Source organism: Sorangium sp. So ce363, assembly GCF_051520435.1.
In the GTDB taxonomy this organism is placed as follows: domain Bacteria; phylum Myxococcota_A; class Polyangia; order Polyangiales; family Polyangiaceae; genus Sorangium; species Sorangium cellulosum_B.
Genome location: NZ_CP150333.1, coordinates 4126888 through 4184558, shown reverse-complemented (window position 1 = coordinate 4184558; position 57671 = coordinate 4126888). Strand labels below are relative to the sequence as shown.

45 protein-coding genes (2 of these 45 only partly in view) are annotated in these 57671 nt (G+C 72.0%); 18 read left to right on the top strand and 27 right to left on the bottom strand.

Features of this window, described 5'->3' with window-relative positions:
- Window positions 1–268 carry the 3' portion of a RidA family protein gene (locus WMF12_RS15945; RefSeq protein WP_437872371.1) on the top strand. Its footprint begins 104 nt before the window's first position, so only the last 268 of its 372 coding nucleotides appear in the window; the start codon falls outside the window, past its left edge; its stop codon occupies window positions 266–268.
- A 27-nt stretch (window positions 269–295) separates the two neighbouring features.
- Here the strand turns inward: WMF12_RS15945 and aroA are convergent, their stop codons facing one another.
- From aroA to WMF12_RS15920, 5 genes are all read right to left on the bottom strand, one after another.
- On the bottom strand, window positions 296–1594 hold the full coding sequence (gene aroA / locus WMF12_RS15940) for a 3-phosphoshikimate 1-carboxyvinyltransferase (protein WP_437872370.1): 1299 nt from the start codon (window positions 1592–1594) through the stop codon (window positions 296–298).
- A gap of 107 nt (window positions 1595–1701) precedes the next feature.
- Window positions 1702–3123 carry a glycosyl hydrolase family 8 gene (locus tag WMF12_RS15935; protein WP_437872369.1) on the bottom strand — a complete coding sequence of 474 codons (1422 nt, stop codon included), beginning with the start codon at window positions 3121–3123 and terminating at the stop codon, window positions 1702–1704.
- A 246-nt stretch (window positions 3124–3369) separates the two neighbouring features.
- On the bottom strand, window positions 3370–4284 hold the full coding sequence (locus WMF12_RS15930) for an isoaspartyl peptidase/L-asparaginase (RefSeq protein WP_437872368.1): 915 nt from the start codon (window positions 4282–4284) through the stop codon (window positions 3370–3372).
- Window positions 4285–4337: 53 nt separating this feature from the next.
- Entirely contained in the window at window positions 4338–4922 is a 585-nt protein-coding gene (locus WMF12_RS15925; protein ID WP_437872367.1) for a hypothetical protein, read from the bottom strand.
- 947 nt (window positions 4923–5869) lie between these two features.
- Window positions 5870–6370, bottom strand: a complete 501-nt coding sequence (locus WMF12_RS15920) for a hypothetical protein (protein ID WP_162143993.1) — start codon at window positions 6368–6370, stop codon at window positions 5870–5872.
- Window positions 6371–6741: 371 nt separating this feature from the next.
- Here WMF12_RS15920 and WMF12_RS15915 point away from each other — a divergent pair, with 371 nt between their 5' ends.
- The 3 genes from WMF12_RS15915 to WMF12_RS15905 all read left to right on the top strand — a co-directional run bounded on the left by WMF12_RS15915 (window position 6742) and on the right by WMF12_RS15905 (window position 12363).
- The gene (locus WMF12_RS15915) at window positions 6742–8562 is read left to right on the top strand and encodes a hypothetical protein (protein WP_437872366.1); all 1821 of its coding nucleotides are present in this window, start codon (window positions 6742–6744) and stop codon (window positions 8560–8562) included.
- A gap of 57 nt (window positions 8563–8619) precedes the next feature.
- On the top strand, window positions 8620–10047 hold the full coding sequence (locus WMF12_RS15910) for a pyridoxal phosphate-dependent aminotransferase (protein WP_437872365.1): 1428 nt from the start codon (window positions 8620–8622) through the stop codon (window positions 10045–10047).
- Window positions 10048–10137: 90 nt separating this feature from the next.
- The gene (locus WMF12_RS15905) at window positions 10138–12363 is read left to right on the top strand and encodes a protein kinase domain-containing protein (protein ID WP_437872364.1); all 2226 of its coding nucleotides are present in this window, start codon (window positions 10138–10140) and stop codon (window positions 12361–12363) included.
- 58 nt (window positions 12364–12421) lie between these two features.
- Here the strand turns inward: WMF12_RS15905 and WMF12_RS15900 are convergent, their stop codons facing one another.
- On the bottom strand, window positions 12422–12853 hold the full coding sequence (locus WMF12_RS15900; RefSeq protein WP_437872363.1) for a response regulator: 432 nt from the start codon (window positions 12851–12853) through the stop codon (window positions 12422–12424).
- Between the two features lie 343 nt (window positions 12854–13196).
- Between WMF12_RS15900 and WMF12_RS15895 the strand changes: the two genes are divergently transcribed.
- The 3 genes from WMF12_RS15895 (at window position 13197) to WMF12_RS15885 (ending at window position 16163) form a co-directional block, all read left to right on the top strand.
- On the top strand, window positions 13197–13703 hold the full coding sequence (locus WMF12_RS15895; protein WP_437746490.1) for a DUF2505 domain-containing protein: 507 nt from the start codon (window positions 13197–13199) through the stop codon (window positions 13701–13703).
- 241 nt (window positions 13704–13944) lie between these two features.
- Complete coding sequence (locus WMF12_RS15890; RefSeq protein WP_437873859.1) at window positions 13945–15282, top strand: NAD(P)/FAD-dependent oxidoreductase; 1338 nt, start codon at window positions 13945–13947, stop codon at window positions 15280–15282.
- Between the two features lie 467 nt (window positions 15283–15749).
- Window positions 15750–16163 carry a hypothetical protein gene (locus WMF12_RS15885; RefSeq protein ID WP_437872362.1) on the top strand — a complete coding sequence of 138 codons (414 nt, stop codon included), beginning with the start codon at window positions 15750–15752 and terminating at the stop codon, window positions 16161–16163.
- 24 nt (window positions 16164–16187) lie between these two features.
- On the opposite strand, the gene WMF12_RS15880 is transcribed toward WMF12_RS15885, so the two are convergent.
- The 3 genes from WMF12_RS15880 to WMF12_RS15870 all read right to left on the bottom strand — a co-directional run bounded on the left by WMF12_RS15880 (window position 16188) and on the right by WMF12_RS15870 (window position 20671).
- Entirely contained in the window at window positions 16188–17678 is a 1491-nt protein-coding gene (locus WMF12_RS15880) for a tetratricopeptide repeat protein (protein ID WP_437872361.1), read from the bottom strand.
- 87 nt (window positions 17679–17765) lie between these two features.
- On the bottom strand, window positions 17766–19970 hold the full coding sequence (locus tag WMF12_RS15875) for a protein kinase domain-containing protein (protein WP_437872360.1): 2205 nt from the start codon (window positions 19968–19970) through the stop codon (window positions 17766–17768).
- Window positions 19971–20014: 44 nt separating this feature from the next.
- The gene (locus WMF12_RS15870) at window positions 20015–20671 is read right to left on the bottom strand and encodes a hypothetical protein (protein WP_437872359.1); all 657 of its coding nucleotides are present in this window, start codon (window positions 20669–20671) and stop codon (window positions 20015–20017) included.
- A 150-nt stretch (window positions 20672–20821) separates the two neighbouring features.
- On the opposite strand from WMF12_RS15870, the gene WMF12_RS15865 reads away from it, so the two are divergent.
- Window positions 20822–21988 carry a lipin/Ned1/Smp2 family protein gene (locus WMF12_RS15865; RefSeq protein WP_437872358.1) on the top strand — a complete coding sequence of 389 codons (1167 nt, stop codon included), beginning with the start codon at window positions 20822–20824 and terminating at the stop codon, window positions 21986–21988.
- Window positions 21989–22013: 25 nt separating this feature from the next.
- On the opposite strand, the gene WMF12_RS15860 is transcribed toward WMF12_RS15865, so the two are convergent.
- Entirely contained in the window at window positions 22014–22832 is an 819-nt protein-coding gene (locus tag WMF12_RS15860; RefSeq protein ID WP_437746484.1) for a lysophospholipid acyltransferase family protein, read from the bottom strand.
- 222 nt (window positions 22833–23054) lie between these two features.
- The gene (locus WMF12_RS15855) at window positions 23055–23903 is read right to left on the bottom strand and encodes a hypothetical protein (protein ID WP_437872357.1); all 849 of its coding nucleotides are present in this window, start codon (window positions 23901–23903) and stop codon (window positions 23055–23057) included.
- 390 nt (window positions 23904–24293) lie between these two features.
- Between WMF12_RS15855 and WMF12_RS15850 the strand changes: the two genes are divergently transcribed.
- Complete coding sequence (locus WMF12_RS15850; protein WP_437872356.1) at window positions 24294–24737, top strand: acyl-CoA thioesterase; 444 nt, start codon at window positions 24294–24296, stop codon at window positions 24735–24737.
- A 38-nt stretch (window positions 24738–24775) separates the two neighbouring features.
- Here the strand turns inward: WMF12_RS15850 and WMF12_RS15845 are convergent, their stop codons facing one another.
- From WMF12_RS15845 to WMF12_RS15805, 9 genes are all read right to left on the bottom strand, one after another.
- Window positions 24776–26335, bottom strand: coding sequence for an AMP-binding protein (locus WMF12_RS15845; protein ID WP_437872355.1), 1560 nt, complete (start codon window positions 26333–26335; stop codon window positions 24776–24778).
- On the bottom strand, window positions 26323–27396 hold the full coding sequence (locus WMF12_RS15840) for a mandelate racemase/muconate lactonizing enzyme family protein (RefSeq protein ID WP_437872354.1): 1074 nt from the start codon (window positions 27394–27396) through the stop codon (window positions 26323–26325). Before WMF12_RS15840 ends, WMF12_RS15845 begins: the two co-directional genes overlap by 13 nt.
- Before the next feature lie 5 nt (window positions 27397–27401).
- Window positions 27402–28286, bottom strand: coding sequence for a 1,4-dihydroxy-2-naphthoate polyprenyltransferase (locus tag WMF12_RS15835; RefSeq protein WP_437873858.1), 885 nt, complete (start codon window positions 28284–28286; stop codon window positions 27402–27404).
- Window positions 28287–28530: 244 nt separating this feature from the next.
- Complete coding sequence (gene menD / locus WMF12_RS15830) at window positions 28531–30375, bottom strand: 2-succinyl-5-enolpyruvyl-6-hydroxy-3-cyclohexene-1-carboxylic-acid synthase (protein ID WP_437872353.1); 1845 nt, start codon at window positions 30373–30375, stop codon at window positions 28531–28533.
- 33 nt (window positions 30376–30408) lie between these two features.
- The gene (ubiE, locus tag WMF12_RS15825; RefSeq protein WP_437872352.1) at window positions 30409–31140 is read right to left on the bottom strand and encodes a bifunctional demethylmenaquinone methyltransferase/2-methoxy-6-polyprenyl-1,4-benzoquinol methylase UbiE; all 732 of its coding nucleotides are present in this window, start codon (window positions 31138–31140) and stop codon (window positions 30409–30411) included.
- A complete protein-coding gene (locus tag WMF12_RS15820; protein ID WP_437872351.1) occupies window positions 31137–32402 on the bottom strand; it encodes a hydroxymethylglutaryl-CoA reductase, degradative in 1266 nt (421 codons plus the stop codon). Before WMF12_RS15820 ends, ubiE begins: the two co-directional genes overlap by 4 nt.
- An 80-nt stretch (window positions 32403–32482) precedes the next feature.
- A complete protein-coding gene (locus WMF12_RS15815) occupies window positions 32483–33559 on the bottom strand; it encodes a polyprenyl synthetase family protein (protein WP_437746476.1) in 1077 nt (358 codons plus the stop codon).
- A 90-nt stretch (window positions 33560–33649) separates the two neighbouring features.
- Complete coding sequence (locus WMF12_RS15810) at window positions 33650–34207, bottom strand: GbsR/MarR family transcriptional regulator (RefSeq protein ID WP_012235639.1); 558 nt, start codon at window positions 34205–34207, stop codon at window positions 33650–33652.
- Between the two features lie 296 nt (window positions 34208–34503).
- Window positions 34504–36252, bottom strand: a complete 1749-nt coding sequence (locus WMF12_RS15805) for a phosphoenolpyruvate carboxykinase (GTP) (protein WP_437872350.1) — start codon at window positions 36250–36252, stop codon at window positions 34504–34506.
- A gap of 177 nt (window positions 36253–36429) precedes the next feature.
- On the opposite strand from WMF12_RS15805, the gene WMF12_RS15800 reads away from it, so the two are divergent.
- On the top strand, window positions 36430–37287 hold the full coding sequence (locus WMF12_RS15800) for a metallophosphoesterase (RefSeq protein WP_437872349.1): 858 nt from the start codon (window positions 36430–36432) through the stop codon (window positions 37285–37287).
- Window positions 37288–37315: 28 nt separating this feature from the next.
- On the opposite strand, the gene WMF12_RS15795 is transcribed toward WMF12_RS15800, so the two are convergent.
- Window positions 37316–38515, bottom strand: coding sequence for an aminotransferase class V-fold PLP-dependent enzyme (locus WMF12_RS15795; RefSeq protein ID WP_437872348.1), 1200 nt, complete (start codon window positions 38513–38515; stop codon window positions 37316–37318).
- Between the two features lie 490 nt (window positions 38516–39005).
- Between WMF12_RS15795 and WMF12_RS15790 the strand changes: the two genes are divergently transcribed.
- Together WMF12_RS15790 and mutH are read left to right on the top strand one after the other, a co-directional pair.
- A complete protein-coding gene (locus WMF12_RS15790; RefSeq protein WP_437873857.1) occupies window positions 39006–42551 on the top strand; it encodes a protein kinase domain-containing protein in 3546 nt (1181 codons plus the stop codon).
- Between the two features lie 218 nt (window positions 42552–42769).
- Window positions 42770–43453 carry a DNA mismatch repair endonuclease MutH gene (gene mutH / locus WMF12_RS15785; protein ID WP_437872347.1) on the top strand — a complete coding sequence of 228 codons (684 nt, stop codon included), beginning with the start codon at window positions 42770–42772 and terminating at the stop codon, window positions 43451–43453.
- Window positions 43454–43493: 40 nt separating this feature from the next.
- On the opposite strand, the gene WMF12_RS15780 is transcribed toward mutH, so the two are convergent.
- Together WMF12_RS15780 and WMF12_RS15775 are read right to left on the bottom strand one after the other, a co-directional pair.
- Window positions 43494–45218, bottom strand: coding sequence for a protein kinase domain-containing protein (locus WMF12_RS15780; protein WP_437872346.1), 1725 nt, complete (start codon window positions 45216–45218; stop codon window positions 43494–43496).
- Window positions 45219–45492: 274 nt separating this feature from the next.
- Window positions 45493–47610, bottom strand: a complete 2118-nt coding sequence (locus WMF12_RS15775) for a hypothetical protein (RefSeq protein WP_437872345.1) — start codon at window positions 47608–47610, stop codon at window positions 45493–45495.
- A 1034-nt stretch (window positions 47611–48644) separates the two neighbouring features.
- Between WMF12_RS15775 and WMF12_RS15770 the strand changes: the two genes are divergently transcribed.
- From WMF12_RS15770 to WMF12_RS15760, 3 genes are read left to right on the top strand one after another with little or no spacing between them, the layout of a single operon-like run.
- The gene (locus WMF12_RS15770; protein WP_437746468.1) at window positions 48645–49976 is read left to right on the top strand and encodes an HD domain-containing protein; all 1332 of its coding nucleotides are present in this window, start codon (window positions 48645–48647) and stop codon (window positions 49974–49976) included.
- On the top strand, window positions 49976–50698 hold the full coding sequence (locus tag WMF12_RS15765) for a hypothetical protein (protein ID WP_437872344.1): 723 nt from the start codon (window positions 49976–49978) through the stop codon (window positions 50696–50698). Before WMF12_RS15770 ends, WMF12_RS15765 begins: the two co-directional genes overlap by 1 nt.
- A complete protein-coding gene (locus WMF12_RS15760; RefSeq protein ID WP_437872343.1) occupies window positions 50695–51996 on the top strand; it encodes a DUF4147 domain-containing protein in 1302 nt (433 codons plus the stop codon). The genes WMF12_RS15765 and WMF12_RS15760 overlap by 4 nt, the downstream gene beginning before the upstream one ends.
- Window positions 51997–52117: 121 nt before the next feature.
- On the opposite strand, the gene WMF12_RS15755 is transcribed toward WMF12_RS15760, so the two are convergent.
- The 4 genes from WMF12_RS15755 to WMF12_RS15740 form a co-directional block, all read right to left on the bottom strand.
- Window positions 52118–53122 carry a hypothetical protein gene (locus WMF12_RS15755; protein ID WP_437872342.1) on the bottom strand — a complete coding sequence of 335 codons (1005 nt, stop codon included), beginning with the start codon at window positions 53120–53122 and terminating at the stop codon, window positions 52118–52120.
- A 190-nt stretch (window positions 53123–53312) separates the two neighbouring features.
- Window positions 53313–53894, bottom strand: coding sequence for an ExbD/TolR family protein (locus WMF12_RS15750; RefSeq protein WP_020735583.1), 582 nt, complete (start codon window positions 53892–53894; stop codon window positions 53313–53315).
- Between the two features lie 15 nt (window positions 53895–53909).
- Window positions 53910–54479 (bottom strand): ExbD/TolR family protein, encoded by a 570-nt coding sequence (locus WMF12_RS15745; protein ID WP_437300011.1) that lies wholly within the window; start codon window positions 54477–54479, stop codon window positions 53910–53912.
- 226 nt (window positions 54480–54705) lie between these two features.
- Window positions 54706–55326: a MotA/TolQ/ExbB proton channel family protein gene (locus tag WMF12_RS15740; RefSeq protein ID WP_231864858.1), complete on the bottom strand. Its 621-nt coding sequence runs from the start codon at window positions 55324–55326 to the stop codon at window positions 54706–54708.
- A 994-nt stretch (window positions 55327–56320) separates the two neighbouring features.
- Between WMF12_RS15740 and WMF12_RS15735 the strand changes: the two genes are divergently transcribed.
- The 3 genes in view from WMF12_RS15735 to WMF12_RS15725 are tightly spaced (at most 3 nt apart) and all read left to right on the top strand, a layout consistent with a single transcriptional unit that may run on beyond the window.
- On the top strand, window positions 56321–56998 hold the full coding sequence (locus WMF12_RS15735) for a MotA/TolQ/ExbB proton channel family protein (protein ID WP_012235624.1): 678 nt from the start codon (window positions 56321–56323) through the stop codon (window positions 56996–56998).
- A gap of 3 nt (window positions 56999–57001) precedes the next feature.
- Entirely contained in the window at window positions 57002–57565 is a 564-nt protein-coding gene (locus WMF12_RS15730; protein ID WP_012235623.1) for an ExbD/TolR family protein, read from the top strand.
- On the top strand, window positions 57562–57671 hold the beginning of the coding sequence (locus tag WMF12_RS15725; protein WP_437746464.1) for an ExbD/TolR family protein. The gene runs 499 nt beyond the window's last position; only the first 110 of its 609 coding nucleotides appear in the window; its start codon is at window positions 57562–57564; its stop codon lies off the right edge, out of view. The genes WMF12_RS15730 and WMF12_RS15725 overlap by 4 nt, the downstream gene beginning before the upstream one ends.

The window sequence follows — 57671 nt, the reverse complement described above, 5'->3', positions numbered from 1 at the left end:
CTCGCCCGCTCAGAAGGGCAGTGTGTCCGAGCAGGCAGAGGCGATCTTCTCCCAGATCGCGAGCATCGCGCGCGCCGAAGGGGTCGGCCTGGACGCGGTAGCCAAGGTGACGATCTTCGTCACGAGCCTCGACGAGCTCGTGGCGCTGAGAGAGACCCTGTTTCGAATCTATGGCACCGCGCTGCCGGCGAGCTCTCTGGTCCGTGTCGCCGGGCTCTTCTCCCCTGATCTGAAGATCGAGGTGGAGGCCGTGCTCGCCCTCTCTTGAGCGCCTGTCCGGCGGCGCGGGCCGGGATCACACCGCGGGCGCCGCGCCTGCCGCGCGGGAGCACCCCTCGACGTCCTCCCAGAACGTCGGGTACGTCTTCGCGACGCAGGCCGGATCCTCGATGGTGATCCCCGGCCGGCACAGCCCCAGGATCGCGAAGCTCATCGCCATGCGGTGGTCGCTGTAGCTGCGCACGAGCGCGGGCGTCAGCGGCCGAGGCTCGATACGGAGCCAGTCGTCGCCGTGGGTCACCTCCTGGCCCAGGCGGCGGAGCTCCGCGACCGTGGCGGCGAGGCGGTCCGTCTCCTTGATCCGGATGTTCGCCACGTTCCGGATCGTCGTCGGCCCCTCGAGGAGCGGAGCGATCGCGGCCAGCGTCATCACGGTGTCCGAGATGTGGTGCATGTCGACGTCGATGCCGCGCAGGCGCCCGTCGCTGCGCACGGTGGTGGCATCGGCCTGCCGGCTCACGCGCGCGCCTGCCTGCTCCAGGAGCTCGACGAACCGGTAGTCTCCCTGCAACGCCCCCTCGGAAAGTCCGGGCACGGTGATGGCGCCGCCCGCGGCCGCGGCGAGCGCGAACGGATAGCTCGCGGACGACGCGTCGGGCTCGATCGGGTACGCCCGCGGGCGGTACCCCGCGGCGGGATGGACCGTGAACCCGCCCGCGGCCTCGTCGATGCGACCGCCGAAATCCGCGACCATGCGCCGCGTGATCTCGACGTAGGGGCGACTTACCAGCTCGCCGGCCACGCGCAGGTCGATGGCCGCCTCGGCGAAGGGGCCTGCCATCATCACCGCCGAGAAGTACTGGCTGGAGCGATCGCCGCGCATCGTCAGCGTGCCGCCCTTCAGCCGGCCGCCCCGGATCCGGAGCGGCGGGCACCCGGTCGCGCACTCCACGTCCGCCCCGAGCTGCCTCAGGCCGTCGACCAGATCGGCGATCGGCCGCTTGGCCATGTGCTCGTCGCCGACCAGCACCACCTCGCCCGGCACGAGGCACGCGAGCGCCGCGAGGAACCGCACTGTGGTGCCGCTGTTCCCGATGAACAGCTCGCGCCCCGGCGCGCGCAGCCGGCGCCGCCCTCCCTTCACCACCAGCGTGTGCGGCCCGGCGTCCTCGATCCCGATCCCCAGCGCTTCCAGGGCGGACCGCATGTGCCGCGTGTCGTCGCTATGGAGCACCCCCTCCAGCGTGCTCTCACCGTCGGCGAGCGCAGCCAGCACGAGCGCGCGGTTCGTGATGCTCTTCGAGCCAGGGACCCGCCAGATCCGATCCGGCGGCGAGGACAGCGGGGTGATGGGCAGTGGACCGGCAGGGATCATGGGGGCGGCGGACTATAGCGGGGCGCATCTTCGTGCGCCACGGGCTCATCGCGCTGCGCGACGGAGCCCGGATCACACGAATCTGCGCGGCGCCGCGCCGCCGCGCCTCACTGCGGTGCGTACGCCTGGAACTGACCGCCCACGTGCAGCAGCGCCATGAAGTACAGCATGCCGTCGTAGTAGCGGTACTGCCCGCTCGGGGGATCGAGGTCCCAGAGCGCCTGGACGAAATCGGCGGACCGCGGGCCTTTGGCCGCCAGGCTGGCGGCCGCGTTCATGGCGACGAGCCCCGAGGAGTGGTCGGCGCTCAGCGCCTCGCCGTCGAGGGTGAACTGGTTCCCGTACTCCGCTCCTTGCGCCTCGAAGAACGCCTGGATCCGATCGCTGAGCTCCTGCTGGCGCTCATCCTTCGCCCACCACGCCCAGTCGACGGACCAGTTCATCGCGGTGCGCCACGCGTCGAAGCGGAAGTCCACGGACTCGGGCTTCCACGACGCTGCCTTGGGCGTGCCGTCGAAATTCGCGTAATCGGGCGTGAGCCCCGTCTCCGGGTGGGCCGCGAGGTGGAAGTAGCCGCGGCTCACCTCGGCCGCCTCGCTCCAGAAGGCGCGGTCCGCTTCCGGACCGTACTTGGCCCAGATCTCGTAGAAGGCCGGCAGGTGATACGACGGATCGGTGTGGTCCCCGTTGGTCTCGAAGTTCCCCGTGTCCGGCGTGAAGCGGATCTGGTGGTTCTCGGTGTTGAAGAGCGTCGACCCGGTCGTCGTGCGCGTCTCCCCGTTCCCGAAGGACTCCCCGGTGATCTCCGGTCGGTTCTTCATCAGGTCGAGCAAGCGATCCGCTTCCGCCCGGTAATTGTAGATGCCATCACCATTGCCCCAGCGCCCCGACGCGAAATAGAGCGCCGTCGCGAAGTACTCCTCGCCGTCCGGCGCCGGCATCTCGTCCAGCGGGGTGCCGTCGAAATTCATCTGCCACGAGAAATACCCGTACGCCGGGTGCGTCTCGTCGGCGTGGAACATGTAGGTCTTCGCCCAGTTCCAGAGCGCGTTGAACTCCGCCTGATGGTCTGTCTGGACGGCGATCATCATGCCGTAGCTCATGCCCTCCGAGCGCACGTCCTCGCTCGCGATGTCGCGGATCTGCGCGAGCGGGCCGTTGTCGTTCTCCTCCTGCGCGAAATAGACGGCCTCTTCGGCCGGATCACCCTTGAAGAGATGGTCCCAGGCGGCCGCGATCTTGGCATTCACCTCGTCCTGCGTGCGCCCGTTCTCGACGAAGAGGTTGCGGTACTCCCCCGTATCGACAGCCCCGCTCCCGCCAGGCGTCGACGCGCCGCCCCCGCCGTCGCCGCCCCCGCCCCCGCCCCCGCTCCCGCCTCCGCCATCGGCAGAGCCGCCGGTCCCCCCTGCTCCGCCCGTGCCCGAGGACACGCTCCCTGCACCGCCGGAGCCACCGTCGTCATCCCCGCACGCGACGGCCGCCAAGAGCAGACCCACCGAGAGAAACCGCAGCGAATTCCGATTCATAAGATAGACCTCCTGTGACGAAGCCCAGCGTGATCCCCGTGGATCGGGCACCGTTCAGGCCGCCTCGCCGTGCATGACACGCCATGATCCGACGCGCGCAACAGCGCCGCGGCTTGGTTGCGAACACCCCAGCTCAGGACGAACGCGGTCTGACAGTGATGCTCACGACCGCACACGCGAGAGCGCCCGGGGCGTCACGCGATGAACAGTGACCATGGAATAATCGGAGCTCTCTGTAAAGACAATTCACACACCGCTTTCCTCGCCCCAATCACCGACCGCTGCCCACGACATGGTCGCGGTCGATCGCGCCAGCCCGAACCTCCCAGTCCGATCGAGCGCGATGACGCCCCCGGTGATGTCGAGGCGCTCCGCCAGGTGCGCGATGATCCCGCTCGCCGCGTCGACCGCGCCGATGCCCGCGCGCATCCGCTCCACGGCCGAGTGCGCCACGGCGAGCCGGATCATCCCCTCGCCGTGGCCGGTCGTCGACACGGCCCCGGCCTCGTCGTCAGCGTACGTCCCTGCCCCGATGAGGGGCGAGTCCCCCACCCGCCCGACCCGCTTGTTGACCGTGCCGCCCGTGCTCGTCGCCGCGGCGGTGAGCCCGCCCTCGTCGAGCGCCACCGCGCCGACCGTGTTGCCCGCCCAGGAGGTCGCGCGGATGCCTTGCTGGGCCGCCGCGAGCGCCTCCCGGGCCGCCTCCGTGACGAGCGCCGCCTCGCCCACGGGCGTGAACCCCTGCATCCGCGCGAACCGCGCGGCGCCGTGCGCGGCGTACAGCACGTGCCGGCCGTCCTCCAGCGCCGCGCGCGCGATCGCGATCGGCTCGGCGAAATCCGAGAGCGCGCAGACCGCGCCGGCCCTGAGCCCGCGGCCCTCCATGATCGACGCGTCGAGCTCGATGTGGCCTTCCTCGTTCAGGACCGCGCCCGTGCCCGCGTTGAAGAGAGGATCGTCCTCGAGGACGCGCACCGCGCGCTCGACCGCGTCGAGCGCGCTCCCTCCCTCGGAGAGCACGCGCGCTCCCTCGCGCGCCGCGCGGAGGCACCCCGCCGCATGCAGCGGCCGCCGCTCCGGAGCGACGTTGCCCGCGCCGCCGTGGACCAGGACGGTGCGCCGCCCGCCGCGCCCGCCCAGAGAATGGATGACGTGCTTCACGATCGTGGCACCCTACCGCGGCGCGCGCCCGGAGGTCCACGCCCACCCGACGCTCACTCGGGCGGGAGCGCGCTCCGCTTGGCCTTGAGATCGTAGGCCATGCCGCACGGCAGCGCCGCGACCACCGGCGCGACGCTGAGCTCTCCGGCGACGAGGTCCTCGCACCGAGACCCCGCCGTGGGCACGAACTCGAAGGACATCGTCGCCAAGAACCCCGCGACGTCATCCCCTCTGCCGCCGAGCTGCCCGAGCGCCCGGTCGCGGCGCTCGACGGAGCACGGCGGCCCCGGGGGCGCGTCGCCCGCGCGCATGTCCACCACCACGCGCCCGTCGATCGAGAAGCTCACCTCGTCGTCGTCGATGACGCCTTCGATCACGCTGGCGCCGTTGTTCCAGTAGAGGGCGCCGTCGCCGCGCGCGAGATCCACGTCGAACTCCCACAGGCGCTTCGCGCCGAGCGCCCCCTCCCCGCACGTGTTCGCCGTCTGCGTCCCGACCACGTGGAACGCGCCGAGCGCAGTCCCCAGCTCCGGCGCCTCGCGATCCCCGAAGGCGTCGGCGCACGCTGGAAGCAGGGGCAACGCCGGCAGCAGCGCGAGCAGCAGCATCCGCATCGAGCCCGCGTACCAGACGGGCACGGCGCAGGACAAAAAAGCGCTCGCGGGCAATGGAAATAAAAACGGGTCGGGTGCTTCACTCGCACCCGACCCGTCCCGTGGGCCTCTACCGGAGGCCTTCTGGACCCCGCTTGATCCCGCCTGTGCGGCGCCCCCCCTGTCCCATCGCGACGAGCATTCAGCCCCGGAGCGCCGGTGAGAATCGTTGCCGGAAGACCTGAGTCTTCCTCGATTCCCTCTCTGCCGGCCTCGCGGAGGTCGCGATGGCAGTCAACAGGTTATCGAGCGCCGGACCTGGCCGAGCGCGGTAGCGTTTTGCAAGGCCCCGATGACCCTGCGTCCACGCTCCACGAGGGTCAGCCGTTCCCAGCCTCCGGTATAGAAGAGCCACTGGTACTGTGCATGGTGTCCATCCCTCCTCCGGCTTGCCGGCACCCCGCGCCGGATCGAAAGAGATCGTCCGGCATGGCAAGGGTGTTCGATTGCGGATCAGCGGAGAGCCCGCCGATCTGGTGTCGACCCCAGCACCGTGGTGCTCCACGGCAGGACCATCCTGGAGCTGATGCTCCGTCCGAGGCCGAGGACCAGCGTATCACCGCTGTTCAGGCGAGCAAGGGGCTCACGCACCGAAACATCGAAAGCGATTCTCTTCCATTCCATCCATGTCCACCCACGGTCCGCTTGGTCCCACCGCTCCCACCGCGTCTCGCAGCGCAGCCGGGCAGGCGTCGTTCGACGCCGCACGTCGCACGCCGCACGTCGCACGCCGCACGCGGGCAGGCAGGCGTCACCGGAGGAGCAGCCAGGCAGGGCGAGGTGCAAGGCGCGTCTCGGCAGGACGAGGCGCAGCGCGCTCCAGCGAGACGACGTGCCGGACGCAAGCGCTCAGCTGCCGGAACAGGTCCGGTGGAACGACGGCGAGGACGTCGCGCGGCGGGCCGGCGCGCCGTGACCGGGCCCCGCGCGCGTCAGACGTGTGCGAACCAGCTCGCCTCCTCGCCCTCCGGCAGCGCCGTGGCGAGGACCGCGAGCATCGCGTCGATCTCTTCCTTCGTGTGGACCCCGCTGCGCAGGATGGCCGCCGGGCCGTCGCCCCCGGGCACCACGACCGACTCCACGGCGAGCGCGGTGTTGACTCCGTAGCCGTAGGACGCCAGCGTCACGACCGCGGTGGCTTCGCGGTCGTCGAGCAGCCGGCGGATCGTCAGCGTGCGGCGCACGCGCTCGCTGTCCTCGGCCCACGACGCGAGCCACGCGCGCGCCGCCTCGTCGAGGCCGACGAGCACGAGCTGCGCAGGAGGCAGCGCGTCAGGATCGGCCGCGGCGACGGCGGCGCGGTGGAAGCCCCGCACCTCCCGGCACCAGAGCGGCGGCGCGCCGTCGACCCGCACGAGAAAGCCGTAGGGGCCTCGGGCCCCCTCTCGCTCCGAGCCCCCCGAAGAAGCGGAAGAGAAACTGTCGTTCGACACGAAGGGAGACGATACACGAGCTCTGCTCGGCGGAGGAAGCCCGCTCAATTGCGCAGCACGTCGAGCCGACACGGCTCCGCCCCGGTCACACGCACGCCACCTGGGTACGCCCGCCGATGCCCATGGCGCCCACAACGAGAGCGCCACACTCCTGGGATTTCGGCTAAGGTGGCCCCGCCTCCCCCGTGGAGCCCGTCCGGGACGGGGTGCGTCCTGCACCTACGGCGTCTCCCCGGCCGACGGGCTCCAGCCCGCAGCGACGGGTCGGGGCGGCAGCAGCGCCCGACGCCGGGCGCGCTGCCGCGGAAGGCCGGCGAAGAGGCCCGCCGGCGCATCCCGCGTCACCTCGATCCCGATCCGAACCGCAGGCAATGAAGCTCACGTCACAACAAGTCATCGAGATCGTCATCGCGCTCTGCGCCTACTTCGGCGTCGCGTTCGCGCTCAACTGGTTCGCCCCGTCGCGGCTCCGCATGCTCGCGCGGTACAGCACGGTCGCCGCGGGCGTCGCGCTCTTCTTCCATGGTCTGGACCGGTACATCGACGAGCACGCCCGCGCCGTGGACATGGCGAAGGTGGCGATCGCGATGGGCGCCGCGCTCTGCGTCTTCTACGAGACGCACCGCGAGGGGATGCGCCGGCCGATCGCGGAGCGCTGGAAGCGGTTCGCCGGCGTGGCGCTCGGTGTCGCCGCCATCATCGCGTACTTCAACGGCTTCCGCTTCGGCTATCCCAAGTATTACCACCGCTGGGATCAGTTCCATTATTACATGGGGGCCAAGTACTTCCCGGAGATGGGGTACGACGGCCTCTACAAATGCGCGCTGATCGCGCAGGACGAGCTGGGGCTCGTCACGTACACGAACGAGGACACCGGCCGGCAGGTCAAGCTGGACATGGCGAAGGAGGTCCGCCACCCGGACAAGAAGATCCGGAACCTCGGTGGCGACAACCTCCTCATGCCGGCGAGCGAGGTGCTCAGCACGCCCGAGATGTGCAAGGCGCACTTCTCACCGGAGCGCTGGGACGCGTTCAAGGCCGACGTGCAGTTCTTCCGGACAGCCTCGGACAAGGGCTACTGGGAGGACATGCAGAAGGACCACGGCTACAACCCGCCGCCGGTCTGGACGATCATGGGTAAGTTCTGGGCGGACCTCCAGCCGGCCAGCACCCGCTACCTCCAGTTCCTCGCCAGCTTCGATATTTTCTATCTGCTCGGGATGTTCGCCGCCCTCTACTGGGCCTTCGGGTGGCGGGTCTTCGCCGTCGCGGCGATCTTCTGGGGCTGCCAGTCGTCGGCGCCGTTCTACTGGACGGGCGGCGCGTTCCTCCGGCAGGACTGGCTCTTCTACCTGGTCCTCTCGGCCTGCCTCATCCGGAAGCGCTACTTCAAGCTCGCGGGCGCGAGCATGGTCTACGCGGGCCTCCTGCGCATCTTCCCGGGCCTGCCCGTGATCGGCTGGCTCACCGTCGCCGGGATTCACCTCGTCCGCCACAAGCGCATGGCGAGGTCGCACGTGCAGGTGCTGATCGGCGGCGTCCTCGCGGCCGCCGTGCTCATTCCGGTGAGCATGAAGGTCTCGGGCACGGACTCGTACCGGCAGTTCTACGAGCACACGCTCAAGGTGCACGACCAGACGCCGCTGACGAACCACATGGGCCTCCGCGTGCTCGTCGGCCACGAGCCCGGCACGGGCGTCGAGTCCGGCCGCATGAAGTACACGAAGGACACGAAGCTCGTCGATCCGTTCGAGGTCTGGAAACGGATGCGCAACGAGCGCTACGCGAAATACCGCTGGATCGCCTATGGGATCATCGCCGCGACCCTGGCGGGCTTCGTCTACGTGTGCCGGCGGGTCCGCTCGCTGTGGGTGGCCCAGTGCCTCGCCCAGATCTTCGTCATCCTGCTCTCGCAGCTCACCTGTTATTACTATTCATTCATGATCTTGAGCGCGCCGCTCACCCGGGTGAAGCGCCAGATCGAGGTACCCCTGTTCGGCCTGGCGGCGCTCAGCCAGTTCATCTGGATCACGTTCAACTACAACGACGACAAGTACACTGCGCTCACCGCTGTCTCACTCGCCTTCTGCTATTACCTGCTCTGGATCTTCTCGGGTAAGACGATGCCGTGGGCGCGGCAGCCCGAGCCGGCGAGCGAGGACGGCGGAAAGCCGACGGCCCAGCAGGCGTGAGGCGCTCGCCTCCTGCTGGGTCGCCACGGCAGCGCCTCCCATGCCTGGAAACAAACGATGACAGAAGTAGAGCGAGAGCATCCCGACGAGCGAAGCGACCTCCAGGGAGACGAGGCCCGGCCCAGCGATCCTGGGGCGGCGGCCGACCGGGGGAACACGCCGGCTCCGCCGCGCGGTGACGACCGGGCGGTCCACGCTTTCCGGAAGGTCCCGCGGACGGGCGTCATCTACGTGACGACCGAGGCCGCGCGCCTCGGCTTTAACCCGGGTCGGGACTCCGCGTCCGCGGGTCCCTCCGAGGCAGGCGCCGACGAGGGGACGGACGGCTGGTGCAACCTCGGGCAGGGCCAGCCGGAGACGGGCCCGCTCCCGGGCTCGCCCGCGCGCTGCGCGGCGGTGCCGATCTCCGGAGACGACCAGGAATACGCGCCCGTGGCCGGCCTTTGGGAGCTGCGCGAGGCGATCGCGTCGCTCTACAACCGCGCGTACCGGCGGGGCATGCCGTCGCGCTACACGGCCGAGAACGTGGCGGTGTCGGGCGGGGGTCGCATCGCCCTCACCCGCGCCGCGGCGGCGCTCGGGCAGATCAACCTCGGCCACTTCCTCCCCGATTACACCGCCTACGAGGAGCTGCTCGACGTCTTCCGGCTGTTCTCGCCGATCCCGATCCTGCTCGAGGGCGAACGCGGCTACTCGTTCTCCGTCGGCGACCTGCGCCGCGAGATCCTGGGCCGCGGCCTGAGCGCGATCCTCGCCTCGAACCCCTGCAATCCGACCGGGAAGCACGTGCGCGGCGAGGAGCTCGCCGCCTGGGTCCGCACCGCGAAGGAGCTCGATTGCGCGCTCTTGCTCGACGAGTTCTACTCGCACTACGTCTACGGGATGGGGGACGTCGCCCCGATGGAGAGCGCCGCGCGCTACGTCGAGGAGGTCGACCGCGATCCGGTCGTGATCTTCGACGGCCTGACCAAGAACTGGCGCTACCCCGGCTGGCGCGTCACCTGGACGCTGGGGCCGCGCGAGGTCATCGAGGCGGTGGCGAGCGCCGGCAGCTTCCTCGACGGCGGCGGCTCCAAGCCGATGCAGCGCGCCGCGGCAGAGCTGCTTACCATCGAGCACACCCGCGCCGAGACGACGGCCATCCACCGGACGTTCTCGCACAAGCGCGAGATCATGCTCGAGGGGCTGCGCAGGATCGGCGTCACGGTCGACGCGGAGCCCGAGGGCACGTTCTACGTCTGGGGCTCGGTCGCGGATCTGCCCCCGGGGCTCTCCGACGGCTACGGCTTCTTCCGGGCGGCCCTCGGGGAGCGGATCATCGTCGTGCCGGGCGAGTTCTTCGACGTCAACCCCGGCAAGCGCCGGGCGGGGCGGCCGTCGCGGTTCCGTCACCACGTCCGATTTTCTTTCGGCCCGAGCGAGGACGTCCTCGTCCGGGCGCTCGGGCGGCTAGAGCGCATGGTAGGCGAGCGTCGCCGGGCCTGACACCGGCGGCGCCGCGCAGGGGAGCGGGAAGACGGGGCCGAGCGCCAGGTCTTGTCGCGCTGCACGTCTTCCGACATGGTGGGGGAGCGCGTGGCCAAAGATCCGTGGAGTGATTGGAACGACGACGACCCCGGTAACTTCCAGCCGGGCGATACGATCGGCCCCTACGAGCTGCTGTTCCCTGCAGCCGTGGGCGGCATGGCCGCCGTGTGGGCTGCGCGGCTCAGGCGGCCCAACGGCTCCGTCCAGATCGTCGCCGTCAAGCTGCTGTCGGACGCGATGCGCGGGGATGACGACGCGCGGGCGATGTTCCTCGACGAGGCGTGCACCGCGTCGCGGATCCTCCACCCGAACGTCGTGCACATCCTCGCGTACGGCGAGGTCCGCGATCGGCCGTACCTCGCGATGGAGTGGATCGACGGCGCCCCGATCGCGAAGATCTTCTCGAACCAGAAGGCGAAGCGCGCGCTCTTGCCCCTCGGCTGGGTGCTCCACGTGATGATCGACGCGTGCGCCGGGCTGCACGCGGCGCACGAGGTCCGCGACGACACGGGCGAGCTCCTCAACCTGATCCACCGCGACGTCACGCCGGAGAACGTGATGGTGACGTTCGACGGCATGGTCAAGGTCGTCGACTTCGGCGTCGCGAAGACGCGGGCGCGCGCGCAGACCAGCCGCGTCGGCGCGATCAAGGGCAAGACGGGGTATTTCTCGCCCGAGCAGGTCATGGGCGGGGCGCTCGACCGCCGCAGCGATCTCTTCTCGATGGGCGTGCTGCTCTACCTGCTGGTGACGGGCCACACGCCGTTCCGCGGCAAGGGCCCGCTGGAGGCGATGCAGCAGATCGCCAACCGCAACCCGCAGCCGCCGCGCGAGATCATGCCCGAGGTCCACCCGGAGCTCGACCGCATCATCATGCGGGCGCTCGCCAAGAACCCGAACGAGCGGTACCAGACGGCCGCGGAGCTGCGCCGCGATCTCGAGCAGGTGAGCGTCGCGGTCCGCGAGAGCTACACCGACAAACAGGTGGGCCAGCTCGTCCGCGATCTGCTCCCCGGGGTCGCCGAGGCACGCAAGGAGCGGATCGATCAGGCGCTCGACGAGCTCGACCGGATCCTCGCCGAGCGCGCCCACCCTCAGAAGCCGCAGGCCTCGCGCCCCGAGGACGCGACCGAGGTGATGCTGCGGCGCATCTCCATGCTGCCGATCCTGCAGGACGGCCCGGAGGCGACGGAGGGCGGCGGCGCGGCCGACGCGGCGCCGCCCTCGTCCCCGGCAGGCCCCGCGAGCTCGCGCATGTCGGGGCCGGCCAGCTCGCGCATGTCGGGACCCGCAAGCTCGCGCATGTCGGGGCCGGCCAGCTCGCGCATGTCGGGGCCGGCCAGCTCGCGCATGCCGGCGCCGACGAGCCCGCGCCGCGCGAACGTCGACCCGATGCGCAAGTCGAATCCGGACGCGACGCGCAAATCGACCCCGGATGCGACCCGCAAGTCGAACCCCGACGGCGCAGGCTCGCCGCTCGATTTCCCAGCGGGGCTTTCGCCGCTGCCGCTGCTTCCGCCGCCGCTGCACGTGGGGCCGCCGGTGCCCCCGGGGCCGGCGGCTTACGTCGGTCCGGCGGCGCACGCGAGCGGCCCCACGAGCGCTGTCGCGTCCGCGCCCGAGCGCCGCGCGTCCCCTCCCGCGAAGGGGTCCTTCGTCCGCGTGGCGTTGCTCGCGCTGATCGTCCTGGGCGTGGTCGCGGCCGTTGCGTTCCTGCTGCTCGCGCGTTCCGGCCGCATGCCGCTCGGCGGTGTGGTGGTGCCTTCCGCCAGCCCCAGCGCGTCCGCACCGACGGTGCAAGCGCCCGATGCCGGCGCCGATGCCGCGGCGACGCCGAACGCGGCAGCGACGGCGTCGACGGTCGCGAGCGACGCCGCCGCGGACGCCGCGGCCCCGACCGATGCAGCCGCAGCCGAGCTGATCGCCGACGCGTCCGCCCCGGCCGACGCGTCCGCCCTGGCCGACGCGGCCGCGGACGCCGCGGTGCCCGCCGATGCAGCCACCCCCCTCCCGAGCGGGCAGCCGGCGTACGTCCCCGGCGCCGCACCCGCGCCGGGGACGCCGTACCCGGGCTCCTCGGTCACCCCTGCGCCGCGCGTCCCAGGGCCTCTGCCCACGCCGTCCGTCACCGGGTGGCCTCCGCCACGGCCCGCGAGCCAGCCCGGACTGCCGGCAACTCCGCCCGCCTCCACGCTGCCGCGCGGGCCCGTCCCCGGCCAGGCGCCGCCGCGGCCGCGCCCCGCTGCGCCCCCCCTCGACCTGGCGCCGCGGTAGCGCCTCCGGACCGGGCGCGGCTGCCTCCCCCGCAGCCCGCGCGGCCGGCGCATCGCGCTCAGTCCTCCTTCGGCTTCTCCGGCTGCGCCTCGTCGGGCGGCGGGGGCGGGGTGGCGCGGGCCGCAGCTTTCTTCAGCGACGACTCCGCGAGCGACACCAGCATGGCGAGGTTCACCGGCTTCGAGAGCAGGAAGATCGCGTGCCGTCGCAGCGCGCGGATGCGAGCCTGCTGCGACTCATCGGCCGTCACGACGAAGACGGGCGTGTCGCGGTTCAGCGCTCCCTTGGCCGAGAGCGAATCGAGCACGCTGAAGCCGTCGATCAGCGGCATGTGCAGATCGAGCACCACGAGATCGAACTTGCGCGCGGAGAGCCGGCGCAGCGCCGGCGCCCCGCCGTTCGCCTCCTCGACGTCGCCCAGCGTACGGAGCGAACGCGCAAACATGGCCCGGATCGCGGCGTCGTCGTCGATGACGAGGATGCACGTCACAGCGTCATGCTCGCACGGCCGCAGAAGCGCTGGAAGCCCGCCGCCAGCCCCCGCATCGCCCGGAGCGTGCGTACGCAACCGTGCGCAGCGTCGGTCTCCAACTCGCGGCGTCGCCTCCAGTCCCGCGGCTGCTTCGCGCCCCCGCGTCCGCCTGCGCTCGGCGTGACCTCGCGCGCCACGCGATCGGGGCGACGAACGCCCGGCGCGCGCAACGCAGACGGACGCGTCGCCAGCGCAGATCCCGTGTTCAGCGGTCCTGGTCGAGACATGGACGCCACGTACGGGCTGCGGTAAACGCGGAGCTGGACGTCATCGACCCCGCGCACCGCAAAGGAACGATCCCATGGGCAAGTTCACCCTCACACACGAGATCAACTGCAACCTCGAGACGTTCTGGAAGCTGTTCCTGGACAAGACATTCAACGAGGAGCTCTACAGGAAGGAGCTCGGTTTCCCCGAGTTCACGATCACGGAGCAGGTCGAGACGGCGACGGAGATCATCCGGAGGTCGGCCGGGAAGCCGAAGATGAATTTGCCCGGCCCCGTCGAGAAGCTGCTCGGCTCCGGGTTCCGCTACACCGAAGAGGGCAGGCTGAACAAGGCGACGAACGTGTGGACCTTCAAGCTGACGCCAAGCACCCTGGCCGACAAGATGCGGAACGAAGGCGTGGTGCGCGCCGAGGCCATCGGCGACAACAAGGTGCGTCGGATCGCCGAGATCACGATCGAAGCGAAGGTGTTCGGCGTCGGCGGCATGCTCGAGAGCAGCGCCGAGAAGGAGCTGCGGCAAGGGTGGGAGGTCAGCGCGGTCTTCATGAACAAGTGGATCGCCCAGGGCAAAACGGCTTAGCCGGACCGGTGGCGATCGGCTGGCCCCTGCCGCGCACCGCCTGGGGCGCCTGACGCCGGCGCTGCCCGACGAACGGACGGCGACGCCGACGAGAGGGGGACGAGAGGGGATCGCGAGCGGCCGTCTCGCGGCCTCCGTCCCGCGAACGAGCGAGAGCGCACCCCTGCACGTCCAGGGTCAAAGCGGGAGATCTGCGGCTCCGGCTCTTGCTGTGGTGGCGTACGGGAACCAGGGCCACGGCATGGAGCACGTCGTCATCATCGGTGCCGGCTTCGGCGGCCTCTACGCGGCGCGGGCGCTCCGGCGCGAGCCGGTACGGGTGACCGTGATCGACCGGCACAACCATCACACGTTCCAGCCCCTCCTGTATCAGGTCGCGACGGCGGGCCTGAGCGCGAGCGACATCGCCACGCCCATCCGCCACGTGCTGCGCAAGCAGAAGAACACGAGCGTGATCCTCGCCGAGGTGAAGGCGATCGATCCCGTCCAGAAGCGGGTGATCTTCGAGGACGGCGAGCTCGGCTATGACAAGCTGATCGTCGCGGCCGGGGCGTCGCATTCGTACTTCGGGAACGACGCGTGGGCGGCCGTCGCGCCCGGGCTCAAGACCGTCGAGGACGCGCTCGAAATTCGCCGGCGCGTCCTCCTCGCCTTCGAGGCGGCCGAGCGCGAGCCGGATCCGGCGCGGCGGAGCGCCTGGATGACGTTCGTGGTGGTGGGCGCGGGCCCGACGGGCGTCGAGCTCGCCGGCGCCCTCTCGGAGCTCGCGAGGCACACGCTCATGCGCGAGTTCCGGCACATCGATCCGAGCAAGGCCCACATCCTCCTGCTGGAAGGGGCCGGGCAGGTGCTGCCGACGTACGTGCCGGAGCTCGGCGAGAAGGCGCGACAGCAGCTGGCCGCGCTCAACGTGGAGGTGCGGACGAACTGCCGCGTCACCGACATCGATGAGGAGGGGGTCTCGATCGGCGACAAGCGGATCGAAGCCAGGACCGTGCTCTGGGGGGCCGGCGTGGCGGCGTCGGCCATCGCGCGCACCCTCGGAGCGCCGCTCGATCGGGCAGGGCGCGTGCTGGTAGCGCCGGACCTGACGGTGCCGGGTCACGAGGACATCTACGTCATCGGCGACCTCGCGTCGCTGAAGCAGGAGGACGGGACGCCCGTGCCCGGCGTGGCGCCCGCGGCGATCCAGGGAGGGCGCCACGCCGCGCGCTGCATCGCGCGCACCCTGCGGGGGCTGCCGCGGCTGCCGTTCCGGTACAACGACCGGGGATCCCTGGCGACGATCGGGCGCGCCGCGGCGGTCGCCGACTTCGGCAAGCTGAAGCTCTCCGGGTTCCTGGCGTGGCTCGCGTGGCTGTTCGTGCATATCCTCTTCCTGATCGGCTTCCGTAACCGCTTCCTGGTGCTGTTCTCGTGGGCCCTGTCCTACGTGACCTACGAGCGCGCCTCGCGGTTGATCACGGGCGAGATCCCGCCGCTCCTGGAGGACCACCACGCGCCGGCGCTCGAGGCGCGCATGGACGGTGGCGCCGTGAGGAGGCACCAGCCGATGGAGCCCGCGCGCACGCGCGCATAGCCGCCGCCCGAGAGCACACACGCCGCCCGCCGGCGTACTGCGCTCGTCTGGACCTTGGCGACGGAGCTGCGTTAGCGTCATTGGTCATGATGACCCATCCCGGACAGGGCGCCTCGACGCACCCGTGGCGAGCGCTCCTCGCCAGCGCAGCACCTCTCGCCGCACTCCTGCTCAGCGCCCCCTCCGCCTTCGCGCAGGCGCCTCCTGCTGCGTCCTCGCCGCGCGCAGGCGCCCCTGCCGGCGCCGAGCCGCAGCCTACGCCCCACGGAGCCCCTGCGCCGTACGGCGCGCCTGCCCCGTATGGGCAGCAGCCCGGCTACTACCCGCCTCCGGGATACGCCCCGCCTCCGGGATACGCCCCGCCTCCGGGATACGCCCCGCCTCCGGGATACGCCCCGCCTCCGGGATACGCCCCGCCTCCGGGATACGCCTCGCCTTCCGGCTCGTATCCGGTTGGCCCGAGGATCATGAACTACGAGGAAGGGCAGGCCGTCCCGGAAGGTTACCGCGTCGAGGAGAGGGCGCGCCGCGGCCTGGTCATCGGCGGCGCTGTGACGTTCGGCGTCACCTACATCCTCTCGGCGATGGTCGGGCTCGTGGCGGAGAGCGCTGACAGGGCGAGCGGCGGAAGCGGCGAGAGCTACCTCCCGCTCTACATCCCGCTCGCCGGCCCCTTCATCACCGTCGGCACCGCCGATGCGAAGGGCGGCGGCGTCTTCGTCCTCATGGTCGACGGGCTGGCTCAGGTCGCCGGGGCCGCGATGTTCATCGGCGGCCTCGCCGCGCCGGAGAAGAAGCTCGTCCGCAACGACGTCGCCCTGTCGGTGAAGCCGATCGTCACGGGCGACACCGTCGGGCTCGGCGTCTCCGGCTCGCTCTGAGCGCGCGCCGCCCGCGGCCCGGCGTCACGGCACGACGGGCGGCGTCTCATCCATCGTCTTGACGGCGCGCTTGGCCCTGCGGCGCACGTCGACGTGCAGCGACTCGTCGAAGTTGATGGCCGAGAACGCCGCCCGCGCCTCGATGTTCTTGCCGAGCGCGGCGTACGCCTCGGCCTCGTTCCATCGCAGCTTCCAGTCGCGCTTCGCGAGGTCCGAGAGCTTCGCGGCATCGGCGATGATGTCCGGGTACCGCTGCTGCTTCCCGAGCTCGGTCCAGTACTCGGCCCGGAGGTCGTCGTCCCCGGGCGCGAGCGCGACGGCCGCCGCGAAGCCCGCGAGCGCGTCGTCGATCCGACCTGCGACCAGCTCGGCGCGGGCGAGCGAGCGGCGCGCGCCGGCGCTCTCGGGGTGAGCCGCGACGAAGGCGGCGAGCGCGGGGATCGCCTCGTTGACCTTCTGGATGTCCGCGGGATCGCTCGGCCAGAACCGGAGCGAGAGCGCGGCGAGGTCGCCTGGGTCGCTCTCGAGCGCGCGCTCGACCGCGGCGGGCACCTCCGCTCCGCGGCCCGCCTGGGACAGGCACTTGGCGAGCTCGACCCAGGCGCCCGACGAGGACGGCGCCGTCGCGACGAAGGCTTCGGCCGCGGCGAGCGCCTCGTCGGTGCGCCCGAGCGAGCGGAGCGCGGCGATCCGCGCGAGGTGCGCGCGCTCGCGGCTCGCCCCTTCGCCCGAGGCGGCGACGGCGCGCTCCGCTGCGGCCAGCGCGACGTCGTGGCGGAGCTCGCGCTCGTGGTAGGCGAGCTGCTCGAGATAGAAGGCGCCGTCGCGCGGCGCCGCGTCCCACTGGCCCGCGAGGTACTCGAGCACCGCGTCGGAGCGCACGTAGACGAGCGAGGCCGCGTCGCGCGGGTTCTCGTAGATCGGCAGGAGGACCCCGAGCTGGACCATCGCGTCCAGCGCCGGCTGGCAGTCGGGCTTCGCCTCGAGCGCGAGCACCATCTCGTCGAGGGCGGCGTCCTTCTTCTGCATCGCCAGGTGCACTTGCCCGACCGCCACGTGGTAGTCGGCGTCCCCCTGGAACGTCTTTCGGATCGCCTGGAAGCTCTTCAGCGCCGCGGGGTGATCGCCCATGTTCGCCTGCGCCGAGGCGAGGTTCAGCCGCGCGGCGTGATCGTCGGGATCCATCGTGATGATGCGCTTGAGCGCCGAGATCGCCTTCTCGTAATCGCGCTCGCCGAACGCCTTCTGCGCGCGCTCCCAGACCGGAGCCTTGTCGAGGAACGCCTCGAACTGCGAGACGAGCGTGCTGTTCTGCTTGCGCCAGACGCCGCTCTTGCCGGGCTCGGAGTTCGTGAGGAAGTCTTTGATCCACTTGCGGGCGGCGTCGATGCTGAGCCCCTTGTCAGCCAGCCCTTCGAACTCCCCTCGAGGCACCGGCATGCGCGCGGGGATCCCCTGCCGGCGCGCCGTGGTCTCATCCAGGCCGATCAGCACCCAGTCGCTTTGCTCGCTCATGATCCAAGGACGGTAGCCGCCGTGCCCCGCCGGGATCAAGCGACGTCTCGGCGCGTCGGGTGCGCTCGCGCGCGCGCGAGCGGCGCTTCAGGAATAGAACCAGGCCAGCAAAACGAACGCCATGAAGGCCGCCGCCGCGACGGCGAGCGCGAGCGCGCGCGGCACGCCGAGGAGCATCGGCCGGAGGCTGGCCTGAAACGCGACAGCGTCCGCGGCGGTGGGCGGGCCGATCGCGTCGCCAGCAGCGTCACCCCGGACGGCGAGCGCGGCGGATGGCACGCCTGCCGCGTCGCTCCTCGCGGGGTCGGCGCCCATGAACGGCTGGGCCGCGCCCGCATCCCCGGGCGTCGGAGTGAGCCGATGCTGGGCCGCGCTCACGTCCCCGGGCGCCGGAGTGAGCCGATGCGGGGGCGCGCCGAAATCCGAGGGCCTCGACGCGGCCGGTGACGCCAGGTGCTCGAGGCCGAGCTGGGCGAGGATGGCCCGCTGCTCGTTGCCCCACGCGACAGGCAGCGCCGTCGTCTCGGGCGCGAGCGTGAGCGGCGCGGACATCGCCTTGTGCATCGCCCGCTCGAGCGCGAGCGCCTCGTCGAGGCGGTGCGACGCGCGCTCCGGGGCGGCGCTCGCGGAGAGGCGCAGCGCCTCGGTGGCCATCTCGGAGAGGTGAGCAGCCACCTTGGCCAGCGCCAGCTTGCGCTCGGCGTGGGCGACCGCGAAGCGCGCCTCCTCGCGGAGCCGGAGCGCCTCGGTCGTGAGGCGGTCGACCTCCGCGTGCAGCGGCCTCGCCCCTGCCGGCGCGCCCTGCGCCGTGAGCGGTGTGTCGGCGTCGTGATCCACGGAGAACACGCCCGCGGGAGAGATCGAGGGCGTCGCCTCGTTCCCGGACGTCGCGCGCAGCTCGTTCCCCGACACCGGCAGCGGCTCGCTGTCCCGATCGGTGAGGGATCCGTACGAGGGCAGGCTGCTGCGGCGCCGTCCTCCGCCCGAGCTGGAGGACCCGGGATCTGCGCGCACCCTGCCGTTGCTGCCGACGACGACCGTCGTCTCGTCGGCCGTCTCGGAGGCCATCGGTCCGCGCCGGCCGAGGTCGTCGTCCGCGGCGTCCGCCTCGCGCGGCGTGAGGCCGGTCGGCGACGGGGACAGCGTCCCGCGGCGCGCCTCGATGTCGGTCGCGTCGTCGTTCTGAGCGCGCGCGCCCCCGCTGCCGCGGAGCCGACCGGGGGCGTTCGCCCCCCTGCCCCGCGGATCGGCCGAGGGCCGGCGCGGGATCGCCTCGGCTGTCGAGAGCGAGGGGCGCGGCGCCTTGGCGACCCCGGCGAAGCCGCCGGTGACGGCGCGCTCGAACCAGCGCATCTGTCTCATCGCGTTGCGCCGCACGAAGCGCCCGAGCGCCTCCTCGTTCCCCTCGTGGTACCCGTGGCTGTGTAGCCAGCCCTCCAGCCGAGCGAGGATCTCGTCCGCGCTCTGGAAGCGCGACGGCGGGTCCCTCTCGAGACAGCGCATCACGATCGACACGAGCTCCTTGTCGATCTTCGGCCGGAGCTCCCGCAGGTCGGCCGCTGGCTGCGTCGACATGCTCCGCAAGAGCTCGTAGTCGCTCGTCGACGGCCACGGGTGCTTGCCGGTGAAGAGCTCGAACAGCACGACGCCGAGCGAGAACAGGTCGGAGCGCCTGTCGGCGGCGCCCCCGCGGGCCTGCTCCGGCGCCATGTACGTCGTCACGCGCCGGCGCGCTCCGACGGCCGTCGTCATCACGCGGAGCGACGATTTGGCGAGCCCGAAATCGGCGATCTTCACCTCGCCCTGGAACCCGACGAGCACGTTGCCCGGCGTCAGATCGCGGTGCACGAGGTTGAGCAGCGCGCCGGCAGGCGAGCGGAGCTCGTGCGCCGCGCTGAGCCCGCGGCAGAGCGTCGCGCCGACGTGGACGACGAGCCGCTCGGAGAACATCTCGCCGGTGTCGAAGACGGTCTTCATGAGCCGCGCGAGGCTCACGCCCTGCACGAGCTCGACGGCGAAGTACCACCCCTGCTCGTCCGTCCCCCAGCCGGCGACCTCGACCACGTTCGGGTGCTTGAGCGCCGCGGTCGTGCGCACCTCGTCGAGGAACCGGGTGGAGACGTTCTGATCCTCGGCGAAGTGCGGGTGCAGCCGCTTGACGGCGAGCAGCTCCCCAGGCCGGTGCGGACCTGCCGACCTGCAGAGATCAACGCGGGTGGTGGCCCCGGACGCAATCTCGGCAAGGAACTGGAACGAGAGCGCAGCCGGCGCGGGCTCGGGGAGCCGAGACATGCACGGAGAAGTCTAGCGGGCGACGGCCCCCACCGGAAAGAGCCTCAGAGACCCGCGCGCACCGCGGCGATCGCGGCGGCGACCCCGGAGGGGGTGGCCTTGAGGTGCACGTCCAGGTGGTCATCCTTGGTCTTGAGCGCACGGACACCGAGCACCGGCGCGCAGATGCGCAGCGCCCGCACGACCGTCGGATTCCCGGCGAGGGCCGGGATTTTGAGGAGATCCAGGGTAATCCTGTCACCCTTCGCGTCGATCAGCGCGGCGGGCCGCTTGGGCATGAAGGAGACGAGATCGCCCGGCTTGTTCAGGTCGATCGCCCCCGAGCCGATCAGCCCGGCGATCGGCGAGGCCTCGTCGCCCAGCACCTGCAGCTTGAGGTCGGCGATCCGCAGGCCGACCTGGATCGCGTCCGCGCGCACGTCGAGCTCCTCGGCGAAGGCCGTGAACGAGGCCCGGATCGGGGCGCCCATGATCTTCACCGTCAGGGCGAGGCGCAGGCCCGGGGGCGCGGCCTCGATCACGATGTCCTTCGGCGCGCGCTTGCCGCCGCTGAGCTCTCGCGCCAGATAGCGCAGCGCATCGATCGGGACGCCGAACCGCAGGCGGAGCGCGCCGCGGAGCGCCCTCGCGATCTCCTCGGGGTGCGCCTTGAGATAGTCACCGGCGTGGCGAAGCAAGACCTTCGGATCGGGCTTGGGCATCGTTGGGGCCGCTACGATTGCCCGGAGTCGGGCCAGCGCGCAAGGGGCGAGCGCGGTCCGCCGGGAGGCCCTCGACGACCGGAGGTCGCTGTTCGAACGGGGGCGACTCGGTCACACTCGGGCCCGATGCAGACCAGGATCCTACTTGTCATGGCGACAACAGCGCTCGCGATCGGCTGCGGATCGGCCGACGCGACGCTCGAGTGGGCGCCGAGCGGAGGCGGGGGCGGTGGCCAGGGAGGCGATGACGATGGCCGGGGCAGCGATGGCGACGGCCAGAACAGCGGCGGGGGCCAGAATGATGGCGGCGGCGGCGCGCCGAGCGGCGAGGACGGCGGTTCGAGCGGCGGCGGGGCGCCGGGAGCCTCCTGCAACCCACCTCCGGCGTGTGATGCGGCGCCGCCCGATCCGGGCGAGGAGCTCGCGTGGAATCACCCGTCTTCGTACCTCATCGCCGGCGCTGGGAGCCCCAACCACCGCGGACGCGACCTCTACCTGACGCCGGACGACCCGCAGTGGATCATCGGAAAGTTCGCCTACGGGATCACGGACAAGGACCTGAAGGATGAGCGGGTCGACATCTATCTGCTCCGCGGCTGCGGCGGCGCGTGGGAGCGCCTCGGCTCGGCGACCACGACGGAAGCGGACTCGGCGCACCGCGCGGTCGAGGGTGTCAGCGATGACGGCGGCCGCGTCTACTTCGAGATCCCCGCGGCGCAGCGGCTCGGTCCGGGCCGGCACCGGGTCCACCTGGTCGTCCGCGGCGACCTCTCGAGCACCGACCTCTTCATCGAGGTCGTCCCGCGGGGCGCGCCGATGTTCGTCAGCGACGTCGATGGGACGCTCACCGGCACGGAGACCGAGGAGTTCACCTCGCTCCTCCTCGGCGAGCTGCCCGACGCGCACGCGCACGCCGCGGCGGCGTTCCACCGGCTCACGTCGAAGGGCTATCGCCCGATGTACCTGACCGCGCGGCCGGAGTGGCTCGTCCAGCGCACGCGCGATTTCCTCGAGGCGTACGGCTTCCCGCCTGGCATCGTGCACACCACGCTGGGCCTGACGGGCGCGACGGGCGACGGCGCCGCGGAGTACAAGACAGCGGAGCTGGAGCGGCTGTTCGACGGAAGGGAGATGCTGCCCGCGTGGGCCTTCGGCAACACGGCGACCGACGCCGAGGCCTACGACAACGGCGGCGTGATGCCGGTCGCGCGGCGCGTGTTCTACCGGTTCGACGATGAGGCGCACGGTGGCCGTCGCATCGACGGCTACGACGAGCTGTTCGCCGAGATCGACGCGCTCCCCAGCCTCTGCGATTGATCCGCCCCGCCGGCGCGTCGACCCGTCAGCCGGACGCCTGCTCGGTCCGGGCGCCGCTCGCCGGCGCCTCCGATGCGGCCACGGCGCCGTCCGGCGCTTCGACGCGACCGCCGATCGAGCGGAGGAGCTCGCTCACCGCGGCGTGGGCGCGCTCGCGCAGCTCGTTGACCCGCGCGCCCTCGCGGCCGTCCGGGCGCACGGCGATCGGCGCGCCGACCCGGACACGGACGATCCGCAGGGTGCCGTCGCCGGTGTCGAGGGCGCCCTTCTTCATGAGGAGGTGCGTGCCGTCGATGGCGACCGGCACCACGGGCACGCCGGCGCGGACGGCTGCATAGAAGCCGCCGTTCTTGAACTGCCGGAGGATGCCGTCCTCGCTCCGCGTCCCCTCGGGGAAGACGAGCAGCGGCTTGCCGCTCTTGAGCACCTCCTCGAACCGCGAGATCGCCTCGACCGCGGCGCGGGAGCCGACCGTGCGATCGACCGGCACATGGCCCGCGAGCCGGAGGTGCCAGCCGAGGAATGGGATCTTCATGAGAGAGCGCTTGGCAGCCCACTTGAAATCGCCCGGCAGCGCGGCGCCGAGGGCCAGGATGTCAAGAAGGCTCTGGTGGTTGGAGCAGTAGACGAACACCCCGGGAGGGACGTTCTCGAGTCCGCTCGCCTGGATCTCGATATCGAGCCCTCGCGCGCTCGCCTGACACCAGCGGCGCATCGCCCACAGGCTCGCCGAGCGCTGCGGCGTGAGGGGGCCCAGCGTCAGAGACACGGTGCCGTACGCCATGGTCCTGAGGGTGAAAGGGACCCACTGGCGCGTCGCCAGCCATGCGCTCCTGAGATCCATACTACAGCGCTTACCACTCTCCATATCGGGCGAAAACGCGTAGCGTCTTGCGCACCGGCGCTGCGTGCAAGCGGCGTTGCTCGACTCCGGATCGCCGCTTCGCGGCGCGGCGAGATGCGCGATCCGGCGCTCGCCCACCTCGGAAGTTCGCCATGGGCCAGGACCGCTCCTCGGGCCAGGGTAGAGGCTCGATCGACGCGCTCTTGCGGTGCCGTGCGGCTACTACAGGTCGAGCGGCGGCGTGAGCAGCCCCCAGCCGACCGTGGCCGGCCGCCCGGCGCGCTCGAACTTGACCGTGTACAGGCCTGTCTCTTCGGCGCTCTGCACGACGGCGGGGCGCAGCGCGCCGACCCATTCGGCCCAGACGCTCGCCCCGATCTTGAGCTGCGGCTTGACGGGGAGCGGACGGAGCGCCGACTCGTCGGCGAGCAATGCGGCGCCGCCGTAACCGAGGGCAAACCACCGCGCGGAGCTGCTGGGCAGCGACGTCAGGACGGCGCCTGGCTCGGCCGGAGGACCGCCGAGCCGCGACACGAGCAGCACGTGGCGCCACGTCTCGCCGTCCTTCCATGCGGCGAAGTTACCGGGGGCGAGCCCCGCGCTCTGCACGACGAAGCGAACCCCCTTGAGCTGCGCGAGCGGAGTCCGCGGGTCCATGTCGGTGTAGCGGACCTCGATCTTGTCCTTCACGAAGCGGGTGAGGACGGCATGCTTCATGACGCCGTTCCACTCCGTGAGCAGCGGGTCGTGGGGCCGGAGGCGGGGCGCGTCGGGCACGGGGATGACGTAGCCCGGGTGAACCTTGTACGACGGTCCGCCCCTCCCCTCGACGATGAGGTCGTCGCCGTCGAAGCCGACCACGGTCGCCGCGTACAGCACGAGCGTGGACCCGAGCTTGGCCCCGGCGAGCATCCGGTCCGAGAAGGTGAACACGCGGCGGCCTGGCTCTAGCTTGATCGGGTACGGGGGGAGGCCGAGCGGGTTCGACGCGTGCGCCGCGCCGGTCGGCGTCGAGGTCTCCGCGAACGCAGGCCGCGGCAGCGCAGCGACGGGCGGGCTCTGAGAGGGCATCGGCGTCGGGGTCGACACCGGCGCCGACTCGCACGCGGCCGCCAAGCTCGCTGCCAGGAGGCAAGCGAGCGCCGCGAGCACGCCGCGGGAACGCGGCGCTCGGGCCCCGAGGCATCGCATCGCACGGCGCTCGCGATCCTTCGAGGTGGCGCGACGCAGCCTGCGGGACCCGGCCCCGAGACCGCCGGGACGTCGGTCAGCCATCGCGGGCGAGCATGGACTGCGAAACGGACGACGGCGAGCAGAAAGGGACAGCAGAACGACCCGGCGAAGCGTCGGCGGTCAGACCTGACCGCCCGCGTCAGAGCTGGAGAAGGAGGGCGCCGCGGTGCGGCGGAGCACCGCGCTCCTCGCGACGTGCTCGGCGCCTCTGCGCTAACCTGCGGCGCGATGAAGCGCGCGTTCAGCGTCGATGAGCTCAAGCAGACCGCGCCGCGCCTCGCCGTGGAGCGCCGCGCCGTGCGCTTCCAGGACGTCGATGCGGCCGGGATCGTCTTCTATCCGCGGGTCCTCGAGTATTTCAGCGACGCGTACATGATCGCGCTGAAGGAGCGAGGCATCGACCTTCCTGCGATGATCGCGGGCGGCACGATCAAGCTGCCGCTCGTCCACGCCGAGGCGGACTACCTCCTGCCGCTCCGGTTCGGTGACACCATCGAGGTCGAGGTGCTCGCGCCGAAGCTCGGTGACACGTCGTTCACGGTGGGCTACCGCGTGACGATGACGACGGCGGGTCGCGTCGCCGCCATCGGGCAGACCGTGCACGTGTGCATCGACGGCGCGCGCTTCACGCCGTGCCCGCTCCCGGACGATCTGCGCAGCGCGCTCGCCTAACCGCGCCGAGCGACGGCCGCCGGACGGCGCGCCGGGCGCTAGCGTGGTGGGAACGGGGCGAGCGCGGCCGCGAGCTGCGCCGCCGCGCCGGCGCGATCGAGCTTGCCGGCCGCGGTGAGCGGCAGCGCCGCGACGGCGCAGAGGCGCCGCGGGCGCTTGTGCGGGGCGAGCCGCGCCGCGACGACGGCCGCGAGATCGCCGAGCCATGCGGGGGAGGGTGCGGCGCCGCCCGCCTCGCAGGGCGAGGCCTGATCGGGGACGATCGCCGCGGCGACGACCTGACCCCAGCGATCGTCAGGCACGCCGAACACCACCGCGCCGGCGACGCCCTCGCAGGACGCGAGGACCTGCTCCACCTCGGCGGGGTAGACGTTCTCTCCGCCGGTCACGATGAGATCGCTGCGGCGCGCCGCGACGTGCAGCCGCCCGGCGGCGTCGAGCGCGCCGAGATCGCCGGTGCCGAACCACCCGGCGCCGTCGACCGAGCGCTCCGGCGCGCGGTCGGGGCCGCGGTAGTAGCCGCGGAACAGCACCGGGCCGCGGATCTCGATGCGGCCCACGCCGTCGCTGCCGGCGCCCTCGATGCGAAGCTCGACGCCGGCGATCGGGGAGCCGGAGCCCGGCTCTCTCGCGCGCGGATCGCGCGGGCGCTGCACGGTGACCTGCGAGCACGCCTCGGTGAGGCCGTACGTGGTGAGCGCGGGGACCCCGCGGCGCGCGCACTCGTCGAGCGCCCGCTCCGGAGCGCCCGCGCCGCCGACGAGCACCGCGCGGAGCCGGGCGAGGACGTTGTCGCGATCGGCCTCCAGCAGCGCGAGCAGCATCGCCGGTACCACGGAGAGCAGCGTCGCGCGGTCGCGGACGATCGAGGCGAGCACCGAGGCGGGCTCGAAGCGAGGCGCGAGGATGACAGCGCGCCGCGCGAGCAAGCAGCGGGTCACGATCGAGAGGCCACCGACGTGGCAGAGCGGAAGGCAGAGCAGCCAGCGGTCGTCGTCGCGCACGCCGAGGTTGGCCGCGCTCCCCTCGGCGGCGGCGAGGAACGCGCGGCGCGAGAGCACCGCGCCCTTGGGACGCCCGGTGGTGCCCGAGGTGTAGACGATCGCCAGATCGCCGGAAGCGTCCGGCGGCGGGACGCGCGCGGCCTCGGCGGCGCGCGCCCCGCGCTCGCGGAGCGCGCCGATCTCCGGCGCGGCGTCGTCGAGCAGGGCGGCGAGCGCAGGCTCGCGCAGCACGAGGTCGGGGCGCGCGTCGTCGATCAGGAGGCCCGCCTCGCCGGCCGTGAGACGTGGATGGATCGGGACGAGCACGGCGCCGAGCGCGAGCAGCGCGTGGAGGACGACCACGGTCCCGAGCGCGTTCGGGGCGACGAGCGCCACGCGGGCTCCCTGCCCTACCCCCGCGCGGGCGAGCCGGGCAGATACGGCCGCGACCGCGGGCGCCAGCTCGCCGAAGCGGAGGGCGCCGCCGGGGCCGACGCCGAGGGCGGGGACGTCGATCGCGCGCGGCGCATCGTCCTCGGCGCCGCCGAGGACGATCGCTGTCCGGGCGGCGATCGCGGGATCGCGCGCGGCATCGAGGAGGCTCAGCCCGTCCATGGCCGGATGCCGAGGCCGGGCTGATCGCTGGCCGCGACCAGGCCGCCCTCGCGGAGCTGCGGGATCCGGATCGCGGGCCACGCCTCCAGGCCGGCGTGCGCGTCGAGGCCGCACGCGAGCGGCGCGCGCGGCAAGGCGAGCGCGAGCTCACACGAGGCGGCGAGCGCGATGGGCCCGTCGAAGAGGTGCGTCACCACGGCGTCGAGGCCGCGCGCCTGTGCCCTGCAGCCGAGCGCGTGCGCGCGCAGCAGGCCGAGCATCGCGGGCTTCAGGATGAACGCGGCGCAGCCTTCCGCTTCGAGCAGCCGCTCCGGCATGCCCTCGACCGCGAGCGACTCGTCGGCCGCCCACGGGACCTCGCGCGCGCCGAGGTGGTGGAGGAGCTCCGGCGCGACCGGCTGCTCGACGAAGCGCGGGCCGAGCGGCGCGAGGAGCGCGAGCCGACGGGGCGCCTCGTCGAGCGACCACGCCGCGTTCGCGTCGAGCCGGAGCTCGACGCCCGGGTGCTCCCGCCGGAGCGCGCGCAGCGCCTCGAGGTCGCGCGCGAAGCCGTCCTCCCCGCGCGAGCGGAGCTTCACCTTGATCGCGCGGACGCCGCGCGCGGCGAGCGCGCGAGCGCGCGCGAGCATCTCCGGCAGCGGCACCGAGGTCGTGAGCAGCCCGTTGACCTGGACCTCGGCGTAGCGCACGTGTCCGCCGAGGCACGCCGATAACGAGAGGCCGAGGCGCTGGCCCAGCAGATCGAGCAGCGCCGTCTCCAGGGCGAAGCGCGCCGCCGGGAGCTCGCGCAGCCGCGATGACAGCGGCGCGAGCGCGCGCAGGATCGCGGACGCCGTCGCCGTCGGCGGAGCGCCCTCGGCCGGAAGGTCGACCGCGCCGAGCGCCCCCGGCAGCTCGGCGAGCGCGCGCTGGTCCTCGTCGGCCGTGTCGGGTGAGAAGCCGGGGAGCGGCGTGGCCTCACCCAGGCCGACGCGCCCCTCGTCGTCGGTGAGCGACAGCACGAGGCCCCGGCGCGCGTCATCAAGGACCCGGGACGCGAGGCGGGCATCGACGACGCGCATGATCCCTACAGGTGGGCCGCGAGGCCGAGCGAGAAGAGCAGCGCGTAAGCGAGCAGCAGCTTCGCCGTCCCGGCGAGGCAGTCGTTGAGCGGCCGGCCGTCGGTCGTCGCCAGCACCCGGAGCAGGCGCACCGCGCGAGGGAACGTCGCGAGCACGAGGAGCGTCCACCGCCGGCCCTCGCCGACGGCGAGCGCGACCGGCACCGCGTAGGCGGCGGCGAAGAGCATCGCGTATTCGAGGACGCCCGCGCGGCGCCCGAGCCGGACGGCGAGCGTGCGCTTGCCGGCGACGACGTCCGTCTCGCGATCGCGGACGTTGTTGACGACGAGCACGGCGGTGGCGATGGCGCCGATCGGCACGGCCGCCGCCCACGCGAGCGGCGGGACCGAGCCGAGCTGGACGAACGCCGTACCGCAGACGGCGACGAGGCCGAAGAACACGAACACGAAGAGGTCGCCGAGGCCGTGATAGCCGAGCGGGTACGGCCCACCGGTGTACGCGACGCCAGCGAGGATCGAGACGACGCCGATCACCACGATGGGCCACCCGCCCACGAACGCCAGGTACACCCCGAACGGCAGCGTGAGCGCGATCGTGACGAGCAGCCCGGCGCGCACCTGGCGCGGCGTGAGCAGCCCCGCCTGCACGGCGCGCGTCGGGCCGAGCCGCTCGTGCGTGTCGGCGCCCTTCTCGTGATCGAAGACGTCGTTCGCGAAGTTCGTCGCGATCTGGATGAGCATCGCGCCCGCGAGCGCCGAGAGCGCCGGGCCGAGCCGCATCCCGCCGAGCGCGTAGGCGACGGCGGTCCCGACCATCACCGGCGCGAGCGCCGCGGTGAGCGTCGCCGGCCGGCACGCGAGGAGCCACGCCCGGAGCGAGCCGGGGCGCACGCCACCCGGGACCGCTGCGCCCGCCGCGCCCGCCGCCTGAGGGGCCGCCGCGGCGCTCACGATCCCCTCCCCGGCTCGCGGGGCCCGCGCGCCCTCGCGGCAGCGCGATCGCTCCCGCGCTGCGCGGCGCCCTCGCCGGACCCGCCGCGAGCGACCTCGTCGGAAGCGGGACTCGTGTTCGCGTTGACCTGGCTCATGATCGTGGATCCCTCTCGGCAAGCTCGGGGTTCTCGGCGCGCGCCGCTCATGGAGTCTGCAGATCGGCCGCCGCGCCGTCCGCGGCCGGCGCGCTGCCCAGGGCTGCGACGTCGCGACGAACGTCGGACCAGAGCCGCGCCACGCGGGCAGCGCCGTCGTGGGGCGGCACCACCGCCTCGACCAGCGTCGCGCCCGTCCGCTGGTAGCCCGCGGCTAGTGCGCGGGCGAGATCCCCGGCGGTGCCGGCGCGCTCGTAGGCGAGCCCGAACATCGCCGCCGCGGGCGCGAAGTCGAGGTGCTGCGGCATCGTGAAGCAGCGCTCGAGCAGCTCGGCGCCGCGCCTGGCGATGGGGAGGTGCTCGAAGATGCGGCCTCCGTCGTTCTGGACCACCACGATGACGAGCGGCGCTCGGCCATCGCCCGCTGCCTTCGCGGCGAGGAGCAGCCCGGTCAGATCGTGCAGCAGGCTGAGATCGCCGAGCAGCAACGTGACCGGCGCGGCGGCCGCCACGCGCGCGCCGGCCGCCGCCGACACGAGGCCGTCGATCCCGCTCGCCCCGCGCTGGTGCAGCACGCGCAGCGCGCGCGCCGACGGCGGGCAGTACGTATCGAGGTCGCGCACCGGCATGCTGTTGCCGATCGCGAGCAGCGAGCCCGCGGGGCACGCGCTGGCCACCATCCGGGCGATGGCGCCCTCCGTCAGCTCGTCCCCGACGCAAGCGCGCGCGGCGTGCGCCGCCGCGATCTCGCCGGCGCGCGCGAACGTCGCGGCCCAGTCCCGCCGCCCGCGCCCCAGGCTCAGCGCCGCCCCGGCGAGGCGCGCCGCGAGCGCCTCGCACACCTCCACGGGCTCACCCATGACGAGCGCAGCCGCGGCGCTCGTCGGGTCGTTCCAGCCGTGCGAGGAGACGACGACGCGGCGGGCGCTCGTGTGCTCGGCGATGTAGGTCGCATAGCCGGCCGATGTCGGCGGCGCGCCGAGCTCGAGGATGAGGTCGGGCGCGTTCGCCGCGCGGAACTCTGGCGCGCGGAGGAACGAATCGAACGACGCCGGCATCACGACGCCCTCGGTGAGGCCGCCAAAGCAGATCTGGCTCGTGCCCTCGGCGAGCACCGGGAAGCCTGTCGCGCGCGAGAGCGCGAGCACCGCGCGGCGCGCGCGCCCGTCGTCCTCTCGGCTCTCGGCGGGGCCGCACACGATGAGCCCCCGCTCCGCGCGCGCGCACCGCGCGGCGAGCTCCTCGATCGCGCGCCCATCGACCCCGGCGCGGGCCGACACGACCCGCGTGCCGGCGCGGCGCATCAGCGCCTCCCACTCTGCCTGCCATGGCTCGAACCCGGCCGCGTCGACCGGCTCGAGCGGCTTGCGGAAGCGCGCGTTGATGTGGACCGGGCCCGGCGTCGGCGACAGCGCGCGCGTGACCGCCTGGGCCGCGATGCGCGTCACCGCGCGCATCGCGAGGGGCGACGGATCCGGCAGCCCGAGCTCGGCGAAGTGACGGACATGGTCGCCGAAGAGCTTGGTCTGATCGATGGTCTGCGAGGCCGCGGCGTCGGCGAGCTCCCACGGGCGGTCGGCCGTGATCGCGATGAACGGGGTGAAGCTCTGGTGCGCCTCGATGATCGCCGGGAGCGCGTGCGCGCCGGCGGTGCCCGAGGTGCAGACGAAGACGCTGGGCCGTCCGGTGACGCGCGCCTGCCCGAGCGCGAAGAACGCGGCGGCGCGCTCGTCGACGACGCTGTGGCAGCGCACCTCCTCGCTCTCCATCGCCGCGACCGCGAGCGGCGTGGAGCGCGAGCCGGGGCAGAGGACCAGGTCGCGCACCCCGGCCTGCGCGAGCGCGCGGACGAACAGCTGCGCCCAGGCAGAGTGGAGGTTCGACCCGCCCATCACCGCCCCCCGAGGCCCTCTCTGGCGCGCACCTCAGGCCCCCTCGGGCGTCGCGACGAAGAGGCACACGACGCCCATCGTGAGCGGCTCCACGCGGAGCACGCGCAGCCCCGCGCCGCGCATCAGCTCCGCGAACTCGTCCGGCGGCGGGAACCTCGCGATCGAGTCCTGCAGGTACCGGTACTCGTCCTTGCCGGAGATCGCGCCGCCCACGTACGGGACGACCGTGTGGATGTGGAAGCGCGCGAGCTTGCCCATGAGCCCGCTGCGCGGCTCGCTGAGCTCGAGGATCGCGATGCGCCCCCCGGGCCGCGTGACGCGCGCCATCTCGCGGAGCGCCCGCGCGCGATCCGGGACGTTGCGGATCCCGAACGCCATCGAGATGGCGTCGACGCTCGCGTCGCCGAGCCGGAGCTGCTGCGCGTCGCCGACCTCGAGATCGATCCGCCCGGCGAGCCCCGCGGACTCCACCTTCCGGCGGCCGACGCCGAGCATCCCCTGCGACGGATCGACCCCGATGACCTTCACCTCGTGTGCCCGCGCGATCGCGATCGCGAGATCGGCGGTGCCGGTCGCGAGATCGAGCACCGTCGCGCCGGGCGAGAGCTCGAGCGAGCGCACCGCGCGCCGCCGCCAGCCCTGATCGAGCCCCAGCGAGATGACCCGGTTCAGGAGGTCGTACCGCTCCGCGATGCCGTCGAACATCTCGCCCGTGCCGAAGCGGCGCCCGCCGCGCGGCGCCTGATCCTGGCTCGCCTCGCTCATGTCCCGCCCCCCGCCTGGTGCACCGCGCGCGGCGCCTCGGCGCGCTCTGCGGCGAACCGCTTGCCTTCGCCGGACGGCGGCGCGGCGGACTCCCCACCCCCCGCCCCGATCGCGCGTTTCCGCTCGTGGAGCCGCATGTGGCCTCGCTGGATGCCCTCGCTCGCGAGCGCGCGCAGCGCCGCCAGGTTGGACGCCAGCCCGACGGACGCCAGCACCACCGCGAGCTCGCGCGCGCTCTTCGCGCCCACGAGCTGCAGCGCGGCGCGCACGCCCGCGTGCACCTCGGTCGCGCCGCCCACCGTGCCGACGGCGAGCGGCAGCTCCGCCCGCCCCACGAGCCCGCCGGGGATGCGCTCCCACGTGCTGAGCGGCCGGTACCGGCCGCCGATCGCCGCGTACGCGTGCGCGCCCGCCTCGATGGCGCGGAAGTCCTGCCCGAGCGCGACCGCGGCCGCGTCGAGCCCGTTCATGAAGCCCTTGTTGTGGGTCGTCGCCCGGTACGGATCGAGCTCCGCGAAGCGGCTCGCCCGCGCGATGCCGCTCGCCACGTCCGCGCCCCCGAGCGCGTCGTCCGTCACGGTGGCCGTCACCCGGACGAGGCGGCGGACGGTCAGGTTGGAGAGGATCCGCAGGCCCAGCGTCCCGCCGGCGATGCGCTGCACGAGCGGCGCCACCGCCTCTGCGACGGTGTCGACCAGGTTCGCGCCCATGGCGTCACCGACCTCGACGTAGAGGTGCACAACGAGCACGCCGAGCTCCGCCGAGAGGACGCGCACCTCGAGATCGCGGCAGCCGCCGCCGCGCGCCACCATCCTGGGGATGGCAGCGTCCCCGGCCGCGAGCAGGCTCGCGCGGGCCGCCTCCAGCCGGGCCGCGGCCGCCTCCGCGTCCGGCACATCGTCGAGCTGGACCTGGGCGGTCATGATCGGCGGGTCCGCCTCGCCGGAGAAGCCGCCCGACCGCCGGACCATGCGCGCCGCGTTCGACGCGGCGGCGATGACGCTCGGCTCCTCCACCGCCATCGGCACCAGCACGTCGCGCTGGTTCACGCGGAAGTTCAGCGCAAGGCCGAGCGGGAGCGCGTGCGTCGCGATGACGTTCTCGCACATCCGATCGGCCACCGCCGTCGGCAGCCCTCCCCCGCTCGCGAGGTGCGCGAGCGCCTCCTCGTCGAGCAGACCGAGCGCCTGGATCGCGCGGAGCCGCTCCTCGAGGCACCGCTTGTAGAAGCCGCTGATCCGGCTGGACACGTGTTGGCTCATCGGGTGTCTCCGCGCGCCGCGCGCGCTCGCGAGCGGGGCGCGCGCTCCGCGCACTGCATCAAGGGGTTCGTCATCGCCGCTCACCGCTTCCGCCGGGGCGTCGACATCGCGACCCCCTCCAGCGCCGCCTTCGCCGGGCTCTCCGGGAGCGGCTCGATGCTCCGCACCGCGTCCCCGCAGAGCCGGGACGCGAGCTCCAGGCAGTCGTCCACGACGCGCTTCTCGACCATGATCTGCGCGATGCGCCGGCCGAGCTCCGGCTCGACGGCCGTGTCCTCCGACGCGCAGTGCGCCTCGAGGGCGGGCGTGAGCTCGCGGTCGCGCTCCATGGCGAGGAGCAGCGGGTACGTCATCTTGCCTTCGCGCAGGTCCGTGAGCAGCGCCTTGCCGGTCGCCTCCGGGTCGCCGGCGAAGTCGAGGACGTCGTCGACGAGCTGGAACGCGACCCCGAGGCTCGTCCCGAAGCTCTCGAGCGCCTTGCAGAGCGGCTCGCTCACGCCGCCCGCGCGCGCCCCTGCGAACATCGCCCAGCGGAACAGCGACGCCGTCTTGCCGTCGACGATCTGGAAGTACTCGCTCGAGCTCGTGCGCACGCGGCCCCGCGACGCGAGCTGGAGCGCCTCGGCCACGACCATCTCCTTGATCACGAGGAGCACCCGCTCGAGCACGTCGATCATGCCGACCGCCTGGATCTTGGAGAGCGCGTCGAGCAGGAGGTAGTCGCCGCCGAAGATCGAGGCGGCGTTGCCGTAGATGACCCGCGCCGCGTCCGCGCCGCGCCGGCGGTCGCCGAGGTCGACGACGTCGTCGTGCAGCAGCGTCGCGTTGTGGACGAGCTCGACCGCGACCGCGAACGTCCGCGCGGCGTCGTTGAAGCCGCTCCCGATGTGGGAGGCCAGCGCGACGCAGATGGGCCGCAGCCGCTTGCCGTTCAGGCCGAGCAAGTGCCGAGCGCTCCGGTGCGCCGGCGTCTCGCCGTCCAGCCCGACCTTCGCGATCTCACGCTCGATGTCGCCGAGGTCCCCGTCGAGCAGGCGCCTCAGCTCCGCGAGGCGCGCAGCGAGCGCGTCGAGCCCTCGCCCAGCGCACATGCCTCCGAGGCTCGAGACGACATCGCTCCGCTGGACCGTCCCAGTAAACGTTGTAGTCGCAGTCATCCCATCTCCACCTGGAAGCACGAGCGCACGCTGCGCCCCGCACCGCGCGGGGCCCCCGTGACGGTCGAGCTCTCCGAAATCACGGTCCCGCTAGGCGCCTCGCCGGGAACGCACGGCGCGGATGGGGAACCGGACCAGATCCCCGAACCGCGAGAAATCCACGGTCCTGCTCTTGATGAACCCGTCGAGCGCCGCCTGCGCGACGATCACGAACGAGAGGAGCCGCTCCACCCGATCGAGGCTGAACCGGGCGGCGTCGGTGGGAGGCAGGCCCTCGAGCAGCGCCGAAGCCCGCTCGAGGCGCTCCCTCACGGAGTCGGCGATCAGCCGCTCGCGCTCGGCGAACACTTTGGAAATCATCTTCCAGAAGTCCGTCTCGGCCTCGAAGAACTCCTTCCGCTCGCCCGGTTTCCATACTCTTCGTACTACACCCCACCTTTGCAATTCTGTCAGCGACATACTCATTGCGCCGGAAGAAACCTGCAGACGCTCGCCGATCTCGGCGGCGGAGAGGGCTCCGCCTTCAATGAACAGGACGGTCCAGATCCGCCCGAGCACCCGGCGAAAGCCCCAGTGCTCGATGACGTCGCCGATCGCGTCCGCCGCGAGCAGCTCCGCCTGGCGATGGATGTCGCTTGCGTGGCTCATGAAAGTTTCAAAATTCTTTGAAAGAACTGTGTGGGCCTACTTGCGCCGGCGTCAAGACATTCCCGACCGTTCTCGCCACGCAGCGCGGACGAACGGGTCGGTTCATGGGCTGGCGCGGGCGCGCGGCTCACTTCCTGAGCCGTGCGCGGCCTGGGGCGTCGAGCACCGGGGTGCTCCTGTGCAGGGTTCGCGCGTCGCGACCGCGAGCCTTCGGGCCGGGGCCATTCGGACCTCGCGGCGGTGCGTGGCCTGAACCGCGCGTGAACCGCGTGTGAACCGCTCTCGACGGCGCTAGCTCACGCCCGGATCCGGGCCATGAGATCCCGGTTTTGCCGGAGCAGCGCCTCGGGCATACGCGAGCCGAACGACTCCAGGAACGCCTCGCGATCGCGCGCCTCCTCCAGCCACGCGTCGCGATCGATGGCGAAGAGCTCGCGCATTGCCTCGTCGTTCACGCCGAGGCCGCTCGTGTCGAGCTCACCGTCGGTGGGCATGATCCCGACCGCGGTGTCGTGTCCCTTCGCCTCCCCGCGCACGCGCGCGACGATCCAGCGCAGGACGCGGAGGTTCTCGCCGAAGCCTGGCCAGAGGAGCGCGCCCGCCTCGCTCTGCCGGAACCAGTTCACGTGGAAGATCTTCGGGAACGCCGCGCGGTTCTCGCCGAGCTCGATCCAGTGCCGGAAGTAATCGCCCATGTTGTATCCGCAGAAGGGGCGCATCGCCATCGGGTCGCGGCGGACGACCCCGACCTTCCCGGTGGCGGCCGCGGTCGTCTCCGAGGCCATCGTCGCGCCCAGATAGACGCCGTGGGCCCAGCCGCGCGCCTCGCAGACGAGCGGCGCGAGCCGCGCGCGCCGTCCGCCGAAGACGATGGCCGAGATGGGCACGCCCGCTGGGGCGTCGAACTCCGTCGAGATGGACGGGCACTGGCGGGCCGGCGCGGTGAACCGGCTGTTCGGATGCGCCGCGGGCTCCCCGCTGTCGGGCGTCCACCGGCGTCCCCTCCAGTCTGTCAGCACGGGCGGCACCGGACCGTCGAAGCCTTCCCACCACGGCGTCCCCTCCGGCGTGAGCGCCACGTTCGTGAAGATCGAGTTCCTGGCCAGCGTCGCCAGGGCGTTCGGGTTCGTCCTCGAGCTCGTCCCCGGCGCCACGCCGAAGAAGCCGGCCTCGGGGTTGATCGCCCAGAGCCGGCCATCCCGGCCGATCCGCAGCCAGGCGATGTCGTCGCCGACGGTCCACACCTTCCACCCGTTCTGGGACGCCGGCGGCACGAGCATGGCGAGGTTCGTCTTCCCGCAGGCGCTCGGGAACGCCGCGCAGACGTACGTCACCCGCCCTCCCGGGTCCTCCAGGCCGAGGATGAGCATGTGCTCCGCGAACCACCCTTCGTCGCGCGCCATCGTGCTCGCGATGCGCAGCGCGAAACACTTCTTCCCGAGCAGCGCGTTGCCCCCATACCCGGAGCCGACGCTCCAGATGAGCCGCTCCGCCGGGAAATGGCAGACGAAGCGGCGCTCGGGGCTCAGGTCCCCGAGCGAGTGCAGCCCCCTGCAGAAGTCATCCGAGCTGCCCAGCGCATCGAGCGCGACCCGGCCCATACGGGTCATGATCCGCATGCTCGCCACGACATAAGGGCTGTCGGTGATCTCGATTCCGACCTTCGCCGAGGGCGATCCCACTGGGCCCATCAAATACGGGACGACGAACATCGTCCGCCCCTTCATCGCCCCGTCAAACAGCCGTCCGACCCGCTGCGAAGCCTCGTCCGGCGACATCCAGTTGTTCGTCGGGCCCGCGTCTTCCTTGTCGCGAGTGCAGATGAACGTGAGGTGCTCAGTCCGGGCGACGTCGGTCGGGTCGCTCCGGTGAAGATAGCAGTTGGGGTATCTCTCCCCGTCGAGCGCGAGGAGCGTACCGTCGCTCAGCATCCCCTGGATCAGCGTTCGGTTCTCCGCCTCGGAGCCGTCACAGAAGACGACCCGATCAGGCCGCGTCTGATGGGCGACCTCGTCCACCCACGCTGAAAGTTTCCGGTTTTGCATACGACTGCGAGCCTAGCCTGAGCGGGAACCTCCGCCAAGTCACAGTACTATTGTAATACTTCGTCAAATCTGGATGATCTGGCAGAGGGCGTGGCGTGGCAGCCGGCCGGCGTTCACGCGTCGGATGGGCTCAGTTCACGCGAGGCGAACGCAGGGACGTTCGGCTATGCTGGAGACGTGCAGCGTGTCGTCGACCTCCCTGATCGGGGCAGACTCATCGTCGCTACCGATTTACAGGGCAATGTCGCGGATTTCGAGCGAATCGCCGAGATCTTCGAGCACGCGGCGACCGGCCGTGACGGCGCGGTCCTCGTGATCACGGGCGACCTGGTCCACGGGCCCGAGCTCGACGAAGGTGAATGGCCCGACTACCTGGGCTCGTTCTACCGGGGCGATTCCGTGACCTTGCTGAAAAAGGCGAGGAGTCTCGCGGAACGCCACCCCGGCCGGGTTCACTACCTGCTCGGAAACCACGAGCACGCGCACGTGGGAGGTCCGGTGGTGGCCAAATTCTTCCCGGACGAGGCGCTGCGGCTCGAAGATCTCCTCGGCCCGGAGGACACGCTGGCGATGCGAAGCTGGTTCCGCGGGTGGCCGTTCGTGGCGGCCGCGCGCGCGGCCCGGCTGGTCATGCTCCACGCGGCGCCGCACGCCCGCATCCAGAGCCGGCAAGATCTCGATCGGCTCCCGCTCGACGGGTTCCTCGACGTACCGCTCTCGGAGATGAGCCTGCACGGGACGCTCGGCGCGCTGCTCTGGGCGCGGAGCACATCGAGCGACCGCGCCTATGCCTTCCTCCGCGCGATCGACCCGGACGCTCGCGTGGCGATCTACGGGCACGACGTCGCGCGCGAGGGGTATGCCACCGAGCGCGAGCCGCTGCTCTGCCTGTCGACGAGCTTCGGCTGCTACGACGGCGACAAGCTTTACCTGGAGTGGGATCTCGCCGAGCCCGCGGAGAGCGCGGCCGACGTCGCCTGGCGTGGGCTCCGGTCGCTGTACCCCGACGCGCCGCGCGTCCACAGCGAACCGTGATCGTCCCGACGAGAACGTCGCCAGGGCGCTAGCGACCTAGCTCCTCGACGAGGGCCGCGACGCCCTGGTCGATCTCGGCGTCGGTGAGGTAAGGCGCGGGGCCGATGCGGAGCACGTCGCGCCGGGCATCGACGAGCACGCGCCGGGCGCGGAGCCGCTCCACGACGTCGCCCGCTCGCGCCGAGCGCACGCCGACGAAGCCGCCCCGGCGCTCGGGCTCGCGGGGCGAGACGACGTCGCCGCCGCGGCCCGCGGCGTCGAGGAGGTCGAGGATGCGCCCGGTCTGCCGGAGCGATATCGCGCGCAGCCGCGGGACGGTGAGGCCGAAGCGATCCCAGTGCTCGATCACCGCGGCGGCGCGGTAGAGCGCGGAGGGGTCGAACGTGGAGCCCGCGAATCGCGCGCCCCCGGGCGCGTACGCGACGCCGCCGCTGCTGCCCGCGAGCGAGCCGAAGTCGGCGAACCAACCGGTGAAGACGGGGCGCAGCCCGCAGCCGTGCGGGACGCGCATCCAGCAGATCCCCTCGCCCATCGCCGCGTACTTGTAGCCCCCCGCGACCGAGAACACGTGAGGCGCCGCGCTGCCCCACGCGAGCGGGACGACGTTGAACGCGTGGTAGGCGTCCACGAGCGGGACGGCGCCGATCTCGGCGGCGCGCGCGACGATCTCGTCGAGCCGCGGCACCACCGTCGCGCTCTCGAAGAGCACGGCCGAGATCGCGAGCATCGAGGTGCCCGGCCGGAGCGCGGCGAGCAGCCGGTCGGCGAGCGCGTGGCGCGGCTCGACGCTCACCCAGTCGATCTCGACGCCCTCCTCGGCGAGGCGGGCGAGCTGGCGCCTGAGCGAGTGGAACTCGCCCTGCGTGGTGACGATCCGGAGCCGCTCGCGCCGAGGGAGCGACGTGATCAGCCGGTAGACGAGCTCGTGGGTGTTCTGGCCGAAGGCGATGGCGTCGCCGCGCTCGAAGCCCATCCGCTCCAGGATCGCCGCGCCGACCGCCGCGAGCTTGGGCAACACCGCGGCGTCCCACTTGCCGTCGACGAGCTGCGCGGCGTCGTCGAAGCATGCGCAGAGCGCGTCGCGCGCCACATCCGGCCAGGCCTGGTGGGAGTGCCCCGTGAGCAGGATGCGCGGCGCCACGTCCCCCGCCGGCGCGAGGAACCGTGAGTACGCCGCGCGAAACGCGTCGAGGTCGAGAGAGAAGCCCTGTTCCACGTCTCCTTGCATTCCAGCTCTTCGGTCGCGGCGTCGCGCGGCGAACACGCAGGGCGACGAGGCCCCGCACGCGCTGCCGCTTAACTCACTTCGATGCCCACTTCCACCCAGTCGGTCCGTGGGGTGCGGTGCGTTGCGCAGGATGCGTGGATTGCGTCCTCAACGCGCGTGGATCGGTCTGGGCCCCTCTGCCATCTACCCCACGCGCGCGCCGACAGCCCAGGCGGCCGGACGCGAGAGGACCCGCTTCTGCACGAAATCGAGCATCAACGGGGCTGGCTCCTCGCCCCGCCATGTCGTGCTCGCCGGGGCGAGGCGGCGGAGCGCGCGGCGGGGGCGCGCCTCCGGCCGGTCCGATCATCGTAGGGGGAGGTAGCTCTCTCGGAGCCATGTGGAGCGGCACGCGCTCCGGGTCGGGATGGGAGGTTCCATGACGGGCGAGGATTGCTGCGGCGCGGGAGGGGGGCCGGCGCGTCGGCGCGCTAGACTGCGCAACTTGCCGATGCGACCGCGCGCGGAATACCTCGAAGGGCTCGTCGACCTCACGTCCCACGACGACCCGAACGTCCGGCGCGCGCTCTTCCGGCAGACGATCGCCTCGCTGGCGCTGGTCGATGCGCTCGATGGATCGACCCCGCTCGACTCGCTCAGCCCGGATGGCCTGCTCCGGAGCGTCCAGACCGCCATGGCCGACGGGCTGCTCGACGATCTGAGCTGGCTCGCGCCGGCCGCGGCGAGCGTGGCGCTCTACGAGATCGCCGGGGCGCTCCCGCTCGGGCCGGAGCGGCGCGAGCTGGGCAGGCGCGTCCTGGGACAGCTCTATGCCGGCAACGCAGCGACGTTCGTCGCCCTCGCGACGCGCATGGCGGCCGGCTCGGCCCGCGGCCTGTCCGGGGCGGGGATCCGCGCCCGCGTGATGCTCTCGCTCTGGCTCCCCGCCGGCACCGACATCCCGGTCGAACCGCTCGCGCTCCTGCTCGCCTCGCGGCGCGAGCTGTCGCGCGACTGGATCGCCGCGCCGTCGACCGGCTCGCTCCCGGAGCGACGGCTCGCCGCGCGCCTGATCGAGCGCGCCGCCCGCGAGGCGACCCGCCGGGCCATGCAGGGCGACGACCTCCCGCTCCGGCTGTTCCGCAACGTCGGCGACGGGCGGCGGCGCGACCTCGACCGCAGCGCCGACGGGATCGCGCTCGCCTGGCAGACGCTCCTCGCCGATCGCGAGCCGCTCGTGTGGCGCCACGTCGCCGCGGCGCGAGGGATGCTCGCCGGGGTGCTGCCCGACTTCGCCGAGGAGGTGCGCGCGCTGCTCGCCCAGGATCTCTCCCCCACCGAGTGGCGGCGCGGCGCGGCGTCGCTGGCCGCGAGCATCGCCGTGGATCCGGACGGCGCGCTCGGACGCGCGATCGAGCTCCTCCGGAGCCCGCTGCTCGCCGCGGACCCGGGGATCGCCACGGCGATGGCCTGGGGGCTCCCCGTCGCGGCCGACGCGGAGCCTGAGGCCGCCGACGCGTTGCTCGACGAGATCGCGCGCACGTCCCCGATGGCGACCGCCGAGGCGATCGTCGAGCTCCGGCGCGAGCTGCGCGGCGTGATGAGCCGCGGCGAGCCGTTCGGCGCCCGCGCCGCGGCGCGCTGCGCCCGTGCGCTCGAGGACGCGCTCGAGGCCCCGCCCAGCGCGCACGTCCGCGACGACGGGCTCGCGGCGCTGGCGCGCGTCATCCACCGCGACCTCTCGATGGACAGCGCCGGGGTGGCGCTGCTGCGCGGCGCGCTCGACAGCGCCGTCGCGGCGTTCGTCGAGACCGGCCCGCGCGACGCGCACGGCCGCGCGCTCGAGGCCTACGCCCTCGCGACCGAGGTGGTGGGCGCGCTCGAGGAGATCGAGCTCTGCGAGCACGACGACGCGCAGAGCACCGCGGCGCGCAGGGCCGCGGTGGGGCTCGTGCGCGAGCTGGACGCCGAGCTGCTCGGCTCCGGCCTGCTGAAGAGCCTCCTCCTCCTGAACCGGCGGCCGAGCGAGGACGCGACCGGGGTCGCGTCCCTGGACGATCTCGACGAGCGGCTCGCCCGCTGGCTGCTCCGCGCCGAGGGGCCCGCCGCCCGGGCGAGCGCCTCGCCGCCCCTGCACGTCACCGTGCACCAGCGCAACCTGCGCGCGCTCATCCACCTGATCGACGGCGAGAGCACCGACTTCGGCAGCGAGCCAGAGCTCAAGGCGCGGGTGCTCGCCCGCTGGACGGGCGCCATCGGCGTGCTGCTCGACCGGCTGCGCGCCGAACGCGGCTCGTCGCTCCGCCGCGCCATCGCCGCCTCGGTCGCTCGCGGCCTCGACGCGCTCGTGCGCGAAGGCGCCGCCGACGCGGCCGACATCTTCTTGCACGCGGCGATGCGCGGCGGCGACCCCGACGACCTCGACGTGCTCGGTCAGGCGAGCATGCACCCGGACGTCGCCCAGCTGCTGCGCGCCTACGCGCGGTTCGCGCGCGGCGGGCGCGAGGGCGGCGCGCGCGCGCCGGAGGGCGACGCCGCGGCCTCGCGCCGGTCGACCCGGCAAGGCGGCCTCGACGCGGAGCTCGCCGAGGCCGAGCGCGCGCGCGTGGCGCTCGAGCGCATCGCCGCCATCGAGGCGCTCGTCACGGCGCTCCCTGCGGGCGCGTCGCAGCGTACGGAGATCGTGCGGGGCGCGCTCGCCCGCCTCGCGCGCGCGCTCGGAGCGATGAACGCGGCCCGCGCGCTCAGCGCGCTGACCGGCGCGGGTGACGGCGACGTGGACGCCTCGCCGCTCGCCGCCCTGGAGGAGGCCCTGACGCGCCTCGCCCAGCTGACCGCGGGCGCGCGCCGGCGCTGCGGGGAGCACCCGGCCTCCGCGCCCTCCGGCGCGACCGAGCCGCTGCGCCTCGCCATCGAGGTCGCGCTGCAGGAGGAAGGCGACGCGGAGCCGAGCGTCGCCGCGCCGATCGAGGCGCTCGTCTCGGCCGCGCGCGCGAGCATCCCGAGCGCGCTCGCCGATGTGGTCGCCCTCGTCGTGCCGCGCGTCCTGCTGCTCCCGGTCCGGCGGCAGAGCGCGCCAAGCGGGGTCGCCCTGCCCGAGCAGCCGCTGCCCGCGTGGTTGCCGAGCCGGCGCACGCTCGGCGGCTTCTACGTGCACCGCCAGCTCGGCGGCGGCTCGCTGGGGACGGTGTTCGTCGTCACCCGCACCGAGGAACGACACGATCCGTCGGCGGAGCGCTTCGCCCTCAAGGTGCCGGAGTACGATCACACGGCGGCCAGGAGCGTCTCGGAAGCCGACTTCCTCCGCCTGTTCCGGGAGGAGGCGGGCGCGCTGCTCTCGCTGCCCGATCACCCGAACCTCGCCGGCTTCGTCACGTTCGACGCGGGCGCCCGCCCCAAGCCGATCCTCGTGATGGAGCTCATCGAGGGCATCCGCTGCGACAAGCTGCTCGACGCTCGAGGCCTCACCTCGCGGAGCGCGGTGGCGCTGCTCGACGGCATCCTCGCCGGGCTGGAAGCCATGCACGCCGTCGGCGTCGGACACCTCGACATCAAGCCGACGAACGTGATCCTGCGAGGGGGACGCGAACCCGTGCTCGTCGATTTCGGCCTCGCCGGCCGCCACATCCGCCCCGGCTGTGCCACCGGATGCTACGGCGCCCCGGAGATCTGGGGCGTCGTCCCCGCCGGGGTCACGCCCACCCCGCTCACGGCCGACGTCTACAGCTTCGGCTGCCTCGCCTACGAGATCCTCACCGGCAAGACGCTGTTCGACGCGCCCACCGAGGTCGCGCTCATCACGGCGCACGTCACGCACGACGGGCTCCCTGCGCCGATCAAGCGCATCGCCGACGATCCGAGGACCGCAGACATCGCGGCGTTCATGTATGCCTGTTTACGACACAACCCGAACGATCGCGCGAACGCCTCCTCCCTGAGGGAAATGCTGCTGCGGATCACCGGCCAGCTCGCTGACCTGAGATGGCCGCTCGACGACGAGCGGGCCGCCAGGCCCAGCACCGGGGGACCTCGGAAAGTCCATACAGGAAGTTCCTGATGCGTTTTTCCTCTGAATCCTGTCGGCTCAAAGAAGGATTTAAGCAGTAGGTTGTTTCTCGGCGGCGCGTTCGGGGGGGCCGCGTATCAGGCCGCCATGGCCCCCGGGTCAGCGCTGCTCGATCCCCATCGACGTCCCGGCGCACCCCGGCGGCCAACCTTTCTCGATCGCGGCTGGGCGCTGGAGTCGCGCCCCGCGATGCTCTAAGGGCGGCGTCGTTGATCTCTGCGCTGAAACCGCCTCGCGACGAAGCCGAGCTCCGGTGCCGGGCGGCCGCGCTCGCCGGCCTGACGCTCGCCGATCTCGCACGCGCGCTCGGTTGCGCCGTGCCCCGAGGCGGCGTGCGCACGAAGGGCGCCGCCGGCGCGCTCGTCGAGCGCGCGCTCGGCGCGACGGCCGGCTCGACATCGAGGCCCGATTTTCCCCACCTCGGGATCGAGCTCAAGACGATCCCCGTCGAGGTCACCGGGGCGCCGCAGGAGTCGACGTTCGTCTGCTCGATCTCGCTGTCGGACGCAGATCGTGCGGAGTGGGAGACGTCGCGCGCTCGCGCGAAGCTCGCCTGTGTGCTCTGGGTCCCGATCATCGCCGCTCCGGGCCGGCCGAGCGAGGAGCGACGGCTGGGCGCCCCGCGGCTCTGGCAGCCGACGGACGCGCAGGAGCGCGTCCTGCGCGCCGATTTCGAGGACCTGATGGGGCTCATCGGCATCGGCGCCGTCGAGGCGCTCACCGCGCACGCGGGGCGCTGGCTCCAGGTGCGGCCGAAGGCCGCGAGCGGGCGCTCGCGGACGCTCGCGTTCGGACGCGACGGGGAGATGATCGCCGCGCTGCCGCGCGGCTTCTACCTGCGCCCCAGCTTCACCGGCGCGATCCTCCGCGATCCGGCCGCGATCCCGGCGTGACCGGAGAGGCCCCGCCGCACACGGGCGGCCCCGGCGCGCGTCACTTGCAGGGGACGACCTTCTTGGAGCCGTCCGGCATCGTGGCGGTGCATGTCTCCAGCGAGAGATCATCGTTCACGGTCGGCGTGACGGTGCGCGGCGGCGCCGGCGCATCCACGGCAGCTCCCCCAGCTTCCGTTGGGCGCGTGCGCCCTCGCCCGCCCGCGCCGGCGCGCGGCGGCTTGCCAGCGCTGGCGCTCGGCGACGCCGTCCCCGCTGCGGACGGCCCGCTCCCCGCATCCGCCGCTGTCTCGGTGGAGCTGACGCCCGCATCCGATGCGCCTGCGTCCACCTCGCTCGCGCTCGCCGCGCTCGCGCCCGCGTCAGCGATCGCTGCGGTGGCCGCAGGGACAGCCACCGTCGGGATCGCGGCGGCCGTGTCTGGCGCCTGAGGCGCCGTCGCCGTCGGCGCGCCGGGAGCCGCGGTGTCGCCTGACGAAGGCGCGTCCGCCGGAGCGGTCGCCTCGCTCCCTCCCACGGCGAAGCGGCTGCGCTGGAACTGGAGCGCGCCCCACGCGCCCACGAGGACGGCGACGGCCCCGACCCCCACGTAGAGCAGCGTGCGCCCGCGGCGCGGGGCCTCTTCCTCCACCGGAGGCGTAGAGCTGCCCGTGCGCGCGCCCCTGTCGCTCACCGACGGCCCGCCGCTGCTCGTGCGCGAGGCGCGCGAGGTCCGCGTCATGGCCGCCCGCGAGGCCGGCGGAGGCAGGTCGAGCTCCACGGCGTGCTGGCGAAGGATCCCGCCGATGGTCGTGCGCGTGCCCGGAGCGGCGTACGGCGCGAGCGCCTGAACGAACTCCGCGATCGACTGGAAGCGATCCTCCGGCTCGCGCGCGATCGACTTCTCGATCACCTCGACGAGGCCCTCCGGCACCTCGGGGCGGAGGTCCTGGAGCGCCTCGGGCGGCGACGTGTAGATCTTCGCGCACAGCTCGGGGAAGCTGTCGGCCACGTACGGCGGCCTGCCGCCGATGATCTCGAAGAGGCACACGCCGAGCGCGTAAATGTCGGTGCGAGGATCGACGCTCTTCGAGGAGCGCATCTGCTCGGGGGACATGTAGAGCGCGGACCCGAGGATCGTGGTCGTCTGCGTGAGCGAGACGTTGCCCGTGTCGCCGGTGAGGATCTTCGAGACGCCGAAGTCGAGCACCTTGATGAGCGGGGCGCCGTCCGGGCGCTTTGTCAGGAACAGGTTCGCCGGCTTCAGATCGCGGTGGACGATCCCGAGCGCGTGCGCCTCCGCGAGCGCCTCGCACGCCTGGACGATGTGATCGATGCACTCGCCGATCGCGAGCGTGCCCGCCTCGGCGGCGTGGCCCGCGAGGTCCACGCCGTCGAGCAGCTCCATCACCATGTACGGCTCGCCGCTGTCGAGCGCGGCAACGTCGAGCACGCGCACGACGTGGTGCGTCTGCAGCTTGGCGACCGTACGCGCCTCGCGCATGAACCGCTCCGACGCCTCGGTGTACGACATGAACTCCGGGAGCAGGAACTTGATGGCGACACGCGTATCGAGATCGAGGTGCAGCGCCTCGACCACGAGGCCCATGCCCCCACGGCCGATCGTGCGCTCGACGCGGTACTTGCGCGCAATGACGGTGCCAGGCGCAATCGTGTAGACGTTGTCAGCCTTCGGTTCCCCCGGGCCGAGCGGAAACGCAGCCGTCTCCGGGCCGACCGAGACTTCTCCTTCGGTCGAGTCCGGCTCACCAGAGGACGACGCCATCGAGCTAAGGTATACACGTCACGCTTCTCCGAAGCGATTCCCCTCACGCCGCAGGAATGCAAAGAGCTGCGAAAAACCGCCTCCCAGGTGGGACGCCGGCGCGGAACAGGCGGAATCAAGCGCAGCCCAGGGCCAGCCTGCGCTCCCGGCACACCGCGGACGACGCGCCCCTCCGGTCCGATTGTGAGCGCCGATGACCGCCAGGCCGTTCCTTCAGGTTCGGCTCAGCGGTCGGCCCGCGCTCATGGCCTCTCGATGCCGGTTGACAGCGAGCTCAACGGGTGCGCGCCGGCGGAGTCCGGGAGCGGCGCATGTTCGCCGTCGAGGAGGTCCGGTGCGGTCCCTCGGTGCCGTGCGCCGGGGTTTGCCGCGTCGCCTTGAGGTTGCCGAGATCGGCCTCGATCTCGACGCCGAGCGCGCGGCAGCGACGGATGAGCCGCTCCAGATCGACCCCCGCCTCGATCAGCAAGCCCGAGGGGGGCGACGGATCGACGAACATCTCGGCCGCCGGCCTCCGCGTGCGGAGCAGCTCGCGGATCTCGGGATCCTCGATCCAGAGGAAGCCGGAGGCGCCGACGAAGCTCGCCTTGCCGATGACGACGCTCGCCTGGATGAGCATGCGCGAGATGGTGTCCGGCAGCGGCGCGACCGCCTCGATGCGAGAGCGCAGGGCGTCGCTGTCGAGGCCCACCGACAGCGCACGCGCGATCGACGGCGGCGTGAGCAGGAGATCGACCTGATCGCCGACGCGGCCCATCTCCGCGAACGACGAGAGCCCGAGCACGGCAGCGACCTTGGCGCTCAGGCCGACGCGCAGCGCGTGCGCCTCGACGAACTTGCTCTTGCTGTTGTCCGAGCTCGGCGCGGAGCCCGCGAGGAGCGCCCGCCCGCGCGGCGTCAGCCGGAGCGCCAGCTCCGCGCTGGCCACGTCCTCGGCCCCGCCGAGATCGATGATCCCGAGCGCCGGCAGCGACTCCAGCGCGATCCGCCGCGTGATGTCGGGGACCTCCGGCGCCTCGACCGAGGCGCGCTCGGCCCAGCGGCGGACCAGCCGCTCGACCCCGGCGATGCGCTCGTCCGCCGCCAGGTAGCCCTGCAGCGACTGCCAGGGGACCCAGCGGCCCTCGCCGAGGTCGTGCAGCGCATCGAGCACCATCTCGCGGAGCGCGCCGATGGGGCTCGCGTCGCGGTTGTCCGACGCGACCCGGAGCACCTCCCGCTCGGCGCGCGCTTCATCCCACGCGCCGCCGCGGCGCCACGTCGTGAACAGGAGCGGCGTCAGCTCCTGCACCTGGAGCGAGCCGGGCGGCGTCGCCGGCGACGCGGCGGATGCGTCCCAGAGCCCGACGGCGCGCGACAGCGCTGCGACGAGCGCGACGCCCTCGACGTCCCGCCCGAAGCGCTGCGCGAGCCGGACGAGCAGCGAGCGCGGCGTCCCGACGCCGGGGCGCACGTCGCTGCCGGGCTCGCGCACGCAGTACGCGAGCGCCAGCGCGAGCATCCCGGGATCCGAGGCGAAGCGAGCGCGCCGCGGGGCGTGATCCTCCTCCAGGACGAACGACCGGATCTGCTCGCGCCGCTTCTCGCGCATCCGACGGCGATCCGCGCCGACGATGGCGGCCACCTCGGTCGGCACGACATGCCGGTTCGGATGGATCGGGATGAGGAAGGCGCGGCGCTCGAGCGCGAAGCCCGCGCCGCGGCGGCTCGCCGTCACCCCGCTCGCGCTGCGCAGGCGCATCGGCTCCCGCTCCAGATCGAGAAGCTCCTGCGTGTCCACCTCGCCGCCGACGGCCTCGATGGACTCGAGCAGGCGGCGCTCGACGGGCGCGAGGCGATCGATCTCCTCGCGGAGCCGCTCCGGATCGCTCAGCGTCTCCCACGCGTTCTCGAGGGACAGCGCGATGGGCGGCGTGGCCGGGCGGCCGAGGTAGTGCGTCGCGATCGCGCTCATCGTCTCGAAGGGCGCCTGCGCGAGCAGCGCCCGGATCGCCCGAGGGTCCTCGCTCTCCCAGCTCTTCAGCTGGACCAGGAACGCCGCCGGGAGCACGAGCTCGATGCCCTCGTCGGTCTTGCGCGCGTAGACGACGCCACGGGCGATGAGCGGCTCGAGGCCGGCCGGGAGCGAGGGGACGACGAGCACGCCGCCCGCCTCGGCGATGCGATGGAGCAGCTCGCGGCTGGCGGTCGGGAGCCGCGACGGGTCGCGCACGTCGGGGAGGCCGACCAGCGCCCGCGCCGCCTGGGAAGGCGCGTCGATGCGCTTCGCAGCGTCGATACGGATCCCCATGCGTGTGATGAGGCCCTTGAGCTCCGACTCTGGGAGGGCGCGGAGGATGGCGTCGAGCCGCCTCGGCGACTCGTCGAGCTCAGCATCATCACTGCTCGCCATGCCTCCCGATTCGCGTGTCACCCGACCTTGCTCCTCATCTGCAGGATGCTCCCGCCCCGACTGTCGTCCGTTGGTCGTGGTCATGCGCTCGACTTGATCTCCCGGATATCCGATGACCCGCGTTAACCAACGGAATAGTCAGCCTCCTACCGTACACCAGGATGCTCGTCCAGCTTCAAGAAATCGAGCACTTTCCTCCCCCGAACACAATTTTCTCCGATCACAATTTCGCTCGCTGGCATCGCGGCGCCTCCTTTTCGTCTGTTCGCGTCTGTCCTTCGTCTGTTCGCGTCTGTTCTTCGTCTGTTCGCGTCTGTTCTTCGTCTGTTCACGCCGCTGTGGTTCACGTCGTCGTCGCGCGTTCTTCGCGTCGTCCTCGCACGTTCCTCGCACGTTCCTCGCATGGTCACGCGCTGTTCGCCCGATTCGCCTCAGGCATCTCAGCCGCGCATCTCGCGCGCTCGTCTCGTGTACCGCGACCGCACGAAGCCGCACGCAACCGCACGCAACCGCACGCAATCACACGCGCTCGTACGCAATCGCATGCGGCCGCGGGACAGCGTTCGCGGTGCCGTGGTGCGCCACGCGCGCCTTCGCCTCACGCGACGCTCGACACGATTGGCCCCTCGCTCGACGTTGGCGACGTCCGCGACGTCGGCCGCACGACGTCCGCCGCGCGATTCCGCCTCGGCGTGGCTGGCCCCGTCGCGCGGATTCCGTCGCACGCCACGCTCATGGCGCCTCGATGGCGCGCGCCTGCCGTCCTCGTCAGGCGGAGCCGACCGGTTCGCTGGATCGCTCACCAGGAAGGCTCGGCGACGAGCCGCGCTTGCCTTCCCGCGGGCCCACGTGGGAACGTCGCATACCTCCTTGATTTCCCGCCCCTGTTCGAGGCGCACCATGCTGTGCTCCACACCGCACGCCCGAAGCAATGAGCCCTCCCCCCTGCGCGCACGCCCGCAGATCGACGCCATCAGGCGACTCCTGAGTGACTCGGCGCCGTTTGCGCCCATGGCGTCGAGTGGAGACCCATCTTGATTCTGCGCGACCCAGTCCACGGCTTGATCGAGTTCGAGAGCGGCGAAGCGGCCATCGTTCCGCGCTTGCTCGGCGCTCGCGAGGTGCAGCGGCTGCGGCGCATCCGTCAGCTCGGGCTGACGTCGCTCGCCTTCCCAGGCGCCGAGCACACCCGCTTCTCGCACGCGCTCGGGGCCGCCCACGTGATGCGCCTCCTGATCGCGAGGCTCCGTCAAATCGATCGCGACCTTCCGTTCTGGCAGAGAGTGACCAGCGACCGCGCGCGCGACGCGATCGCCGCAGCGTTCCTGCACGATCTCGGCCACGGCCCGCTGTCGCATCTCTTCGAGGAAGCCATGCCGGGTGCGCTCCACCACGAGCGCTGGACCGAGCGCATCCTGCTCGACCCGTCCTCGGACGTGCACCAGGTGCTCGTGCGCCAGGATCCTTACCTCCCGCAGCGGGTCGCCGACCTCATCGGCGGACGGCACGAGCTACCGTACCTCGCCAAGGCGGTGAGCGGCACCTTTGACGTCGATCGCTGCGACTACCTGCTCCGCGACGCGCACGCGACGGGCGTCAGGTACGGCGAGTACGACCTGCCATGGCTGCTCCGCAGCCTCAGGTTCAGCGACGTCCAGGTGGAGATGCCCGGCGGCGGCGCCGCGTCTGCCCCGCCAGCGCCCGCGCTCGCCATCGACGGGACGAAGGGGATGAGCGCGATAGAGTCGTTCCTGCTCGCCCGCTTCTTCATGTTTCAGCAGGTCTATTTCCACAAGACGACGCGCAGCGCGGAGTGGATGATCGGCGCCATCCTCCGGCGCGTCGTCACCCGCCTCGCCGCCGGGGACCGGATCCCCGAGGTCCCCGCGGCCGTCGCCGCGATGGCCGTCGGCGAGATGCCCACCCTGGAGCAGTACCTCGAGCTCGACGATCAGGTCCTGCTCGGGGCCATCCATGCGTGGGAAGCGGCGCCCGATCCCGTGCTGTCCGATCTCGCCCGCCGCCTGCGCGTGCGCTCGCTCTTCAAGTCGGTCGAGCTGTTCCCGGAGCCCGGCGAGTCGCCGGCCGAGCGCGACGCCCGGCGCGCGGCAGCGCTTGAGACCGTGCGCGAGATCGCGCAGAGCGCCGGGCTCGACCCGGAGGTGTACGTCGGCGTCGACGTGGCCGAGGACACGCCCTACGCCGACGACGGGTCGCTCATGGTCGTCTACTCCAAAGGGCGTCCGCGGCGCCCCGCCGAGGTGTCCTTCTTGCTGGATCGGCTGCGCAACGAGACGATGACACGCACCCGGCTCCTCTTCGCGCCCGAGCTGCGGGATACGGTGCGGGAGGCGCTGATACGCTGATGACCACCAGGAACAAGGCAGCCCGTGGATCGTCCGAGCCCACGCGCCGCGCCATCACCAGAGCGCTCGCCAGCGTCGCAGCGCTCGCGGTGCTCGCGGTGGCGTCCACGGCACATGCGGAAGGCGACGGCGCGTACGGCCGGCTGGACGGAGACCTCGATCTGCGCGCGGGCGCGGGAGCCTCGTTTGCGGACGCCGGTCCGGCGCTCTGCGCGCGCGGCGCCGCGGTGTACCTCTCGACCGCCGGCGTGTACGCGCACTACACCGACGCGCTCGGCGCAGAGGGAGCGCCCGTCGCGCGCTCGATCGCGAGCGGCGTCTTCATCCAGCCGCTCTTCCTCGCCCGCTATGCGAGCGATCTCGAGCGCAGCGCGCCCTGGCTCGACCTCTTCATCGATTCCGTGGCGCTCGGCGTGGGCTCGTTCTGGGAAGCGCCGCCCGGAGCCGGGCTCGCCGCGGAGCCCGGGCTGGAGCTCTCGCTGTCGCTCGACGTGCCGCTCCTGGGAGACGCCACGGGCCCGTTCCTCGGCCTGCGGGGTGCGCTCCGCTTTCGCGGGCCGGAGCTCTCGGGCGACGATGGCCCGCGCGATGCGCAGCGGGCGCTCCTCTCGGTCACGCTCGGCTGGCATCACGTCCTCCGCGCGCACCTCGTCGACGCAGGCGACCGCGCCCCCGCCCAGGGGGCGGCGCAGCGCGGCGTGGTCGGCGCGAGGACCCGTTGAGCGCCGCGCTCGACGAGCTGCGCGCGGCGCTGGTGGCCGCGTTCCGCGCCGGGCTGACAGAGCTCGACCCAGCTGGGCTCGTCGAGCGCGCGCTCGACGCCGAGGCCGAAGCGCACCGCGGCCGCGTGTTCGTCATCGCGGCGGGGAAGGCGGCGCCCGGGATGGCCCAGGGGGCGCTCCGCCGCTGGGGTGGCAGGATCGCCGGAGGGCTCGTCATCACCGTCGCGGCCCCGGCGCTCGCCGCGCGCCATGAGACGACATCGCTGGCCGACCCCGAGGAGGCCGCGCTGCGCCCGCTGCGCGTGATGCGCGCGGCGCACCCCATCCCCGACGCGCACAGCGTGGACGCGGCCGAAGCGGCCCTCGCCATCGCGGCCGCGCTCGGGCCCGAGGATCTGTTGATCGCCCTCCTCTCCGGCGGCGCCTCGGCGCTGCTCGCCGCGCCGCCTCCGGGCGTGTCCCTCGCGGACAAGCAGGCCGTCGTCGCCGAGCTCCTGGAAGCAGGCGCGCCGATCCAGGACGTCAACCTCGTTCGCCGCCACCTGTCGCGGATCAAGGGTGGGCGGCTCGCGGCGGCGGCGGCCCCGGCGCGCGTGCTGACGCTGCTCATGAGCGACGTCGTGGGTGGACTCCCGCACGACGTCGGCTCGGGCCCCACCGTCCCGGACCCGACGCGCGTGGAGGAGGCGCTCGCCGCGCTCGATCGCTGGGCCCCTCGGTTCGCGCGGCTCACGCCCGCGTTCAGCGAGTCGCTGAAGCCAGCGGACGCGCGGCGCCTGGAAGCGCGCGTGCTCGCCGATCCGGACAAGCTCGCGGAGCGCGTGGCGGCGGCCCTCGCCGGCAGGGCAGGGCTCCGCGCCACCGCCGCCCCCGCCGAGGACGGCGACGCGCGCGCGATCGTGGAGCGTCGCTTCGCGCTCGCGCGCACCCTCGCTCCCGGTGAAGCGGCCGTGATCCCGTGCGAACCGACGCTGGCGCTGTCGGCCCACCGCGGCGCCGGCGGCCGCGCAGGATGGATCGCGCTCGCTGCCCTGCGCGGCTTGCCACCGGACGTCGCGCTCCTCTGCGCGGCCTCCGACGGCGTCGACGGCAGCTCCGGCGCGGCGGGAGCGGCCGTTGCCCGCGCGGCAGCCGCCGCGATGGACGACCGCACGATCGACTCCGCGCTCGCGCGCTTCGACGACGCCGTCGTTCACCGCGCGCTCGGCACGCGTGTCGAGACGGGCCCGACAGGTCACAACCTCACGGACTTGCACATCGTCGCGCGAGACTTCCTCCGAGGCGCGCGTGTACGCTGACGCGGCAGCGCGCGCTGCGGCGCGGCAGCGCGCGTGAGCTCTCGCGGCGACGCGGGCTACGAGGCGAGCTCACGCGCGCAGGCGCGATGAGCGGCACGCACGCCGCGGGGGCGGCGCGCCCTCACTGCGGCTCGGTGACCGCGGCCGTGGTGTCGCCCATCGCTTCGCGCACCGCGAGCGCGAGCGCGCAGCTGTTCGCCTGCCGCTGCCGTGCATCGAGCACGCTCCCCTCGACCGAGGGCGTCCCGCCGATGAGATTGCCGCTCGCTTCGCGGCGCACCCGCAGGATGGGCTTGCCGTCCGACAGCCGCCACACCCCGACCCGCGCCATGTGCGGCACCCCGAGCAACGCCTCGGTGCTCGCCGCTCCCTCGGCCGGCTCGTCGAGGACGAGGAGGTAATACTGCGCCCGCGTGAGGAGCTCCGCCGCGAGCGGAACATCGTCGCGCATCGTGTCCTCGAAGCTGGACTCCAGCAGCCGCAAGCGGAGCTCGCTCGAGGCATCCTGTGCGTCACGCACCCACTCGTCCGAGAGGACGTGCATCGTCCGGTAGGCGACGCGCAGGTTGAAGGGCTGCGCGGGCCTGGAGCAGCGCTCCGCCTCGTTGCAGTACTCGCCCGCGGGGCAGTCCCGCGTGCGCTTGCACTCCGCGCCGGCCAGCGGGTTCGGGTTCGGCACACGCAAGAGACACGCAGTGAACGCGTCGCGGAGCGACTGCTGCGCGTTCTTCCGGACGGCGTCGGCGCTTGTGGCCTCGTCTACCCGGAGGCGCAGGTAAATACCCGCAAGCTCACGGAAATTCCACGTCTTGAGCGCCTCCCGATCCACGAGATCGGCGCCGGCGCTCCGCGCCAGATCGAGGGTCCAGCCCTCCACGCGCTCGCGCATGGGGAACCAGCGCGGGCCGAGCTCGACGGCGACCGCACGCTGGCGCGCCATCAGCTTCTGGCGCGCGCTCTCCATCTGCCCCTGCGACCACTTCCAGTGGAGGATCGCCGAGACCGCCAGGACGAGGGCCGTGTAACCCCAGAACTTCGCCGGGGGCCAGCGCATCTTGGAGCGCGCCTCGCGCGCCTTGTAGACCGACGGCAGGCCGCGCTCGCGGGGCGGCTGTTCAGAGGACATAGCAGAGGCTCCACGCAGGAGGCCCCAGCCCGATCACCCGAGCAAGGCAGCCTCCTCCACGCGAGCCGCGTAGAGGCGAAGGCCGCGCCGAGCGCGCCGCTGGAGCCACCACGTTCCATGGTGACCGAGGCCGCCGGGAGTCGCCCGGCGTGCCCCATCCTTCTGTGCTCGATAGGTCAAGAAGCGGGGATCACTGCGACTTCGGGAGCTTGCTGACCATGAAGCTGACGTTCGGGTAACCGGCGAACGCCGCGGTCTGGAACACGCTCTTCACGACCAGCGCGGGCACGTTCTGATCGACCTGGAGGATGCACACGCCGGGGAACGGCTTGTTCGGCTGCACCTGCTTCCACAGCTCGCGCTTGTTCTTGAGCAGGTTGAAGAGCTCGTCGATCTTCTGAAGCCGCCCGAGCTCCTCGATCGCGCGGGTCGACCCGGCCAGGGCGCCGTCGACGAGGATCTGGTTGCCGTTCACGGCGACCATCGGCGCGTCGATGACGTCCTCGACGTTCTCCGCCTTCGGGAGCTTGACGTTCTTGTCGACGGCGATCTCGCCTGACGCCGAGAAGGACATCAGGAGGAAGATCACGGTCACGACGAGGAAGTCGATGAAGCTCACGAGGTTGAGCCCCGCGTTCGGGCTGCGAGCGCCGTGTCCGGACACCTTGTTCCACACGAACCGGAGCGGCACGCCCTTCATCAGCCGGCGGCCCGGCTGGTGGATCACGTGGGCGTGGGGGTTCTTGTGGTGCTTCGGATTGAACCTATCCATGTGCGCGCTCCTGCCTCAGCGGACCGAGAACGTCATGTTGAACACGGGGACCTGCTTGTTCCCATCGGGCAGCCGCATCTCGCGCTTGGGCGCGTAGAGCGCGTCGAGCACCGCGACGATCTCCTTGAAGGGCGTCCGGTTGTCGGTGTGGAGGATGGCCTGGTCGAGCTTCTTGTCGCTCGGATCCCGGTGGCCGCCGTGGGTCTTCCACTCCTCCTCGATCCGCTTCGCCAGCTCGGGGTAGCGGACGATCTTCGAGCTCGCGTCGCCGATCTCGACGGGCGACTTGTTCACCTTGACCTCGTTGACCACCGTCGCGCCCTGCTTCCACACGAGCCCGAACTCGCTCTCGCCGATGTGGAGGTTCAGCACCTTCTCCGGCGTCTGCGGGGTGAGCTCCTTGTTCGGGTCCGGAGGGCCAGGGACCTGGGCGTCCGCGTTCATGCGCGAGTTGGTGACCCAGACCGCCGTGATCAACAGGAATGCAATCGTGACCATCAGCAGGTCGATGAACGGGATCATGTTGATATCGCTGTTCGTCGACCGCTTCTTGCCGCCACCGTCGCCGACGTCTACGCCGCCCATATTGCCTTCCCAACGTGAGCCTGAGCTCACCTATCCAAGTTGTTCCGGGGAACGCCCTGCCCGCAGCTCGCGGTGGGCCACCATGCTGGGTCTGACTTCGTCGCTCTTCCGAAGTTCCCGGGGCCCCGGCGGCGGAAGCCGCCGTCCGGGGCTTCGAGGCGCGAGAGCGGGCCCAGGCGGCATCGCGCGCGGAGGGCGCTCGACGACCCGGGCCCGCCGAGGACCATCAGGCAGCCGCCTGACCTACTGCTGCGACATTCACCTTCTGACGGTTCGCGACGACGAGGTTGAGGATCTGCACCGACGCCTCGTTGATGTCGTCCTCGATGTGCTGCGTCTTGCCGTTCAGCACGGCGAAGCCGATGAGGCCGATGATGGCCACGCCGAGGCCGAAGGCGGTGCAGTTCATGGCCTCGGAGATCCCGAGCGCGAGCACGCGGGCCTTCTGGCTGGGGTCGACCGACTCGCCGGCGACGGAGCCGAACGACTTGATGAGGCCCGTCACGGTCCCGAGGAGGCCGGAGAGCATCGCGAGGTTCGCGAGCAGCGCGAGGTACGAGGTGCGCGCCGAGATCTTCGGCAGCTCGCGGAGAGCCGCCTCGTCCATCGCCGCCTGGACCTCCTCGTCGGGACGGTTCACCTTGACAAGGCCGGCCTGGACGATGCGGGCGAGCGGGGCGTTCGCCGCCGAACACATCTTCACGGCCTTGGCAACGTCACCCGCCAGGATGCACTTCTGCATGGTGGCGAGAAAGACGTCCTTGTTGATGGACGAGCCGAACAGGTAGAGGGCGCGTTCGACGATGATGCCGATCGTGAGGATCGACCAGAACAGGATGGGCCACATACCCCACCCACCCTCTTTGAAAGCTTCATACGCTCCGTGCATTGCTTCTGTCCTCCAGTTCGCCTCGCGTCCCCGGGATGAGGTTTCGCGCAACTCGATCGGTTCCCTTTGTCAGACTCGTGTTGCCGAGGGGCGGCAGTCTTTCACTCACACGTAAAGACGGATGAGAGGCCTATTTTGCTTGGCGGCGCTGGCCGTGGACGGCGTGCTGCTGTCGCTCTCTGGCGAGATGCCCACGGGACGCTAGCCGAGCGGCGCTGACCTCTGCAAGAGTCCTGATCGTCTCTTCTGGTGCCGGCGCGCGGCGCCGTCCCAGCTCTCCCACCTGTCGTCCAAGACTGACTTCGCGTCGTCGCCAGGGGCCCTTTCATGGCTCTAGGCGCGGCTCCCCGTTCACCGCAGAGCGTGCCGCCTTGTGGCCGAGCTACGCCGACGCGCCCGGGGGACTCGCGCATCTTCGCGATTGAGACCCGGCGCCGTCAAGAGAGATTTGGCCACACGTGAGCGCTCTGATACGGGCAAAACTTTACAACAATCGCGGGGTTATGTCATGATCGGCCGGGAGCGATGCGGGCCGACCAGCGGCAGATGCCGCGAATTTCAGGGGGCGCAGCGCCCGCATGACCACCGCCGGCCCGACCGCGCGCCGCGGCAGTGCGAGCCGCATCACCCGAGAGCGAGCGCAGCGACTCATCCGCCCGGACGACGCGGCGATGGCAGAGCACGGTAGCCCGCTCAGACGCCGGCAGCCGGAGCGAATCAGGGGTCTCCGGACCTACCTGTCCGGCCTCGGCGCGGACGGCGCCCGTCCGCGTGGCCGGGGCGAGCTCGCCGTGAGATTCGCTGGTTCTTGCGGCGATTTTCGGCGATCCCAGCCTCGCGGCTCGGGGCGCGGCAGCATCGCCGAGCTTGCGCACGGGATCGGGCGGCAGTTATAGTCGCCGCGCCTGGAGATTGTCGGGCTTCTGACGACGCTGAGAAAGGGACTTCGAGGATGCGTCATCTGCTGATGTTGGCGGCCGAGGGTGGTGGCGAAGGTGGGATGTGGGAGGCCATCAAGCACAATCCGACCTTCCTGATCGCGAACCTGGTCGTCTCCGCGGTCGTGGTGACCATCATCATCGAACGAACCGCGTTCCAGCTGGGACGCTACCGCGTGAACTCCAAGGAGTTCTTCGCGCAGGTCAAGAAGCTGGTGGCGGCCGGCAACATCGACCGCGCCATCAAGCTCTGCGACGCGAGCGACTACCCGATCCTGCAGCTCGTCAAGGCCGGCCTGACCCACGCGAACAAGGGGGCCGACGAGATCGACGCCGCCCTCAGCGAGAAGCTGTCCGAGCTCAAGCCGGCCGTGGAGAAGCGCATCGGCGCCCTGTGGTCGCTCGCGAACATCGCGACGCTGATCGGCCTCATCGGGACGGTCTCCGGCCTGATCAACACGTTCGCCTCCATCGCCGCCCAGGGCCTCTCGCAGGCCGACAAGCAGCGGATGCTCTCGAACGGCATCGCGGAGGCCATGTACAATACGGCGTTCGGCCTCGCCATCGCGGTCGTGTGCATGATCGCGCACGTGCTACTCCACACCCGCTCCAAGAACATCCAGCACGATCTCGAGTCGACGACCGAGCGCGTCTTCAACCTGCTCACGATCAGCAGCAAGCCTGGCTACTAGCCCATGGCGGACCCGCAAGACGTCCCGCTCAGCTCGGCGCAGCGATCGAAGATCCGGCGCCTATCGCAGCCCAAGGAGCCCGAAGCCGGGGAGGAGGCCGGCGAGCTCAACGTCGTTCCGTACCTCGACATCATCACGAACATCCTCATCTTCGTGCTCGCCAGCGTGTCGGTGACATTCGTGTCGTCGATCGACACGACCCCGCCATCCATCGGCGGCGGCAAGGTGCGCAGCGAGCTCTCGAGCAAGGCGTTGAACCTCTCCGCGTTCATCACCAGCCAGGGGATCTCGCTGAAGACGTCGAGCGGCAACATCGCGACCGGCTGCCAGGACGTGGGCGGCGGGGTCACGGTGCCGAAGGCGAACGACAGCTATGACTACCCCGCGCTCACGGCGTGCGCGAAGCGCCTCAAGAACGCCCGCCCCGAGTTCAAAGAGGAGACGCAGGTGACGATCACGGCGAACCCGGGCATCGACTACAAGACGATCATCGACGTGATGGATGCGCTGAGGAGCGACGACGGGGAAGTGCTGTTCCCGGAGGTCCACTTCGGGGTGGCCCGATGAGCGCCGAGCAGCGACCTGCCCCGCGGCCGAAGGCGACCGTCGTCCGCTACAAGGCGGCCCTCCGGAAGGCGATCCGAAGGAACCGGCGGGACCCCGAGATCGACTT

Bases quoted from the DNA above. Each gene is read 5' to 3' on its own strand.
- WMF12_RS15880 (WP_437872361.1), bottom strand. From the start codon at position 17,678: ATGAGCGAGCAAAGCGACTGGGTGCTGATCGGCCTGGATGAGACCACG.
- WMF12_RS15730 (WP_012235623.1), top strand. From the start codon at position 57,002: ATGGCGGACCCGCAAGACGTCCCGCTCAGCTCGGCGCAGCGATCGAAG.
- menD (WP_437872353.1), bottom strand. From the start codon at position 30,375: ATGGGCGGGTCGAACCTCCACTCTGCCTGGGCGCAGCTGTTCGTCCGC.
- WMF12_RS15775 (WP_437872345.1), bottom strand. From the start codon at position 47,610: ATGGCGAGCAGTGATGATGCTGAGCTCGACGAGTCGCCGAGGCGGCTC.
- WMF12_RS15840 (WP_437872354.1), bottom strand. From the start codon at position 27,396: ATGCGCGTCGTCGATGCCCGCCTCGCGTCCCGGGTCCTTGATGACGCG.
- WMF12_RS15910 (WP_437872365.1), top strand. From the start codon at position 8,620: ATGACAGAAGTAGAGCGAGAGCATCCCGACGAGCGAAGCGACCTCCAG.
- WMF12_RS15790 (WP_437873857.1), top strand. From the start codon at position 39,006: ATGCGACCGCGCGCGGAATACCTCGAAGGGCTCGTCGACCTCACGTCC.
- aroA (WP_437872370.1), bottom strand. From the start codon at position 1,594: ATGATCCCTGCCGGTCCACTGCCCATCACCCCGCTGTCCTCGCCGCCG.
- ubiE (WP_437872352.1), bottom strand. From the start codon at position 31,140: ATGAGCGAGGCGAGCCAGGATCAGGCGCCGCGCGGCGGGCGCCGCTTC.
- WMF12_RS15885 (WP_437872362.1), top strand. From the start codon at position 15,750: ATGAACTACGAGGAAGGGCAGGCCGTCCCGGAAGGTTACCGCGTCGAG.
- WMF12_RS15815 (WP_437746476.1), bottom strand. From the start codon at position 33,559: ATGACTGCGACTACAACGTTTACTGGGACGGTCCAGCGGAGCGATGTC.
- WMF12_RS15740 (WP_231864858.1), bottom strand. From the start codon at position 55,326: ATGTGGCCCATCCTGTTCTGGTCGATCCTCACGATCGGCATCATCGTC.
- WMF12_RS15935 (WP_437872369.1), bottom strand. From the start codon at position 3,123: ATGAATCGGAATTCGCTGCGGTTTCTCTCGGTGGGTCTGCTCTTGGCG.
- WMF12_RS15810 (WP_012235639.1), bottom strand. From the start codon at position 34,207: ATGAGCCACGCAAGCGACATCCATCGCCAGGCGGAGCTGCTCGCGGCG.
- WMF12_RS15795 (WP_437872348.1), bottom strand. From the start codon at position 38,515: ATGCAAGGAGACGTGGAACAGGGCTTCTCTCTCGACCTCGACGCGTTT.
- WMF12_RS15895 (WP_437746490.1), top strand. From the start codon at position 13,197: ATGGGCAAGTTCACCCTCACACACGAGATCAACTGCAACCTCGAGACG.
- WMF12_RS15745 (WP_437300011.1), bottom strand. From the start codon at position 54,479: ATGGGCGGCGTAGACGTCGGCGACGGTGGCGGCAAGAAGCGGTCGACG.
- WMF12_RS15915 (WP_437872366.1), top strand. From the start codon at position 6,742: ATGAAGCTCACGTCACAACAAGTCATCGAGATCGTCATCGCGCTCTGC.
- WMF12_RS15860 (WP_437746484.1), bottom strand. From the start codon at position 22,832: ATGGATCTCAGGAGCGCATGGCTGGCGACGCGCCAGTGGGTCCCTTTC.
- WMF12_RS15780 (WP_437872346.1), bottom strand. From the start codon at position 45,218: ATGGCGTCGTCCTCTGGTGAGCCGGACTCGACCGAAGGAGAAGTCTCG.
- WMF12_RS15845 (WP_437872355.1), bottom strand. From the start codon at position 26,335: ATGGACGGGCTGAGCCTCCTCGATGCCGCGCGCGATCCCGCGATCGCC.
- WMF12_RS15890 (WP_437873859.1), top strand. From the start codon at position 13,945: ATGGAGCACGTCGTCATCATCGGTGCCGGCTTCGGCGGCCTCTACGCG.
- WMF12_RS15750 (WP_020735583.1), bottom strand. From the start codon at position 53,894: ATGGATAGGTTCAATCCGAAGCACCACAAGAACCCCCACGCCCACGTG.
- WMF12_RS15735 (WP_012235624.1), top strand. From the start codon at position 56,321: ATGCGTCATCTGCTGATGTTGGCGGCCGAGGGTGGTGGCGAAGGTGGG.
- WMF12_RS15755 (WP_437872342.1), bottom strand. From the start codon at position 53,122: ATGTCCTCTGAACAGCCGCCCCGCGAGCGCGGCCTGCCGTCGGTCTAC.
- WMF12_RS15855 (WP_437872357.1), bottom strand. From the start codon at position 23,903: ATGCCCTCTCAGAGCCCGCCCGTCGCTGCGCTGCCGCGGCCTGCGTTC.
- WMF12_RS15805 (WP_437872350.1), bottom strand. From the start codon at position 36,252: ATGCAAAACCGGAAACTTTCAGCGTGGGTGGACGAGGTCGCCCATCAG.
- WMF12_RS15865 (WP_437872358.1), top strand. From the start codon at position 20,822: ATGGCGACAACAGCGCTCGCGATCGGCTGCGGATCGGCCGACGCGACG.
- WMF12_RS15875 (WP_437872360.1), bottom strand. From the start codon at position 19,970: ATGTCTCGGCTCCCCGAGCCCGCGCCGGCTGCGCTCTCGTTCCAGTTC.
- WMF12_RS15870 (WP_437872359.1), bottom strand. From the start codon at position 20,671: ATGCCCAAGCCCGATCCGAAGGTCTTGCTTCGCCACGCCGGTGACTAT.
- WMF12_RS15820 (WP_437872351.1), bottom strand. From the start codon at position 32,402: ATGAGCCAACACGTGTCCAGCCGGATCAGCGGCTTCTACAAGCGGTGC.
- WMF12_RS15850 (WP_437872356.1), top strand. From the start codon at position 24,294: ATGAAGCGCGCGTTCAGCGTCGATGAGCTCAAGCAGACCGCGCCGCGC.
- WMF12_RS15765 (WP_437872344.1), top strand. From the start codon at position 49,976: ATGACCACCAGGAACAAGGCAGCCCGTGGATCGTCCGAGCCCACGCGC.